The sequence below is a fragment of the Inhella sp. genome (genome assembly GCF_027532025.1).
Lineage (GTDB): Bacteria > Pseudomonadota > Gammaproteobacteria > Burkholderiales > Burkholderiaceae_C > Inhella.
On the sequence record NZ_JAPZSY010000079.1, the window covers coordinates 1 to 44,805 of the forward strand.

At 70.0% G+C, this 44,805-nt stretch carries 41 protein-coding genes; 17 read left to right on the forward strand and 24 right to left on the reverse strand.

Annotation, left to right across the window (positions count from 1 at the left end):
- On the reverse strand, nucleotides 1-758 hold a 758-nt coding region (locus O9335_RS10820), incomplete at its 3' end, for a transposase (protein WP_298387783.1).
- Here O9335_RS10820 and O9335_RS10825 point away from each other — a divergent pair.
- From O9335_RS10825 to O9335_RS10835, 3 genes are all read left to right on the forward strand, one after another.
- Nucleotides 726-2,225, forward strand: a complete 1,500-nt coding sequence (locus O9335_RS10825) for an RHS repeat-associated core domain-containing protein (RefSeq protein ID WP_298387786.1) — start codon at nucleotides 726-728, stop codon at nucleotides 2,223-2,225. The two genes, O9335_RS10820 and O9335_RS10825, sit on opposite strands and share 33 nt — an antisense overlap.
- 7 nt (nucleotides 2,226-2,232) lie before the next feature.
- Nucleotides 2,233-2,619 carry a hypothetical protein gene (locus tag O9335_RS10830; protein WP_298387789.1) on the forward strand — a complete coding sequence of 129 codons (387 nt, stop codon included), beginning with the start codon at nucleotides 2,233-2,235 and terminating at the stop codon, nucleotides 2,617-2,619.
- A 362-nt stretch (nucleotides 2,620-2,981) separates the two neighbouring features.
- Nucleotides 2,982-3,755, forward strand: a complete 774-nt coding sequence (locus O9335_RS10835) for a hypothetical protein (protein ID WP_298387792.1) — start codon at nucleotides 2,982-2,984, stop codon at nucleotides 3,753-3,755.
- Here the strand turns inward: O9335_RS10835 and glgC are convergent, their stop codons facing one another.
- Nucleotides 3,756-5,030, reverse strand: coding sequence for a glucose-1-phosphate adenylyltransferase (gene glgC, locus O9335_RS10840; protein ID WP_298387795.1), 1,275 nt, complete (start codon nucleotides 5,028-5,030; stop codon nucleotides 3,756-3,758).
- A 136-nt stretch (nucleotides 5,031-5,166) separates the two neighbouring features.
- Between glgC and O9335_RS10845 the strand changes: the two genes are divergently transcribed.
- Nucleotides 5,167-5,577, forward strand: a complete 411-nt coding sequence (locus O9335_RS10845; RefSeq protein ID WP_298387798.1) for a low affinity iron permease family protein — start codon at nucleotides 5,167-5,169, stop codon at nucleotides 5,575-5,577.
- A gap of 6 nt (nucleotides 5,578-5,583) precedes the next feature.
- Here the strand turns inward: O9335_RS10845 and O9335_RS10850 are convergent, their stop codons facing one another.
- From O9335_RS10850 to O9335_RS10870, 5 genes are all read right to left on the reverse strand, one after another.
- Nucleotides 5,584-6,558, reverse strand: a complete 975-nt coding sequence (locus O9335_RS10850) for a tetratricopeptide repeat protein (protein ID WP_298387801.1) — start codon at nucleotides 6,556-6,558, stop codon at nucleotides 5,584-5,586.
- Nucleotides 6,559-6,667: 109 nt separating this feature from the next.
- A complete protein-coding gene (locus tag O9335_RS10855; RefSeq protein ID WP_298387880.1) occupies nucleotides 6,668-8,506 on the reverse strand; it encodes an ABC transporter ATP-binding protein in 1,839 nt (612 codons plus the stop codon).
- A gap of 64 nt (nucleotides 8,507-8,570) precedes the next feature.
- On the reverse strand, nucleotides 8,571-9,497 hold the full coding sequence (locus O9335_RS10860) for an HD domain-containing phosphohydrolase (RefSeq protein WP_298387804.1): 927 nt from the start codon (nucleotides 9,495-9,497) through the stop codon (nucleotides 8,571-8,573).
- A gap of 88 nt (nucleotides 9,498-9,585) precedes the next feature.
- On the reverse strand, nucleotides 9,586-10,596 hold the full coding sequence (locus tag O9335_RS10865) for a questin oxidase family protein (protein WP_298387807.1): 1,011 nt from the start codon (nucleotides 10,594-10,596) through the stop codon (nucleotides 9,586-9,588).
- Nucleotides 10,593-10,997 carry a VOC family protein gene (locus O9335_RS10870; protein WP_298387812.1) on the reverse strand — a complete coding sequence of 135 codons (405 nt, stop codon included), beginning with the start codon at nucleotides 10,995-10,997 and terminating at the stop codon, nucleotides 10,593-10,595. The genes O9335_RS10865 and O9335_RS10870 overlap by 4 nt, the downstream gene beginning before the upstream one ends.
- A 133-nt stretch (nucleotides 10,998-11,130) precedes the next feature.
- On the opposite strand from O9335_RS10870, the gene soxR reads away from it, so the two are divergent.
- Nucleotides 11,131-11,565: a redox-sensitive transcriptional activator SoxR gene (gene soxR / locus O9335_RS10875; RefSeq protein ID WP_298387882.1), complete on the forward strand. Its 435-nt coding sequence runs from the start codon at nucleotides 11,131-11,133 to the stop codon at nucleotides 11,563-11,565.
- Nucleotides 11,566-11,589: 24 nt separating this feature from the next.
- Here soxR and O9335_RS10880 read toward each other — a convergent pair whose 3' ends face one another.
- Nucleotides 11,590-13,965, reverse strand: a complete 2,376-nt coding sequence (locus O9335_RS10880) for a prolyl oligopeptidase family serine peptidase (RefSeq protein WP_298387815.1) — start codon at nucleotides 13,963-13,965, stop codon at nucleotides 11,590-11,592.
- Entirely contained in the window at nucleotides 13,962-14,261 is a 300-nt protein-coding gene (locus O9335_RS10885; RefSeq protein WP_298387818.1) for a hypothetical protein, read from the reverse strand. Before O9335_RS10885 ends, O9335_RS10880 begins: the two co-directional genes overlap by 4 nt.
- 39 nt (nucleotides 14,262-14,300) lie before the next feature.
- Here O9335_RS10885 and O9335_RS10890 point away from each other — a divergent pair, with 39 nt between their 5' ends.
- From O9335_RS10890 to O9335_RS10910, 5 genes are read left to right on the forward strand one after another with little or no spacing between them, the layout of a single operon-like run.
- A complete protein-coding gene (locus tag O9335_RS10890) occupies nucleotides 14,301-15,440 on the forward strand; it encodes a hypothetical protein (RefSeq protein WP_298387821.1) in 1,140 nt (379 codons plus the stop codon).
- Between the two features lie 7 nt (nucleotides 15,441-15,447).
- Complete coding sequence (locus O9335_RS10895) at nucleotides 15,448-18,054, forward strand: hypothetical protein (protein WP_298387824.1); 2,607 nt, start codon at nucleotides 15,448-15,450, stop codon at nucleotides 18,052-18,054.
- On the forward strand, nucleotides 18,054-20,087 hold the full coding sequence (locus O9335_RS10900; RefSeq protein WP_298387827.1) for an ATP-dependent helicase: 2,034 nt from the start codon (nucleotides 18,054-18,056) through the stop codon (nucleotides 20,085-20,087). The genes O9335_RS10895 and O9335_RS10900 overlap by 1 nt, the downstream gene beginning before the upstream one ends.
- 8 nt (nucleotides 20,088-20,095) lie before the next feature.
- Nucleotides 20,096-20,731: a lysoplasmalogenase gene (locus tag O9335_RS10905; protein WP_298387830.1), complete on the forward strand. Its 636-nt coding sequence runs from the start codon at nucleotides 20,096-20,098 to the stop codon at nucleotides 20,729-20,731.
- Nucleotides 20,732-20,759: 28 nt separating this feature from the next.
- Complete coding sequence (locus tag O9335_RS10910) at nucleotides 20,760-21,716, forward strand: hypothetical protein (protein ID WP_298387832.1); 957 nt, start codon at nucleotides 20,760-20,762, stop codon at nucleotides 21,714-21,716.
- Here the strand turns inward: O9335_RS10910 and O9335_RS10915 are convergent.
- From O9335_RS10915 to O9335_RS10945, 7 genes are all read right to left on the reverse strand, one after another.
- A complete protein-coding gene (locus O9335_RS10915) occupies nucleotides 21,703-22,512 on the reverse strand; it encodes a LytTR family DNA-binding domain-containing protein (RefSeq protein ID WP_298387835.1) in 810 nt (269 codons plus the stop codon). The genes O9335_RS10910 and O9335_RS10915 overlap by 14 nt on opposite strands.
- Nucleotides 22,513-22,534: 22 nt before the next feature.
- Nucleotides 22,535-22,987: a hypothetical protein gene (locus tag O9335_RS10920; RefSeq protein ID WP_298387886.1), complete on the reverse strand. Its 453-nt coding sequence runs from the start codon at nucleotides 22,985-22,987 to the stop codon at nucleotides 22,535-22,537.
- Entirely contained in the window at nucleotides 22,959-24,413 is a 1,455-nt protein-coding gene (locus O9335_RS10925) for a histidine kinase (RefSeq protein WP_298387838.1), read from the reverse strand. Before O9335_RS10925 ends, O9335_RS10920 begins: the two co-directional genes overlap by 29 nt.
- A gap of 229 nt (nucleotides 24,414-24,642) precedes the next feature.
- Nucleotides 24,643-25,212 carry a YceI family protein gene (locus tag O9335_RS10930; protein ID WP_298387841.1) on the reverse strand — a complete coding sequence of 190 codons (570 nt, stop codon included), beginning with the start codon at nucleotides 25,210-25,212 and terminating at the stop codon, nucleotides 24,643-24,645.
- A gap of 29 nt (nucleotides 25,213-25,241) precedes the next feature.
- Entirely contained in the window at nucleotides 25,242-25,799 is a 558-nt protein-coding gene (locus O9335_RS10935; RefSeq protein WP_298387844.1) for a YceI family protein, read from the reverse strand.
- A gap of 141 nt (nucleotides 25,800-25,940) precedes the next feature.
- Nucleotides 25,941-26,486 (reverse strand): cytochrome b, encoded by a 546-nt coding sequence (locus O9335_RS10940; protein WP_298387846.1) that lies wholly within the window; start codon nucleotides 26,484-26,486, stop codon nucleotides 25,941-25,943.
- 58 nt (nucleotides 26,487-26,544) lie between these two features.
- Nucleotides 26,545-27,696, reverse strand: coding sequence for an alkane 1-monooxygenase (locus O9335_RS10945; protein WP_298387849.1), 1,152 nt, complete (start codon nucleotides 27,694-27,696; stop codon nucleotides 26,545-26,547).
- Nucleotides 27,697-27,810: 114 nt separating this feature from the next.
- Between O9335_RS10945 and O9335_RS10950 the strand changes: the two genes are divergently transcribed.
- On the forward strand, nucleotides 27,811-28,497 hold the full coding sequence (locus O9335_RS10950) for a CYTH domain-containing protein (protein WP_298387852.1): 687 nt from the start codon (nucleotides 27,811-27,813) through the stop codon (nucleotides 28,495-28,497).
- Here the strand turns inward: O9335_RS10950 and O9335_RS10955 are convergent.
- Complete coding sequence (locus tag O9335_RS10955) at nucleotides 28,472-29,179, reverse strand: response regulator (RefSeq protein ID WP_298387884.1); 708 nt, start codon at nucleotides 29,177-29,179, stop codon at nucleotides 28,472-28,474. The two genes, O9335_RS10950 and O9335_RS10955, sit on opposite strands and share 26 nt — an antisense overlap.
- An 8-nt stretch (nucleotides 29,180-29,187) precedes the next feature.
- On the reverse strand, nucleotides 29,188-30,618 hold the full coding sequence (locus O9335_RS10960) for an ATP-binding protein (RefSeq protein WP_298387853.1): 1,431 nt from the start codon (nucleotides 30,616-30,618) through the stop codon (nucleotides 29,188-29,190).
- A gap of 122 nt (nucleotides 30,619-30,740) precedes the next feature.
- Between O9335_RS10960 and O9335_RS10965 the strand changes: the two genes are divergently transcribed.
- Nucleotides 30,741-31,067: a hypothetical protein gene (locus O9335_RS10965; RefSeq protein WP_298387855.1), complete on the forward strand. Its 327-nt coding sequence runs from the start codon at nucleotides 30,741-30,743 to the stop codon at nucleotides 31,065-31,067.
- A gap of 18 nt (nucleotides 31,068-31,085) precedes the next feature.
- Nucleotides 31,086-32,303 carry a cytochrome c peroxidase gene (locus tag O9335_RS10970; RefSeq protein WP_298387857.1) on the forward strand — a complete coding sequence of 406 codons (1,218 nt, stop codon included), beginning with the start codon at nucleotides 31,086-31,088 and terminating at the stop codon, nucleotides 32,301-32,303.
- Here the strand turns inward: O9335_RS10970 and O9335_RS10975 are convergent.
- The 4 genes from O9335_RS10975 to O9335_RS10990 form a co-directional block, all read right to left on the reverse strand.
- Nucleotides 32,290-32,781 (reverse strand): GNAT family N-acetyltransferase, encoded by a 492-nt coding sequence (locus tag O9335_RS10975; RefSeq protein WP_298387859.1) that lies wholly within the window; start codon nucleotides 32,779-32,781, stop codon nucleotides 32,290-32,292. The two genes, O9335_RS10970 and O9335_RS10975, sit on opposite strands and share 14 nt — an antisense overlap.
- Nucleotides 32,772-33,509, reverse strand: coding sequence for a YceI family protein (locus O9335_RS10980; RefSeq protein WP_298387861.1), 738 nt, complete (start codon nucleotides 33,507-33,509; stop codon nucleotides 32,772-32,774). Before O9335_RS10980 ends, O9335_RS10975 begins: the two co-directional genes overlap by 10 nt.
- Nucleotides 33,509-36,241: a pitrilysin family protein gene (locus tag O9335_RS10985; RefSeq protein ID WP_298387863.1), complete on the reverse strand. Its 2,733-nt coding sequence runs from the start codon at nucleotides 36,239-36,241 to the stop codon at nucleotides 33,509-33,511. Before O9335_RS10985 ends, O9335_RS10980 begins: the two co-directional genes overlap by 1 nt.
- Nucleotides 36,242-36,397: 156 nt before the next feature.
- Nucleotides 36,398-39,964, reverse strand: coding sequence for an indolepyruvate ferredoxin oxidoreductase family protein (locus O9335_RS10990; RefSeq protein WP_298387865.1), 3,567 nt, complete (start codon nucleotides 39,962-39,964; stop codon nucleotides 36,398-36,400).
- 197 nt (nucleotides 39,965-40,161) lie between these two features.
- On the opposite strand from O9335_RS10990, the gene O9335_RS10995 reads away from it, so the two are divergent.
- From O9335_RS10995 to O9335_RS11010, 4 genes are read left to right on the forward strand one after another with little or no spacing between them, the layout of a single operon-like run.
- Nucleotides 40,162-40,752 carry an Lrp/AsnC family transcriptional regulator gene (locus O9335_RS10995; RefSeq protein ID WP_298387867.1) on the forward strand — a complete coding sequence of 197 codons (591 nt, stop codon included), beginning with the start codon at nucleotides 40,162-40,164 and terminating at the stop codon, nucleotides 40,750-40,752.
- A gap of 25 nt (nucleotides 40,753-40,777) precedes the next feature.
- On the forward strand, nucleotides 40,778-41,935 hold the full coding sequence (locus O9335_RS11000) for a GGDEF domain-containing protein (protein WP_298387869.1): 1,158 nt from the start codon (nucleotides 40,778-40,780) through the stop codon (nucleotides 41,933-41,935).
- Nucleotides 41,932-42,561 carry a hypothetical protein gene (locus O9335_RS11005; protein WP_298387872.1) on the forward strand — a complete coding sequence of 210 codons (630 nt, stop codon included), beginning with the start codon at nucleotides 41,932-41,934 and terminating at the stop codon, nucleotides 42,559-42,561. Before O9335_RS11000 ends, O9335_RS11005 begins: the two co-directional genes overlap by 4 nt.
- A complete protein-coding gene (locus O9335_RS11010; protein ID WP_298387874.1) occupies nucleotides 42,558-42,938 on the forward strand; it encodes a methylglyoxal synthase in 381 nt (126 codons plus the stop codon). The genes O9335_RS11005 and O9335_RS11010 overlap by 4 nt, the downstream gene beginning before the upstream one ends.
- 196 nt (nucleotides 42,939-43,134) lie before the next feature.
- On the opposite strand, the gene O9335_RS11015 is transcribed toward O9335_RS11010, so the two are convergent.
- On the reverse strand, nucleotides 43,135-44,343 hold the full coding sequence (locus O9335_RS11015) for a beta-ketoacyl synthase (protein ID WP_298387876.1): 1,209 nt from the start codon (nucleotides 44,341-44,343) through the stop codon (nucleotides 43,135-43,137).
- Nucleotides 44,340-44,591 carry an acyl carrier protein gene (locus O9335_RS11020; protein WP_298387878.1) on the reverse strand — a complete coding sequence of 84 codons (252 nt, stop codon included), beginning with the start codon at nucleotides 44,589-44,591 and terminating at the stop codon, nucleotides 44,340-44,342. Before O9335_RS11020 ends, O9335_RS11015 begins: the two co-directional genes overlap by 4 nt.
- Between the last annotated feature and the right edge of the window lie 214 nt (nucleotides 44,592-44,805).

The window sequence follows — 44,805 nt, forward strand, 5'->3', positions numbered from 1 at the left end:
TCGCCTCCTGAGCGGGATGAGGTCCCACCGAAACCAGGGTGGGGAAAATTCGTTGGCCCGAAATGGGGAAAAGTTCGGTGCCATTGACACTCATCGATCCGGCTGTTGAGCTGGGTCGACAGCCGCTGCAGCACATCGCGCAGATAAGCCAAGGGTTCGTGGCCGCACATCCTTGCCGACTGCACCAGGCTCATCACCGCCGCCGCGCGCTGCCCGGCCGGTTCGCTGCCCACGAACATCCAGGCCTTGCGCCCCATCGCCCAGGGCTGGATCTGCCGCTCCAAGTGGTTGTTGTCGATGGGCACGGCGCCATCGTTCAGGTGCTGCGCCAGCGCGTTCCAGTGCTGGAGGGTGTCGTCGATGGCGGCCGCAGTCGAGCCTCCGTCGGCCACGCGCAAGCGCTCCAGCTGGAGCCAGGCGCCGAGCTGCTCCCACAGCGGCCGCTGCAGCGCTTGCCGTTGGCGGCAGCGCTCGTCATCGACCAAGCCCCTTAGCTCGCGCTCGACCGCTTCCTCGCCGATGCTGCTCGTGCCGGCCTTGGCCGGCTCGTCGAACTCACGCCGCGGGTGCTGCACACCCAGTGGGACGAACTCAACGCGGTGCAAGACCGCGACCCCGGCGGCGCCGTGCTGGCCCGCTACGACTTTGCGGGCGACGAGCCCGTGGCGCTGTGGAGCGCCGAAGACGGCGCGCAACTGCTGCACGCCGACGCCCTGGGCTCGGTGGTGCTCACCACCAACGCCGACGGCAGCGTGCAAAGCGAGGTGCTGTTTGACGCCTGGGGTCAGCCGTACCTCAAGCGCGGCAGCAGCAGCAACAAGTTCGGTTTCACCGGGCACCAGATGGATGCCGAGACCGGGCTGCACTACTTCAAGGCCCGCTACTACGACCCCGAGCTGGGCCGCTTCATCAGCCAGGACCCGGCCGAAGGGCAGGAGCTGAGGCCGGCGTCGTTCCAGAAGTACCTGTACGCGTATGGCAACCCGCTGGTGTGGGTGGATCCGGATGGGCGCGTCAGTTGGCTCAACGCTGGGGCCGATTGGCTGAGCGGAGCCGGCGACTGGCTGCGTGATCGCGCCGGCCAGTGCGGCAGCGGCTTAATCTGCAGCACGGCTGGCGCGGCCATCGGCGTGTCCCGCGCCGTGGTGGGCTTGGGCGAGTTCGGACTGCGTGGCGTCAATGTGGTGGCCAACACCGCCTCGTTGGCGGCCGGCACCCTGGGCTTGAACAGCCAGGCCAACATCGACGCACATGCCGCCGAGCTGGAAGGCACGCTCAACGCGGGCAAGGCGGCCGTCAGCATGGTCTCCACATCCGGTGGCCGCCAGCAGTTGGCGGACAAGGCCTTCTCGACGATTGAGAAGGCCTTGGACGGGGATGCCCAGGCCATCAGCGACGTCAGCAGCTTTGTGGCCGGGGCCGTGGGCGGACGATCGGCGGTGGGCGCGGCCAGCGGAAGTCGCAATGCCGGGCAGGTGGCCGTTCAGGTCGAGAAGGCCGCGGCGCGCGAGGCCCTGAGCGGAACGGCCACGGCGGGCAAGGCCCTGGGCGAGGTGGCTGAGGCCACGTCCGTCAAGGCGGTGGGGCGGCAGACCGCAGAAGCCAGCGCTGGACCGGGGGTGCGGGCGGCTGGGCCGGGGAATGCGGTCAAGTCGGTGGAGCCGCAGGTGAGCTCGGCGCCGGTGAAGCAGGTTGATCAGCCGATGTATGCCAGTGGCGGGGCGGCTTCGCTGACGCGGCGGCAGTACATTGAAGCCAATTTGCGGGAGAGTGCGGCCGGGCGCGAAGCGTCTGAGTTTGGCGCCTATGCGTCAAGAGAGCAGATGCTCGCACGCCCTGCGGCAAGTGAGCAGTATTCGGTAATCATGGAAGCGCAGCTCCAGCAGGGTGTTCACTTTCCTGGAAAAGTTGATTACGTGCATTTCCAAGAGGCAAATCGCCAGCTACACACAGTCATGAGTGCCGGGGACGATCTAGCCGTGAGCCTGGAGCGCGCCTACCCAGGAATGATGGACTTCAGTGCGCCAGGTGCAAGAGGTGCCTTCAAAGGCAGAACACCCGCCGAGCTGGGGTTGACGTGGCATCACCATCCCATTAATCCTGGCGTTTTGCAGTTGATACCGACTGTTCATCACAAGGCTAGTGGGGCAGTGCAGCGCACCCTTCACCCCGGCGGCAAAGGTGGTATGGAGAACTGGGGTGGTGGCGGAAGAAAACGAAAGTGAACCGAACATGAACGATCATGTTATTCGTACCGGCTTTAGGAATGTGCTTCTAGACCCCTTTGGTTTTCCAGAGACGTTTGTTCTCTATCTTCAAGAGGGCAAGGGATGGGCCTTGGAGCAAGACGCCCTCGTAATTGACCCCGATCAGGGTGAGGATCCTTCAACGCCGGTAGGTCAGATCGTCGCAAAGGACAAGTGGCAGTACATCCTAGAGATCGCTGCCATGCGATCTGTTAACGAAAATCTGTTGGAGCAAATGCCGAATGCGTCAGTTGATACAAGATTTGAAGCTTTTCAATATTTTTTTGAGCACGACGCATTTGCAGCAGCGATCGATTTGCCTAGCAGTCAAGACCCGGGTGATGATTCACGAGCTCCGGGGTCAGGCCTTTAATCTATAGCCCCCCGCCACACCAACACACCAACACGGCGCTCCGAGCCGGGGCCGCATTTCCTTCGGGGTGGATTCCGCCTCGAAGGGCCACCCCTCCATCCCTCACCCTTGGGCCAGCTGCGCCACACCGCGGAGCAAGAACGCCTCCGCGCCGTCCCAGCGCGCTTTGGCCGCGCTCGCCACGGCCCACACGCGTTGGCTGTCAACTGACCCAGGCTGGGGATGCTCCGCAACAAAGCGGCGTTTTTGTGCAGCGTGGCAGCGGGGGCGCTGAGGCCGCGGCTGAGGATGGCGCGGGTGTCACATCGGGGTGTCATGCCCGCGGCGCAGCATCGGGCCTCTTTGACTCGCCAGGACGTTTCATGCTGCCCGCCGTTGCCCGCCGCCACGTGTTGCTGACTTGTGTTGCCGCTGCCCTGCCGGTGCCGTTCCCCGCGTTGGCGCAGGGCGCTGCCGCGCCTGACGTGCTGTTGCAAGCCGTGGTGTTGCGGGTGGGGATGGAGCGCTTGGTGAAGCTGGAGTTGGAGCGCCGGGTGCTGCAACACAGCCGTGCCGTGCTGGCGGCCGACAAGGAGCGGCAGCGGCTGCAGCGGGCGATGGAGGTGCTGGGCGGCCCGATCAAGGGTCTGGCGGGCCGGCGGGAGGCGCAGGTGCAGCGGGCGGTGCTGGATGCCGGCGAGTTGCTGCAGCAGTTGCGGCAGCCGGTGGACGCTTTGGTGGGCGCCAGCGAGGCTTTGGCGGCGCGTTTGGGTTTTGTGACGACCACGCTGTCGGGCGTGGCGAGCGACGGCGATCGGGCCACGTTGATCGACTTGTTGGCCCGGGCGAGCGCGTCGGCGCTGCGCTTGGGCAAGTACAACTTTGCGGCGGCGGCCGCGGGCTTGGCCAGCGCCGACGTGGCGGTGTCGGCGCAGCAGTCGGTGGGGGAGTTCCGCGCGGCGCTGGCGTCGGTGGCGGCGCAGCGCCTGGACGAGCGCGGCCGGCAGGATTTGCAGTTGGCGCAGAACCAATGGCTCTTGCTGAGCCAGGTGCTGGGGCCTTCGGGCCTGGCCAAGGCGCCCGAGCGGCTGGCCGAGGTGGCGACGACGACGGACCGGATCGCCGAGTCGATGCTGGCGTTGGCCCGCCGCGCCTGATCAGCGGATGAAGTGCACGGCCTGCCCGAGCATTTCGGGCGTGATGAGCGCGACCCCTTGGGGCGACATGCGGAAGCGCTGGCGGTCGGCTTCGGGGTCCACACCGACTTGCAGGCCCGGCGGGATGACGCAGCGGCGGTCGATGATGCAGCGGCGCAGCACCGCGTTGCGTCCGATTTCGACGTTGGGCAGCACGACGGCGTCTTCCACGCTGGCGTGGCTGTGCACCCGCACGCCGTGGAAGAGCAAGGAGCGCCGCACGGTGGACCCGCTGACGATGCAGCCGCCAGCCACCATGGAGTCGATGGCCTGACCGCGGCGGTCGGCGTCGTCGAACACGAATTTCGCGGGCGGCATCTGCGGCTGCCAGGTCCAGATGGGCCAGCGGGTGTCGTACAGGTTGAGTTCGGGCGTGACGTGCACCAGGTCGAGGTTGGCCGCCCAGTAGGCGTCGAGCGTGCCGACGTCGCGCCAGTAGGGGGCTTGGTCGTCGTCGCCGACGGCGCTGTCGGCCAGTCGGTGGGCGTGGCAGTGGTAGCGCGTGACGGCGTGCGGAATGATGTCTTTGCCGAAGTCGTGGCTGCTGTGCGGTTCGTCGGCGTCGCGCAGCAGCTGTTCGAACAGGAAGTCGGCGTTGAACACGTAGATGCCCATGCTGGCCAAGGCGGTGTCGGGGCGGCCGGGCATGGGGTCGGGTTTGGGCGGCTTTTCGGTGAAGCGCACGATGCGCTGGGAGTCGTTGACGGCCATGACGCCAAAGCCGCTGGCCTCGGCCAAGGGCACTTCGATGCAGCCGATGCTGAGGTCGGCACCGCTGGCCACGTGGTCCTCCAGCAGGCGGCTGTAGTCCTGGCGGTAGATGTGGTCGCCAGAGAGCACCAGCACGTACCGAGGACGCGCGCGGCGGATGACGTCGAGGTTTTGGAACACGGCGTCGGCCGTGCCGCGGTACCAGCTTTCGTCGTCGATTTGCTGCTGCGCCGGCAGGATTTCGATGAACTCGTTGAAGCGGCCGTCGAGGAAGCTCCATGCCTGCTGCAGGTGGCGAATGAGGCTTTGCGCTTTGTACTGGGTGGCCACGCCCACGCGCCGAATGCCGCTGTTGACGCAGTTGGACAGGGTGAAGTCGATGATGCGGAACTTGCCGCCGAAGGGCACGGCGGGCTTGGCCCGCCAGTCGGTCAGTTCATGCAGCCGGCTGCCCCGTCCACCGGCCAGCACCAGGGCGTAGGTGCTGCGGGTGAGGTGGCTGGTGAGGCGGGCGGACTCAGGCATGGCGGGCTCCAGCAAGGGCGAGGGCCGCAGCGTAGCCTCGGGCGGGTGTGCGCCACTTGCGCTGGATCAGTCCGGATGGAGCCGATCGGGCGCACACTGGACGCGGCCCGCCGTGGGCGGGAGGCCGGAGCACGCCATGCAGCACACGACCCGTTACGCCCGTTTCGCCAAGGGCGCGTCGCGTTTTTGTGGTCGTCCGCGCACGTTTGCGATGGCGCTGGGGGTGATCGTTGTCTGGGTCGTCACGGGCCCCTTGTTCGGTTTCAGTGACACCTGGCAACTGGTGATCAACACGGGGACCACCATCGTCACGTTTTTGATGGTGTTTCTGATTCAGAGCACGCAGAACCGCGACACGGAGGCCATCCAGATCAAGCTGGACGAGTTGATCCGCGCCACGCAAGGCGCCCACAACGCGCTGCTCGACCTGGAGGAGTTGGACGACGAGGCGCTGGACGCTTTTCGCCGCCGCTACCAGGCGCTGGCCGCGACGGGGCGGCTGGGCGTGCTGGGTGGCGGCTTCGACACCGACACGCCCGAGGCCTGAGTCGCCTCACGCGGCGCCCAGCGCGGCCAAGCGCTTGCGCGCGTCGTCGGCGGCTTTGTCGTTCAAGGGCTGGGTCAGGGCTTGCTTGAAGGCCGCAGCAGCCTTGGCTTTGTCGCCCTTGGCCTGGTAGGCGATGCCCAGCCGGTAGTGGGCATTGAGCTTGGGGTTGAGCTGCAGCGCGCGCTCCAGCGAGGCGATGGCCTCGTCGGTGCGTTTCATCTCCAGCAGCACGCGCCCTTGGCCGAATTGGGCAACGGCGTGCGTCGGGTCGTTGGCCACCACCCGTTGGAAGGTTTTGAGCGCCGCGTCCAAGTCGGGTGCTTGCAGCTGGGCAAACCCCAGGTTGCTCAGGCTGTCGTTGAGGTCGTCGGCCAGGTCGGCATCTCGACCGGGCTGCACGGCGGAGAGCTGGGCGGCGGCCTCGGGCAGTTCTTTTTCGTACAGGTGCACGGTGGCCATGAGCAGGCGGCTGCGGGCGGGGTCGGTGGCGGCGTAGCTGCTGGCCAATTCCCGCGCTTTGCGCACGCTGCCGCCCACGATGCCCGGGGCTTGCAGGTAGTACTGGGCGAGGTCCGAGCGCATGGCGAAGTGTTTGGGGTCCAGGGTCACGGCCTGGCTCAGGTGCTCTTTGACCTTGCCGGCCAGCTTCAGGCCTTGGCTCATGCCGCCCGAGGTGGCCATGGCGCCGTACAGGCTGCCCAGCAGGTGGTGGCAGCGGGCCGATTGGGGGCGTGCGGCCACGCAGGCTTCGGCCCGGGGCAGGACTTCGGCGCGTTTGACTGCATCGCCGGCGACGGCACGCCCCCAGGCCCACAGGGCGACGTCGTCGGTTGGCAGGGCTTGCAGGCGCTGGCGGGCCAGGGTTTCGATGGCGGCGACGTCGCGCTGTTTCATGAGCGCACCGAAATCTGCTTCGGTGGATTGGGCGTGGGCGGCCAGGGTGGGTGCCATCAGCGCGATGGCCAGCAAGGTGGGCTTCATGGGGCTTGGTGCGAGTGGGGGCGTGGGCACTGTGGCGCGGTGGGGTGGCGCGGCGCCGGGCGAAGCGACGAAGTGCCAGACGGTGGCTTCGGACGGTTGGCGTGCCGGGTCAATCGGGTTCCAAGCCGAGGAAGCCACCGCTTTGGTGCGCCCACAGTTTGGCGTAGATGCCGCCGCGGGCCAGCAGGTCGGCGTGGGTGCCTTGTTCGACGATGCGGCCCTCGTCCATCACCACCAGGCGGTCCATCGCCGCGATGGTGCTGAGCCGGTGGGCGATGGCGACCACGGTTTTGCCGGCCATGAGTTGGTAGAGCGACTCTTGGATGGCGGCCTCGACCTCGCTGTCGAGCGCGCTGGTGGCTTCGTCCAGCAGCAGGATGGGGGCGTCTTTGAGCATGACGCGAGCGATGGCGATGCGCTGGCGTTGGCCGCCGCTGAGTTTGACGCCGCGCTCGCCCACGTGGGCGTCGAGCCCGGTGCGGCCTTTGGGGTCGCTGAGGGTGGCGATGAATTCGGCGGCGTGCGCGCGGCCGATGGCCTGCTGCACTTCGGCCTCGCTGGCATCGGGCCGGCCGTAAAGGATGTTGTCGCGCACGGAGCGGTGCAGCAGCGAGGTGTCTTGCGTGACCATGCCGATGTGCTGGCGCAGGCTGTCTTGGGTGACGCCGGCGATGTCTTGCTCATCGATGGTGATGCGACCGCCACCTGGGGGCAGGTCGTAGAGGCGCAGCAGCAGGTTGACCAGGGTGCTTTTGCCCGCGCCGCTGCGACCGACGAGGCCGATTTTTTCGCCGGCTTGGATGTGGAGCGTGAGCCCATCGACCACGGGCGGGCGGTCGCCATAGGCAAAGCGGACGTGGTCGAACGCGACGTCGCCGCGTTTCACGGTGAGCGGCTTGGCGTCGGGCGCGTCGCTGATGGCTTGGCCTTGGCTCAGGGTGCGCAGGCCGTCTTGCACGGTGCCGATGTGCTCGAACAGCGAGGCCATCTCCCACATCACCCAATGGCTGATGCCGTTGAGGCGCATGGCCATGGCGGTGGCGGCGGCCACGGCGCCCACGCCGATGAGCGACTGGCCCCACAGCGCCAAGGCCAGCACCGCGGTGGCGCCGACCAAGCCAGCCGACAGCAAGGCGTTCACCACCTCGAACCCGGACACCAGGCGCATCTGGCCGTAGGCGGTTTGCATGAACTCGCGCATGGCCTCTTTGGCATAGGCGGCCTCGCGCTGGCTGTGGGCGAAGAGCTTGACGGTGGCGAGGTTGGTGTAGGCGTCGGTGATGCGGCCGGTCATCAGGCTGCGCGCATCGGCCTGGGCTTCGGCCACCCGCCCCAGGCGGGGCACGAAGTAGCACAGGGCGCCCAGGTAGAGCAGCAGCCAGACGGCGAAGGGCAGCATCAGCCAAGCGTCGAAGCTGGCGACGATGCCGACCAGGGTGCCGAAGTACACGATGACGTAGACCAGGATGTCCACCACGATGAGCCAGGTGTCGCGCACCGCCAGCGCGGTTTGCATCACTTTGGTGGCGATGCGGCCGGCGAACTCGTCGCCGAAGAAGGCCAGGCTTTGCTCCAGCATGCGGCGGTGGAAGACCCAGCGCAGGCGCATGGGGAAGTTGCCGAACACGCCCTGGTACTTGGTCAGGGCCTGGAACAGGGCCAGCAGCACGCTGGCGGCCAGCACCACCAACAGGGTGGTCAGCACCGGTTGGGGCTGGCTCCACAGGCTGGCGCGGTCCAGGCCGCTCAGCCAGTCCACCAGGGAGGCCATCAGGCTGAAGAGCAGCGCCTCGGCGGCGGCGATGCCGGCGGTCAGCAGCATCACGGCCAGCAGGTGCGGGCGCACGCCGTCGGCGCAGCGCCACACGAAGGCGAAGAAGGTGGAGGCAGGCCGGGCAGGCCGCCCGGCGGGGTAGGGGTCGACCAGGCGCTCGAAGCGCGCGGCCAGGGCGGTCAGCAGGGGCATGGGCGGCAGTGTCTCAGCGCCCGCCGCGCCCCGGCTGGGGCCAGGGTCAGCGGGTTTTGAGAACGTCGGTGGGCGGGAAGAGTTGGGCGGGCGCGGCGCTGGCGGCCGGGCCCACCACCTTGCGGGCGCCACGGGTGTCGGTGCCGCTGGCCTGGGGCGCGTCCAGCGCGTGGCCTGTGGGGTCGGTCAGCAGCGCGATGATGGGCCGCAGCGGGTCGCGCGTGCGCTCGGTCACCATGGCTTGTTCGCCACTGCCCAGGGCAACCAAGCTGCCGGGCGGGTACAGGCCCATGGTGGTGACCACGGTGGCACCGAAGTGGTTGGCACTGCGGTGGCGGAAGATGGCCTCGGCGGCCTTGGGGCTGAGCATGGCGGTGCGGCCGGCGCGCGGGCTCATCTTGGCGCAGAAGACGTCGCAGGTGCGCAGCAGGTCGGCCATCTCGCCGGTGCTGGCCAAGCCCAGCGGGTAGCCTTTGCCGCCCGGTTGCTCGTGGTGCTCGGCCACGGCGGCCAGGCAGAGTTCGTCGCTCACCCCCAGGCTGCGCAGCAGGTGGGCGCTGTCGGTGGGGTGGTTGCGGATGCGCGTTTGCTGGTCGGCGTCCAAGGGGGCAGCCTGCTGCGCCAGGGTGGTTTGCAGGTCGGTCACGGCGATGTTCATCGTCAAGGCCGCCTGCAGGGCGGACAGCCGCTTGGCCAGCACCCACTCCTTGCGGTTGACCACCAGCCACACCACGCAGGCGGTGTGCAGGGAGTGCAGGGCGCCGTAACGGGCCAGCTTGTCGGGGCTGATGCGCACCACCTCGAACACGCCCAGGTCGGTGTCCTGGCTCATCAGGTCGTCGATCTGCTTGGCCACGTCCTTCAGGGCCTGTGGGAAATCGGCCGCTGCCTGGGGGAACAGCAACAAGCGCTCGAGCGTGTCGGCCAACTGCTGCCACGTGTGCCAGCGGGCCAGGGTGGGGTGATCGGACATGGGGGCTTCCTGCAAGTGCGGCACCCCCAACCATAGGCCCCTGGGGCGTTTGTGTCACCGGGGTTCTCCAGCGCTGTTGCGACCTTGGTCACGCGCCCGACGGCACCAGCGCCCGGGTGGCGGCCTGGCGGCAGAGGGTGTCGTCCAGGCCCCGGTGGGCCCAGTCCCAGGCGGCGTGGGTCAGTTTGATGGCGTGCGCGTCGGGGTGGGTCCGGGCCAGGGCCAAGAGCCGGGGCCAGGCCCAGGGGGCTGGGGAGTCGGCCTGGGTGTCGCGCTCGCCATGCCACGCGCTGGCCAGGGCGGCCGCGGCCCAGTGCTGGCTGAAGGCACGCAGGGCGGGCGTGAGCTGCGCTGGAGCCAGGTGGGGGCCCAGCACGGCCATCGCGCGGCAGGCCGTGACGGCGTGCAGCAAGGTGAAGTCGCCGCTGGCGGCGTAGGCCGTCAGGGCGGCCGTCGCCAGGTCCTTCAAGGTCGAACCGCGCAGGCGCAGCCTGGGGGCCCAGCGCTGGAAGCCCGGGTCGGCGGTCCAGGCTTGCATGCGGGCGGCGATCCAGGCACGGGGCCAAGGCGTGGGCCGCGGCAGGGCGCGCAAGGCCGACTGCCAATCGGCCCAGTCCAACTCGGGCCCGGGCGACGCGGGGGCGGGCCCCAGGGCCTGGTCGCGCTGCCGCCACCAGGCCAAGGCCAGGGCCAACTCGCCGGCATGCCCCGACTCCCAGGCATGGGCGGTGCGGATCAGGCCGTGGAAGGCCGCCGCCCCGGCGTGGGCCATGCGCTCGGGCAAGCCATCGGCCAGCACCGCCCGGGCGCCTTCGGCCGCGATGCGTTGGCGCAGTTCGGCTTCGTCGCGGTCCAGCGCGGGCCAAGCCGCGCGCGGCGGCAGGGTCTGGCGCTCGTGCCCGTCGAACGCGGCGAGCTCGGCCGCCGAGGCGCCCAAGGCCGAGAGGGCGTGGAGGGCCATGGGCCAGTGGCTGGCGTAGGCCGGTCCGGGTCCGGTGTGCGCGGTCTTCGCGTCGACGTACTCGGGCGCGAGCGCCAGCCCGGCGTCGAGCCAAGGGTGCAGCTCGGCCGCTGCCTGGGGGAGGGCGGCCGTGCTCATGCCCGCAGCGCCGGGGTCGGCCAGGTCAGCTCGAAGGGGTTGCCGTCGGGGTCGCTGAAGTACATCGACTGCATCAGGCCGTGGTCCACCACCGCAGGGCGCTGGGGCAAGTGCGCCGCCAAGTGCGCTTGCCAGGCGGGCCAGCCGTCGGCCGGGATGCGCAGGGCGATGGTGCCGCCCCGGGGCAGGGCCGCGGCGGGCGGGCGTTCGAACAGGGCCAGGTGCAGCACGCCGGCGGGGTCGCTCACCGTGAGTGGCCCGCCGTCGGTCGCCCAGTGGGCCAGGGCCTCGACGCGCAGCAGGCCCAGCACCTGGGCGTACCAGCGCTCGGCGCGGGGGCGGTCGTTCACGTGCAGGTGCAGGTGGTCGATGGCGGTGAACGTGGGGACGGGGGCGCTCATGGGGGCTCCGATAACGATGAAGTGGCGCTATCGTGCAAGTTCAAGTGAACTTCAAGTCAAGCCCCGCATGAACGCTTCACGCAAGACCATCGCTGCGCCCCGTCCCACCCCTCCCGGCCGTGCAGCCGCCCCGATGCCGATTGGAGAGTTGGCGCGCCGGTCCGGGGTGGCGGCCAGCGCTTTGCGCTTTTACGAGGCCGAGGGCCTGATCCACGGCAGCCGCAGCCCCAGCGGCCGGCGGCAGTACCCACGGGACACCTTGCGGCGCGTGGCTTTCATCCGCGCCGGGCAGCGGGTGGGCTTGAGCTTGGACGAGCTGCGCCAAGCCCTGGCCGGCTTGCCCGAGGGGCGGACGCCCACCAAGGCCGACTGGGAACGTCTGGCTCGCCATTGGCATGCCCTGCTGGACGAGCGCCTGGCCCTGCTGCAGCGCTTGCGCGACACCCTGGGCGGCTGCATCGGTTGCGGCTGCCTGTCGCTCAAGGCTTGTGCGCTCTACAACCCGGACGACGCGGTGGCGGCGCGGGGGCCCGGGGCGCGGCGCTTGATGTGGGGCGAGCCGCTGTAAGGCGGGGCGGCAGCCTCCCAGGCCTCAGCGCCCCCGCGGATCGCCCAAGTGGCGACGCAGCCAGTTCGACATTTCCCACTGCACCTGCCCGGCGGCCTCGCGGCTGACCAGGGTGTGCCCCTCCAGGGGCAGCACGGTCAGGCGCACGGGCTGGCCCAGGCCCGCCAGGGCGTGGTAGAGCCTTTCGCTTTGCAGCACGGGGGTGCCGCTGTTCGGGTCTTGCTCGCCGTGCAGCAAGAGCAGGGGCTCGCGGATTTGGTTGGCGAACAGCAGCGGCGACAGGCGCAGGTAGGCCTCGCGGGCCTCCCAAAGGTTGCGCCGCTCGCTCTGGAAGCCAAAGGGCGTGAGCGTGCGGTTGTAGGCGCCGCTGCGCGCGATGCCGGCCTTGAAGAGGTTGGTGTGGGCCAGCAGGTTGACGGCCGTGAACGCGCCATAGCTTTGCCCGCCGATGGCCAAGCGCCGCACGTCCACGCTGCCCAGTTCGTCGGCTTTGTCCACGATGGCGCGGGCGTTGCGCTGGATCTGTTCGAGGAAGGTGTCGTTGACGGTCTTGGTGTCGCCCACGATGGGCATGGTGGCGTCGTAGATGACCACGTACCCATCCAAGGCCAGCCAGGCCGGGCTGCCGGGCGGCGGCCACTGGTTGCGATCGCTGGGGGCGGCCTGCTGGCTGGCGAGTTGCCCGTCGGCGTATTCCAGGGGGTAGGTCCACACCAAGGCCGGCCGCTTCTGCCCCTCTTGCCAGTCGGGCGGCAACACCACCCAAAAACTCATGTCGACGCCGTCGTCGCGTTTGAAGGTGACGAACTCTCGGCGCAGGGCGCGCACGGGCGCGGGGGGCTCGGGGGCGGCCGTCAGCGCGGTCCACTGCGCCCCTTCGCGAACGCCCCATTGGCGGGCGTCCAGCGGTCGCTCGATTTGGGTCAGCAGGCGTTTGCCGTCCAACCACTGCAGCGGCAGCTCGAGTTGGTTGTCGGCCTGGAACACGCGCTGCACCGGCACGTCTTTGACCTGGTAGCGGTCGAGGAAGGGGCGCTCGCCCTTGGCGGTGTGGCCCGCCCCCACGAACCAGAAGCTGCCGTCGGCGCCGGTGTGCACCACGCGCTGGCCGCTGGGGGCGGTGCGCATGAGGGGCAGGCCGGGATGGCGGGCGCGTTCGCGCACCGAGTATTCGACCAAGGTGCGGCTTTGCAGGCCGTTGAGCGGCAGCAGGTAGGTGCGGGTCCAGGCGCGGGCGCGGTCGATTTCGGTGAGCAGGGCGTGGGCGCCGTCTTCCAGGAAGCGCAGCCGGGCGAAGCGGTGCGGCATGCGCTGGATTTCCTCGGCCTCGCCCGTGTAGGGCGCGGCCAAGCGCATCACGCGGTCGCGGTACGCCACCTTGGCCTGGGGGTTGCCGCCGTCCAGGGCCTCCACCCAGTACAGGCTGGCGTCGCGCGTGGGTGCGCCATAGAACACGCGCGGGCCGGGCAGGGTGCCGTCCACGGGCACGCCCAACCTTGCGGGCAGCTTGGCGATCTCGCGCAGCACGCGGCCCTGGGCGTTGCGCAGCTCGACCACCTGCGGAAAGTCGTCCCAGGTGAGCAGGCGCGGGAAGGGGCGCGCCAAGCGCTCGGTCAGCAGGGCCTGGCCTTCGCCCAGCACCGTCAGGCTGGCGAACAGGCCGGGCTCGCCCAGGCGCTGAAAGCTGGCGCTGGGCAGGTTCACGCGCACCACTTGGCTGCGCGCCAGGTGCTCGAACAGTGCGCTGTCGTAGTCGTTGCGCAGCAAGCCGGTGTGCGGCGGTTCGGGCGAGCCGCGGCCGCTGTGTTCTTGGCTTTCGGGGCCCGGCAGGGGCTCGCGTGGCGGTGTGCCGGCGTTGGCCGGCACGGCCAGCACGAGCAGCTCTTGGGCGTTCCACCACACCAGGTCGCCGTCGCTGAGCACGTTGTTCAGGCGCAGGCCCGGCACCGGCTGAGGCTCGCCACCGGCGCTGCGCCCCACCCACAGCTCGGTCGACCATTCGGTGCGGCGCTGCAGCACGTAGAAGCGCCCATCGGGCGAGAACTGGAAGCCGTGCCACGTGCCGCCCGCGGGCAGGGTGACGGCGCGCTCGCTGCCAGCGCGCGCGTCGGTGGCGCGCAGGGCCAGGCTTTGCAGGGCTTGGCTGGGCAGGCCGCTGCGGTTGTTGGCTTCGAAACGTGCGCCGGCGAGCCGCTGCAGGGGGCGCGCCAACTCGGCCAGGGGCACGTAGCGCCGGGGTTCCACCAGGGCCAACCAGCGACTGTCGGGCGAGGCCTGCACGCGCAGCGGCAGTCGGGCGTCGAGCGCGGCCTGCACCGCCGTCGACGGTTGGCGGTAGCCGTCGGCCCAGGCGGGGTTCAGCGCCAGCCACAGTGCCAGCAGGGCCAGCAGCGCTTTCACAGCCGCACCCCCAGGAGCCAGGCCAAGCAGGGCAAGGTGAACACCGCGCAGGCGGTGGTTTGCAAGGGGGTGCGCGACACGGCCGGATCATCGCCCCCCACGCGCTGCGCGAGCAAAGCCACATGGGCCGCGCTGGGCAAGGCGCAGGCCAACACCAGGGCGGTGGCGCTCGAGGCATCGAGCCAGCCCTGCCGAGCCGCCCATTGCGCCCCCAGCCACCCCAGCCACCGCCCCAAGGCGTGCCCCAGGCCGATCAGCAGAAAGAGGGGCAGGCACAGGGCCAAGACGGCGAGCATGGCGCCAGTATCGCGATGTGGGCCCCTAACATCGTGCCCATGACTGCCCCCCCCACTCTCGGCCAGCCCGGCGACCGCCTGGGCGTTTGGTGCCTGGATCGTCCTTTGGCGCCGGCCCCTTCGGGCCATTGGTGGCGGGCGTCGCACAGCAAGTCGGGCCAAGCCGTGCTCGTTCTGCTGTACGCCGACCCCCGCGACGCGGGTGCCGTGTTGTTGCGCATGGCGGGCAGCGTGGGCCAGCCTTGGAACCATCCCGACATCGCGTGGCCGCTGGATTCGGGCGTCAACGCCTTGAACCAACCCTATGTGGTGATGCCCTGCTTGGGCGGGCAGCCCTTGGTCGCCGCCTTGGGCGACGCGTCGCTGCGCCGCCGCTTGGAGTGGGTGATGCAGCTGTGCGAGCTGCTGCTGCTGGCGCAGCAGGAGGGGCTGTCGCTGGTCGAGCTCGACCCGAGCTTGTTGTGGGTGGGCCCCCAACAGCAGTTGCGCTTGCATGGCTTGGCCCTGGTGCCCGAGCATGCCGGTGCGTTGCAGATGGGCAGCCTGCAGGGCCACATTGCCCGGGCCGCCCAAGCCCTGCAAAGCCCGCAGGCCGTGCCCGGCGCGGCCGGAACCCCGGCCGATCAGGCCTACCGCGTGGGGCGATTGATGGCCTGGTTGGTGACCGGCCGCTGGGGGACGGACGGCCACGAGGCCAGCAGCCTGGCGCCATCGCAAACCTTGCTGCAGTGGCTGACCTTGCGCGACGAGGCGCGCGAGGCCTTGGGCGATTTGCTGCGACGCACCGCCGCCGAGGACCCGGCGGAGCGGCCGGCTGATCTCGTCGTGTTGGGCGAAGCCATCGAGTCCTGGCTGGACGACGCCGGCAGCGTGGGCAGCGGTGCGGTGCCGCTGGATGCGCTGCCCTCGTCGTCGCCCGCTCCTGCGCCCGCGCCAGCGCCAGCGCCCCGCCTCTCGCCGGCGCCCACCGAGCTGGCGGACCCTCCCTCAGGGCGCGGCGCGTCCACGCGGCCGCGAGCCCCGTCCCGCTCGCGCTCGGGCTCGCGCTCCACGCGCCGGCCTCCGGCGCCACCGGCCGTCGAACCCTCCAGCGAAGTCGCGCGCCGCATCGGGCTGGCCCTGGCGCTGATCGTGGGGGCGGCCGCCCTGGTGGCCGGGCTTTGGTCCTGGTGGCGCTGAGCGCGGCTTGGCCCCGGTCATGATCGACGCCCAAGCCGCCCCCCTGGCCTCGCCCGCGGCGGTGTCGCGCGCGACCGGCCGTCGCCGGCAGCGTCGCCGGGAACCGGCCGACCGCAGCGCCTGGGCCCTGCCCGTGGCGCTGGCTTGCCTGGGCTTGGCTCTGTACTTGGCCGCCATTCACCCCCTCGGTGCGCGCTGGGCCGTGCCCGCTGTGCTGGCCGTGCTGGTGCTGGCGCGCTACTTCTGGACGGTGTGGCCCGGCTGGATGCTCGCCCTCGTGCCGTGCCTCGGTCTGGCGCCATGGACCGGTTGGCTGTGGCTGGAGGAATGGGACGTGCTTGTGTTGGCCAGCGCCGCTGGCGGCTACTTGGCGTGGTCGGGGCCGCATCGGCATGCGCCGCCGCCCGTGCAGCCCGTGTGGCGCCGGGCCCTGCGGTGGCGCGGCGCGGCTTGGGGCTTGATGGGCCTGGCGGCCGCCATGGCCGGCCTGAGCGTGGGCCAGGGCGTGAGCGATGCCGGCGGGCTCGATTGGTGGGTGTGGCAAGGCTACTCGGAGGCGGGACAAGCCCTGCGAGCCGGCAAACCGGTGCTGGCCCTGGCGCTGATGCTGCCTTTGTGGCATCGCGCTGCGGTACGCGCCCCGCAGACCCTGACCCCAGCTTTGAGCGCCGGCCTGTGCGGCGTGCTGTTGGTGGTCAGCGTGGGCGCCGTGCTCGAGCGCTGGGCCTACACCGGCTTGAGCAACTTCAGCAGCGACTACCGCACCACCAGCGTGTTTTGGGAAATGCACGTGGGCGGGGCCGCCCTCGATGGCGCCTTGGCCTTGAGCCTGCCGTTTGGCTTGCTCGCGCTGCTGCGGGCTCGCCGTCGTGGCGCGGTGGCCCTGGCGTGGGCGCTGCTGCTGCTGGGCCTGTACGCCACGCTCACCACCTTTTCGCGCGGTTTGTACTTGGCCGCTGTCCTGGCCTTGCCGCTGACCCTGGCCCTGTGGTGGCGTCAGCAGCGCGGGCTCGAGCCCGATCGCTTCGAGCCTTTCCCCGCGCCCGGCCGCGTGCTGCCGCTGGAGACGCCTGCGGTCTGGCCCGGGTGGGCCAGCCTGCAGGCCTTGTTGGTGCTCGTGGCCGTGGGTGCTGCGGTGGGCTGGCAGGTGTTCGGTGCGGGTGGCTATCGCGGCCTGCTGGCCGTGGCGGGGGCGCTGGTCGCCCTGCTGCTGCAGCCGCCCAGCGATCCGGCCCTGGGTCGACGCGGGCGCGCCATCGCCTGGGGCTTGGGCTTGGCCATGGCCGTGCCGGTGGTGGCTTTGGGGGCGCTGGCCGCCAGCGTCTGGGGCAAGCTGGCTTACCTGATCTACGCCCTGGCCTGGGCGGTCAGCGTGCTGTTGGCGCGCGCCGCGTGGAACGCTGCACCGCCCTGGCGCACGGCCTTGGGCGACAGCCTGCGCGCCGCGGCCTGGCTGAGCACGGTGGGCATGGCTGGCGTGGTGGTCGGCCAGTGGGGGGGCTGGGTGGCGGCGCTGCCCACCGTCGGGCCGCTGTTGCTGCTGGCCCTGGTGTGGCCGCTCACCCAAGGTGGTCGCCTGGGCGACGGCCTGGCTCGGTTGGGCTGGCGTGCCCGCATGGCGGGCATGGCGGCGGTGTTGGCGGCGGCGGGGCTGATTGCCGCACTGGCCGGTGGCGGCTACATCGCCGGCCGCATGAGCACCGTTTCGGACGACATGGCGGGGCGTTTGCACCACTGGTCCCGCGGCGTGACCATGACCGGCGCGGCCGGGGGGCAGTGGTTCGGGGTGGGGGCGGGCCGCTACGCCGCCCACTTCGCCGACAACGCACCGCTGGACGAGCGCGTGGGTGACATGCGCCTGCTGGGCGGCCCCGAACCCGCTTTGGCGCTGGCGGCCGGACGCCATGTGCAGGGTTGGGGCGAGATGTTCCGCCTGCTGCAGCGCGTGGACGATGCGCCCCCGGGCTTGGTCCTGCGGGCGCGGGTGCGCAACCCGGTGGCGCTGACCCTGCACGCGGAGGTGTGCGAGCGCCACCTCCTCTACACCGCAGCCTGCCGCACGGCGCAGGCCGAGCTGCCGGCCTCGGGCGCTTACCGCTGGGTCACGCTGACGCTGGGCGGCGACGGTGAATTGGCCGCTGGTGTGGGGCCACGCCGCGAACTGGCCTTCGCGCTGGCGGTGGCCACGCCGGGCACGCGGGTGGACGTGGCGCAACTGAGCCTGCAAGGGCGCGACGGGCGCGAGCTGCTGCGCAATGGCGGCTTCGACGAAGGCTTGGCGCGTTGGTTCTTCACCAGCGACCGCCACCACCTGCCCTGGCACGCCAAGAGCTTGCTGCTGCATTGGTACTTCGAGCAGGGCGCCCTGGGCGTGCTGGTGGGTTTGACCTTGTGGGGCGTGGCCCTGGCCAGGGTGAGCTGGGGCCATGCCGCGGCGCACCCCTTGGCTCCGGCCCTGGCCGGGGCCTTGCTCGGCTTCATGCTGGTGGGCCTGTTCGACAGCCTGGTGGACGCGGCGCGCTTGGCCTTCCTGTACGGCACGCTGGTGATGCTGGGCCTGGGCCTGCGCTCGCCCCCGCCGCCAGCCCCCGAGCCCACCGGCTCGCGCGTGTGATGGCGGGCCCGGGACTGAACGCCGCGCAGATGCGCGCGGTGCAGCAGGTGCACTCACCCTGCCTGGTGCTGGCTGGCGCCGGCTCGGGCAAGACGCGCGTCATCACGCACAAGATCGCCCACCTGCTGCATCAGGGCCTGCGCGCCGACGCCATCGCCGCCATCACCTTCACCAACAAGGCGGCGCAAGAGATGCGCGAGCGTGCGCGCGACCTCGTCGGCGCCAAGCCGGCCAAGGCGCTCACCATCGCCACCTTTCACGCCCTGGGCGTGCGCTTGCTGCGCGAGGAGGGCGAGCGCCTGGGCCTGAAGCCGCAGTTCTCCATCCTGGACAGCGACGACGTGGTGGGCATCTTGCGCGACTGCGCCAACACCACCGACGCCAAGCTGCCGCGCCTGTGGCAGTGGCAGATCTCGCTGTGGAAGAACGAGGGCCTGGACGCCGAGGGCGCCCTGGCCGCAGCCGAGAGCGAATCCGAGCGCCAGGCGGCCATCGTCTTCCGCGCCTACGCCGAGCGCCTGGCCGCCTACCAGGCGGTGGACTTCGACGACCTCATCGGCCTGCCGCTCAAGCTGCTGACGACCGACCCCATCGCCCAGGCCAAGTGGCGCGCCAAGTTCAAGCACGTGCTGATCGACGAGGTGCAAGACACCAACGCCGTGCAGTACGCGCTGCTCAAGGCCCTGGTCGGCCCCGAGGGCGTGTTCACGGCGGTGGGCGACGACGACCAGAGCATCTACGGCTGGCGCGGCGCCACGCTCGACAACCTCAAGCAATTGAGCGTGGACTACCCGCGCCTGGAGGTCATCGCGCTGGAGCAGAACTACCGCAGCACCAGCGCCATCTTGCGCGCGGCCAACCACGTCATCGCCGCCAACCCCAAACTCTTCGAGAAGAAGCTGTGGAGCGACCTGGGCGAGGGCGAGCCCGTGGCCCTGATGCAGTGCGACGACGAGCAGCACGAGGCCGAGCGCGCCGTGGCGCGGCTGCAAAGCAAGCGCCAGCTGGACGGCGCCAACGGCCATTGGAGCGACTGCGCCATCCTCTACCGCGCCAACCACCAGGCCAAGGTGTTCGAGCAAGCGCTGCGCCGGGCGCAGATTCCCTACAAGGTCAGCGGCGGGCAGAGCTTTTTCGACCGCAGCGAAATCAAAGACCTCTGCGCCTGGCTGCGCCTGCTGGTGAACGAGGACGACGACCCGGCGTTTTTGCGCGCCGTCACCACGCCCAAGCGCGGCAACGGCCACACCTCCCGGGCGGCCCGGGGCGCCGTTTCCGGCGCGCGCCAGATCAGCCTGTTCGAGGCCCTGTTCCACGACAGCCTGGAGGCGGCGGTGAGCAGCCGCGCCGTGCACGGCCTGCACGAGTTCGGCCGCACCGTGCACGACCTGCAGGTGCGCGCCAAAGCCGCGGTGGGCAAGGACGCGGCGATGAAGCTGTGCCTCGACTGGCTCAAAGAGCTGGACTACGAGGCCCACCTGCAGCACGTGGAAGAGGCCAGCGCCGCCAGCCGCTACAGCAACGTGCTCGACTTCGTGGAGTGGGTGGCGCGCCGCTGCGGCGGGCGGGACGAGGGCGACCCCGAGCAAAGCGTGCTCGACGTGGCGCAGAGCATCAGCGTCATCATGAGCCTGATGGAGCGCAACGAGGAGCAGGATCAAGTCACCCTCAGCACCCTGCACGCGGCCAAGGGCCTGGAATGGCCCCATGTGGTGCTGGCCGGCGTGAACGAGGGCCTGTTGCCCTTCACGCGCGACGAGGAGGGCTTGACCCCCGAGGCCCTGGCCGAGGAGCGGCGCTTGATGTACGTGGGCATCACCCGCGCCCGCAAGAGCCTGGCTGTGAGCGTGCTGCGCCGACGCAAGCGCGGCCGCGAGATGGTCATGGCGCGGCCCAGCCGCTTCGTCGACGAAATGCGCCTGGACGACGTGCCCAAGCCGGCCGACCCGCGTGCCGCGTTGGCCGAGTTGCGCGCCCGCATGGCCGCCCAGGTGGCCGAGCGCGAGGCCAAAACCCCGAAAGAGCCGCGATGAGGCGGGACGTGCTCTGGTTGCTGGTGGCCATGGCGAATGCCGCGGTGTTCATCGCCGCCGATTCGGGCGGGCTGCCCGAGCCCCTGCGCTGGGTGGCCAAACCCGCCGCCACCCTGGCCCTCATCGCCTGGGCGTGGCCGCGGGGGGCGAGCCAACCCGCGCAACGCCAGTGGCTGCGCCTGGGCCTGTTCGCCTCCCTGGCGGGCGATGTGGCGCTCTTGTGGCCGGCGCAGGGCTTCTTGCCGGGCCTGCTCGGCTTCCTGGTGGCCCACCTGGCTTTCGTGCGCAGCATGACGACGCGCAGCCGGCTGGCCCACCCTGGGTGGCCTTGGGCGGTCTACGGGGCCTTGGCGGCGCTGGTGCTGAGCGCGTGGATCTGGCCGGGTTTGCCGGCGGCTTTGCGCGCGCCGGTGCTGGTGTACGTGGCGGTGCTGGTGGCCATGGCCGGCCAGGGCGCGTCGTGGTGGTGGGCCAGCCGCCAGCGCGAGGCCGGCTGGGCGGCGCTGGGCGGGGCGCTGTTCTTGGCGTCCGACACCTTGCTGGCCGTCGACCGCTTTGGCGGGGGCGTGCCGGCGGCCTCCCTGTTCGTCCACGCACTGTACTGGGGGTCGATCGCGTTGATCGGGCGTTCGCTGCCGCGCTGACGGCGGTGGGGCTGGCATGCTGCGCGCCATGCAACGACGCCATTGGCCCTGGGCCGCCGCCCTGATGACGACGCCGCGGTGCTGGGCCGTGGGTGCGCCGGGTGGGCCGGCCACCTGGGCCGAGGCCCTGTGGCTGGCCGGCGATGGCGACACGGTGCGCCTGCCCGCGGGTGTGCACCGGGCGGGTGGCGTCATCACGCAGCGCGCCCTCACCGTGCAAGGCGAGGGCCAGGCCACGGTGCTGGACGGCGAGGGCCTGAGCCTGCCCGAGGGCAAGGCCCTGCTCGTGGTGCGTGGCGGCGAGGTCACCGTGCAGGACCTGCAACTGCGGGGCGCGCGGGTGCCCGACGGCAACGGCGCCGGCATCCGGTTCGAGCGCGGGCAGCTGACCGTGCGCCGCTGCCGCTTCAGCGACTGCGAGATGGGCCTGCTCACCGGCAACGACCCGAAGGCCCGTCTCACGGTGCAGGACTGCCGCTTCGACGACGCGCCGCCCGACACCGGGCGTGGTTTGCACCACCTGCTCTACATCGGTGCCATTGCCGAGGCCACGGTCACGGGCAGCGACTTCCGCTTCGGCACACGCGGCGCCCAAGGCCACCTGCTCAAGTGCCGGGCGCGCGTGGCGCTGGTGGCCCACAACCGGCTGGGCGATGACGATCCGCGCAGCACGCCGTCCTACCTGCTGGACTTCTCCAACGGCGGGCGCGTCACCGTGCGCGGCAATCGCTTGGTGCAGGGGCCGGCATCGCCCAACCGCACCATGTTGGCTTACGGGCCCGAGGGCGGGGGCGAGGACCGCGAGCACCGCTTGACGGTGCACGCCAACCACTTCGTCAACCGAGGCAGCCCGGCGCTGTTTTGGCGGGTTTGGGCGTCGCGGCTGGCCTCGGCGCCCGTCCTGGACTTGGCCGACAACCACCGCGAGGGGGCGGGGCGCGCCGAGCCCGATCGGCGCGGCGCTTGGGCGCTCACATCCCCTTGAAGAGGTGGGTGTAGCTGCGGCTGACCTCGAGCTTGTCTTTGGCGCCGCGCACGCTCACCAATTGGCGTCCGCGGAAGTCGCGGCCGATGCCGGCGATGGCCTTGACGTTGACCAAGGTGCTGCGGTGGATTTGCCAGAACAGGTGCGGGTCCAACTCGTCCACCAGCTCCTTGATGGGCTTGCGGATCAAGGCCTCCACCGTCTCCGTTTGCACGCGGGTGTACTTCTCGTCGCTGATGAAGAACAGCACCTCGCTCACCGGGATCATGCGGATCTCCGGGCCCACACTGGCCTGGATCCACTCCAGGTGGCGCGGCGGCTGCCCGCTTTGCAGGCTGCTCAGGCGTTGCAACAGTTGCTGCAGCGGCTGGCTGCTGGGCAGGTCGGCGGCGGCGCTCGGGTCGGCGCGCGCCGCCAGGCGCTTTTTCAGGCGCTCGGCGGTGAGTTGCAAGCGCTCGCGCTCGGCGGGTTTGAGCACGTAGTCCGCCACCCCTTGCTCAAAGGCTTCCACCGCGTACTGGTCGTAGGCGGTGATGAAGACGATCTCCGGCGTGCCCCAGTCCTCGGTCTCGGGCAGCTGGGCGATCTGCTTGGCCGCCTCCACGCCCGTCAGGCCGGGCATGCGGATGTCGAGCAGGCAGACGTCGGGGTGGTGCTCCTGGGTCAGCGCCACGGCCTCCAGGCCGTTCTTGGCTTCGGCCACGATCTCGAGCTCGGGCCAGACCTCGGTCAGGCGGGCGCGCAGCTGTTCGCGCATCAGGCGTTCGTCGTCGGCAAGGATGGCACGGATGGGCATGTTGGGGGCTCCAAGCTGCGGATCAGCGAGCGACTGTAGGCGTTGGCTGGCGGCGGGCCAACCACACGATGAGCAGCACCGGCACGGCGATGGGCGCCACCATCAGCAAGGCGCCACCCACCAGCCCCAGCACCACGGCGGCCAGCACCACCAGCACCACCAACAGCGGCACGCCCACGCCGACCAGCAGCACCAGTGGCACCAGGATCAAGGCCAGCAAGCCGGTCAGCAGCGCGGCCAGGACGCCACCCGCATCGCTCAGCGAATCGCCCAGGGAGTCGCCCCACAGCACCACGTCGGCCAGCGGTTCGCCGTCCACGACGACCTGCCACGACCCGGCCTGCAGGCCGTCGTTGGCGCTGCTCAAGATCCAGCCGCCCAGTGCGAGGCTGGCCACCAGCAGGACCAACACGGTCCCGCACACCCATCGAAAGAACTTGAGCATCTCAGCCTCCTGCTGCGGACGTTGGCGCATGGTTGCTGCGGTAAGGCACCTGGATGCGCACCACGGTGCCGCAGGGTTGGTTCTCGCTCACGGTCAGGCTGGCCCGGTTGCCGTAGAGCAGTTGCAAGCGTTCGCGGGTGTTGGCCAAACCCACCCCGGTGCCGCTGGTGGCGGCGCGGCCAAAGCCCAGGCCGGTGTCGGCCACCTGCACGACGAGGTCGCCGTGCTCGATGTGGGCCGAGACCACCAGGCTGCCGCCTTCGGGCTTGGGCTCCAGGCCGTGCTTGATGGCGTTCTCGACCAGGCCTTGGATGACCATGGGCGGGAACTCGGCCGACATCAGCCCGTCGGGCACGTCGATGCGCCACTGCAGGCGCTCTTCCATCCGCACCGACAAGATCTCCAAGTACGGCCGCACCACCGCCACCTCGCGCGCCAGGTCGCGCAGCGACTGCTGGCCGTTGGCCTCGCGCATCGTGGGCATGGTGGCGCGCAGCAGGGCAATCAGGTTGTTCTGCATCCGGCTGGCGCGCTGGGGCTCGGTCTCGATCAGGTGGTCGATGGAGGCCAGGGTGTTGAACAGGAAGTGCGGCTCCACCTGGGCCTGCATCGTGGCCAAGCGGGCCTCGACGAGTTGGCGTCGCAGCGCCTCGGCCTCGGCGGTTTCCTCGGCGGCCGCGGCCTTGGCTTCGGCCTCTTTGCGGCCCTTGTAGGTGGCCTTGACGACGATGCTGAACAGCACCCAAAGCCAGGCGATGTCCTGCAAGAAGTCGCCCCAGCGCAGGGTGCGGACCCGGGTTTCGTCGCGGGCCTCCACCAATTCGGCGCGAGCCTCGGCCGCATCGCTGCGGCATTCCTGCACCTGGCGCTTGGCGTCGGCGATGGCCTTTTGGGCCTCGCGCTCCGCCCCTTGGGCATCGCGTTCCAACTCCCGGCGCAGGGCCTCGGCGGCCTCCGGTGGCAGCGCGATGTCCAGCACCGCTTCCGGCGCCGACGCGCCCGGCGCGGGTTGGGTCACGATGCGGATGCCCTGGGGGCTGATATCCACCTGCGCCGCTTCGACACCCGGCTTGCCGATGTGCACCCCCTGTTTGCTCAGGCGGATGCCCAGCGGTGCGTGGTTCGGCTTGGGCGGCTTGGCGACTGCGCTGGGCGCTGCATCGGGCTCTGGGGCTTCTTCGGTGTCGGGGGCCTCAGAGGCCTCGCTCATGGACGCCACCGGCCGCTCGTGACGGATGGTTTCCGTCACCCGCAGGGTGAAGGGCCACATGCTCGTCAGGATCGCCACCCCCACCAGCAACGCGATGGCATACACCACAAAGCGCCACCAGCTCAAAGACACCAGCCAGCCGGCGTAGCGGTGGAAGCCTGCCACCATGGCCGCCGCCCAACGCGCCAGACGTTCGCGCCAGGCGGGGTCGGTGATCCAGGCGGGGATGCGGGGATTGAAGCTCATGGGTGCACTGTAGGCAGGCCGCCGTACGCCGTCGTGCGGGGCGTGACACGCCGTGTCAGTGGGGTGACGAAATGCATCCGGGGCCGACGGGCCGGTAGCGATGCGTTGGGTGTCGGGTGTCGTGGCCGACCCCGCCGAGCGCTGGCGCACAGCCGCCCCAACGACACCCAAACGACGAAGCCCCGCCGGGGCGGGGCTTCGGTGCGCTCAGGGTGCAGTCAGGGTGCGGTCAGGGCTGCTTGACGGCCTCGATCTGGATCACCAGCCGCACGCTGTCCGGGATGCCCGGGATCGCGTAGCTCATGCCCCATTGGCTGCGCTGGATGGTGGTGACGAAGTCGCCGCCACACACCTCGACCTTCAGGTGCGAGGACATGAAGCAGTTGTAGTGTTCGGCGGTCAGCGTCACCGGGGCGGTTTTGCCCAGCATCGTCAGGGTGCCGGCCACGCTCTTGACCTTGGTGCCATCGAACTCGAACTGGTTGCCCACGAACTTGGCGGTGGCGAACTCGCTGGCGTTGAAAAAGTCCTTGCCCTTCAGGTGGCCGTCGAAGGAGGGCGTGCCGGTGTTGATGCTGGCCATGTCGATCGTGATTTCGGCCTTGCCGGTCTTGGCGGCCGGGTCGATGGTGATGCTGCCTTTCTTCTTGTCGAAGCGGCCACGGTTCGTGCTGGTGCCGGAGTGCTTGACCTCGAAGGTCACGAAGGTGTGGGTCGGCTCGACCACGTAAGTGGCCGACTGCGCCTGGGCGGCACCGGCAAGGGCCAGGGCGGCCAGGGCGAGCAAGGTCTTGCGCATGGGAACGATCTCCAAGGGGGAAAGAAGCATCACAGCGGCGCCATGCCGCTGAACTGGAACTTGAACTTCACCAGCACGTCGGCGGCGACGATGCTGGTGTCGTTCCACTCGCCGTCACCGATCTTCCAGTCGGTGCGCTTGAGGTTGAACTGGCCGGTGGCGGTGCTGGTGCCGCCGGCCTGGGTGAGCGTGAGCTGCACGGTCAAGGGCTTGGTTTGGCCCTTGAGGGTGAAAGGGCCGGTCAGCTCGAAGCGGCCGGCGCCCAGGGCCTTCACGCTTTGCGCCGTGAAGCTGGCGTTGGGCTGGCGCTTGCTGTCCAGCCACTCGGGCTTCATCAGCTCGGCCTCGACGTCGGCCGCGCCCATGCTGGCGCTGGCCAGGTTGATGCCGATCTGCACCTTGGCGGCTTGCGGCTGCTTGGGGTCGAAGGCGAAGCCGGGCAGGCTGAAGGTTTTGAAACGCCCTTCGACGGGCACGCCCATTTGCTTGCTGACGAAGACGATCTCGCTGTTTGTGGGCACCAAGGTTTGCGCGGAAGCGAGCGCGCCCAGGGTCATCAAACCGGTGGCCAGGAGCAGATGTTTCATAAGGGGCAGCAGGAGGGGTGTGGATCGCATCCGCGGAACGTTACGGGCAGCGTGGCACGTGGTCGGTCGGCTTGCGACGCAACGTGCCAGCGGTGTGATGAACGGCAGATGGAGCCGACGAGCCGGCTGTCGACCTGTCACTCAGTCCTTTCCGGGCCACATGCGGGCCAGCAGGCGGTCGCGGTCGATGAATTGGTGCTTCAGAGCCGCGCCCACGTGGGCCAGGATCAGTGCGGCCAAACTCCAGGCGGCCAGCGCGTGAGCGCCCTTGAGCAACTCGGCCAGTTCCTTGTTCGGACCCACCCAGTCGGGCAGCGGCAGCACGCCGAACCACACCACCGGAAATCCAGCCGCGTTGCTGTAGGCCCAGCCGATGAGTGGCACGGCGGCCATCAAAAAGTAAAGCAGGCCATGCACCGCCCCAGCGGCACGTGCCTGCCACGCGGGCATGGGTGGGGGCGCTGGGGGGCGGTGCGTGGCCCGCCACAGCAGCCGAAGCACGAAGAACAGCAGCAGCGTGATGCCGAACCACTTGTGCCAGTTGATGAGCTTGAGCCGGGCGACGGACATGGGCATCTCGCTGGCGTTCCAGCCCACGGCAATGGCCCCGATCAGGCCCACCGCCATGGCCCAGTGAAAGGCCATCGCGGTGCGGGTGTAGCGGCGGGGGGTGGAGCTCAGCGGCATGGTGATCAGTGTCCGGTAGGGTGGGCGCGCCCAGGCTGCGCCGGGTTGCAGGCTGGTTTCAATCGTTTTGAACGGTCGGCCGGTCCCAGCGGGAACCCGGCTGCACATTGGCCCGGCTCAGGGCGCCCCCGTAATGCGCCAGTACGCGCTTGTCCATCACGCGCCGCCACAGCCAGGGCACGTAGGCCAGCAGCACCATGCCGGCGTAGCCGTTGGGCAACTGCGGCGCCTCGGGGAAATGGCGCAGCGCTGGGTAGCGGCGCGCCGGGTGGGCGTGGTGGTCGCTGTGGCGCTGCAGGTGGTACAGGAACACATTGCTGGCCACGTGGTTGCTGTTCCAGCTGTGCTCGGGGCGGCAGCGCTCGGGCTTGCCGTCGGGGCCGGTGGCCCGCTTCAGGCCGTAGTGCTCCAGGTAATTCACCACCTCCAGCAGGCTGAAACCGTACACCGCTTGCAGCACCAAAAAGCCCAGGGCCCAGGGGCCCCAGAGGGCGGTGAGCGCGGTGAACAGCACCACCGTCATGGCCCAGGCCTGCAGGCATTCGTTGCGCCAGTGCCAAACGCCCAAGCCACGGCCAGCCAAGCGGGCGCGCTCCAGGTGCCACGCGCTTTGCAGGCTGCCCACCACGGTGCGCGGCAAGAACGCCCAAAACGATTCGCCCAGGCGCGAGCTGGCCGGGTCGTCGAAAGTGGCCACGCGGCGGTGGTGGCCGCGGTTGTGCTCCACGTAGAAATGCCCGTAGGCCACGGGCGCCAGGGCGATGCGCGCCAGCCAGCGCTCCCAGGCCGGGTGCTTGTGGCCCAGTTCATGCGCCGTGTTGATGGCCGCGCCGCTGATGGCGCCCACACTCAGCACCAGACCCAGCCACACCAGGGGCTCCCCGGCGTGCGCCACCGCCAGTTGCGTGCCCTGCACCACCAAGGCCAGGTACAGGGGGATGAACAGCACGGTGAGCGCGCGGTACCAGCCATCGGCCTCCAGGGCCGGTACAGCCTCGTCGGGCGGGTTGCGGGTGTCTTCGCGGATCAGCGCGTCCAGCAGCGGGATCACGCCGTAGAGGAACACCGGCGTGACGAAAAGCCACAGCAACTGGCCGGTGTGCTCGAAGCGCAGCAAATGCCACACCACGGTGAGCGGGAACAGGGCCGAGAGCAGCCAAGCGTAGCGCTTGGGGTCGCGGTAGGTCAGGGTCGGTTGCAGGGTGGCCATGCCGCGATGGTCGCCCGTGCCCGCCATCGGCGCAAGCGGGTAGGCCCCAAGAACGAGGGCGTTGCGCGAACGCCGGAAGGCCCTGGCCCGGTGCCGCCGGGTGACACTGGCCGCATGAGCACCGAACTCGAACTCCGCCTGGCCGTTCCCGCTGCGGCCGTCGACGCCGTGGCTGCCCACCTGGCCGCCCTGCCCGGCGCACGGGCCGTGCCGCTGCGCGCCACCTACTTCGACACCGCCAGCAGCGCCCTGGGGCGCGCTGGCTGGGGCTTGCGCCTGCGCTGGGAGGGCGACGAGGCCGGTTGGGTGCAAACCATCAAGGGCCCGCTGCTGGCCGATGGCCTGACCCGGCCCGAGCACAACGCCCCGCGCGGCACGGCGCCCGAGATGCCGCCCCTGGACCGGCACGCCCACGACGCCCTGCCCGAGGCGGCGCTGCTGCTGGCAGGGCTGCAGGAGCCGCTGCAACCGCAGTTCGGCACGGAGATCGAGCGCCTGCGCGCTCGGCCAACCCTGCCCGGTGGCACCCGCGTGGAGCTGGCGCTGGACCGTGGCCGCTTGATGGGCGGCCGTGCCAGCGCGGCGGTGTGCGAGCTGGAGCTGGAGTGGCTGGACGGCCCGCTGGCGCCGCTGTGGCTGGAGGCCGAACGCCTGGTGCGCGCCCACGGCTTGGTGCTGGAGCCGCGCAGCAAGGCCGCGCGCGGCCACGCGCTGGCGCGGGGCGAGGTGGTGCCGCCCGCCGATTGGGCGGCGGTGGACGCCACGCTGGCCGCGATCAGCGATTGGGCTCGATCGGCCTGAAGCAGTAGCCCGCGCCGTACACGGTTTGCAGCGCGGGCCCGAGGCCCAGGGCGTCGAGCTTGCGGCGCAGGTTCTTGATGTGGCTGTCCACGGCGCGGTCGCTGACGTCGCGGTAGTCGTCGTGCAGCGCGTCCAGCAGGGTGGCGCGGCTGAGCACCCGGCCCGGGGCCAGCAGCAGGGCGCGCAGCAGGCGGAATTCGACGGGCGTGGTGCTCAGGGCCTGCTCGTGCCACCACAGGCGCTGGCCGTCCTCGTCGATGAAGAAGCCGCCGGTGCCCGGCAGCTGCTGACGCGCTGGCGCGCCCAGGCGGCCGTCGGCGCGGCGCAGCAGGGCCTTGACGCGGGCCACGGCCTCCCGCGGGCTGAAGGGCTTGCACAGGTAGTCGTCGGCACCCAGCTCCAGGCCGAGCAGGCGGTCCAGTTCTTCGATGCGGGCGCTCAGCATGAGGATGGGCACGCTGGAGCGCTGGCGGATTTGCTGGCACACCTGCAGGCCGTCTTGCCCGGGCAGGTTGAGGTCGAGCAGCACCGCCGCCCAAGGCCCTTCGTGCACGAAGCGGTGCACGGCCTGCAGCCCGTCGCCGCAGGGGCTGGGCGCGTGGCCGGCGGCGTGCAGGTAGTCCACCAGCAGGCCGGCGATGGCGGGGTCGTCTTCGACGACGAGGATGCGGGCCGCGGCCATCGACGGGTTCACCCGGGCAGCTCCATCACGAGGCGCAGGCCGCCCAGGGGCGAGGCCTCGGCGTGCAGGCGCCCGCCGTGGGCCTGGACCAGGGCGCGGGCGATGGACAGGCCCAGGCCGCTGCCGCCGTCGTCGGCCGCGCCAGCGCGGGTGCGCGAGGCGTCGCGCCGGTAGAGGGGTTCGAACAGGCGCTCGCGCTCGTCGGCATCCGGCACGCCGGGTGGGCTGTCGTCCACGGTGACGCGCCAGCCTTGCGCGCCGGCGCGCTCGGCGCGCACCGCCACGCGACCCGGGGCCTGGGTGTAGGCCAGGGCGTTGCCCAGCAGGTTGTCCAGCACCTGCTGCAGCCGGGTGGCGTCGGCCGAGACCATCGTGGGCAGATCGGGCCATTGCCAGTCGTTGGCCAGGCCGGCGGCGTCGAGCCGCGGCGCCCAGCGGGCCCGGGTTTGGGCCAGCAGGGCGATGGGGTCGGTGGGCTGGCGGTGCACGGGCAGGGCCTGCAGGTCGCCACGGGCCAGCAGGGCGAAGTCGTCGGCCAGGCGGGTCAGGCGAGCGACCTCGCGCCGCAGGCTGTCCAGGCGCTCGGCGTTGAGCGGGCGCACGCCGTCGGCCACGGCGTCGAGCTCGCCGCGCATCACGGTCAGCGGCGTGCGCAGTTCGTGGCTCAGCTCGGCCACCCAGCGGCGGCGGCTGCCCTCCAGGCGCTGCAGGCCTTCGGCCAGGCGGTTCAGGTCTTGCGCCAGGTCGTCCAGTTCGTCGCGCCAGCGGCCGTCGGTGGGCGGCAGGCGGTGCTCGAACTCGCCCTGCGCCAGGCGCCGCGTGGCGGCTTGGGCGGCGGCCAGCGGGCGCATCCAGCGACGGGCCACGGCCACGGCCACCAGGGCGGCCAGCGCGGCCATGGCCAGGCCCAGCCCGGCCAAGCCGGTGAGCTGGCGTTTCAGGAAGCGGGCGTCGGCCTCGTCGTCGCTGGGGTCGCGGCGGGGCACGAAGTGCGCCACGGCCACGGTGCGGCCGTCCACTTCGATGGCTTGGTGCAGCACCTCGCGGTCGCGCGGCAGGCGCCGGCCCCACACCAATTGACCGTCGGGGGTGGTGATGGAAAAGCCGCGTGGGCCGCGTTCTTCGGGCCGGGGCGGGCGGCGTCCGCGCTCGCCCCGTTCCGGTGGTGCGAAGGCCTCGGGGCGCGGCGGCGGTGGCCCACCCAGCAAGGGCGCCATCAAGGCGTCGGGGTGGGCGGCCAGGCCGTCCAGGCCATGGCGTTCGATGGCCCAGCGCGCCCCGTCGGCAAAGGTGGCCAAGCGGACAGCGTCCTGGGCGCGCAAGTACTCGGTGAAGCCGCTGCGCAGATGGGTGGCCGTCAACGCGGCCAAGCCCATGACGGCCAGCAGGCTGGTGCCCACCAGCAACAGGCTCAATTGGTGAACGAGGCGCAGTCGCATGCCAGGGATCTTAGAAAGCCCCCGCGCGCGAACTGTGGAGGCGGTCTCCACAAAGGCTCCATCGTGGCTCCGCACCCGGGGGCGAGCATGGCCTTCCCTTGTTCCTCGTTGTGGAGACGATCATGTCCTACCGATCCTTTGTTTTGGCCGCCGGCGCCTTGGTGCTGGCATGGAGCACTGGCGCCCATGCGCAGCCGGCTGGCGAGCGCCGCCCCCCTGCGCCGCCTTCGGCCGCCGAGCTGCAGCGTAGCTTGGGCCTGGACGCCGCCAAGTCTGAGCAAGTCGTCGCCTTGATGGCCCGCCACGGACAGGCCCGACAGCAACTGCACGAGCAGCAGCGCAGCGAAATGCAAGCCCTGCTGAGCCCGGAGCAACTGCGACAGCTCCAGCGCGGCCGCCGCCACGAGCGCCATCACGCCGAGCCCGCTGGCGGCGAGCGTCGCCCCTGAGTGCGCGAGGAGGCCGCCATGCGCACGCTCGTTGCCCCTTGGGTGCTGCCCGTCGCCCTGGCGCTGAGCGCCTGCGGCGGGGGTGGCACGAGCTCGGTGCCCACGCCGGCCCCGGCACCTGCTCCGACGCCCGTCCCCGCCCCGGCACCGGCACCGGCGCCCGACACCAGCCCCACGGCCCGAGCCGCTGTGGGCGAGTTGTTGTTTCACGAGCCCAGGTTGTCGGCCAGCGGGCGACAAAGCTGCGCCAGTTGCCATGACGCGGCCCGCGGGCATGCCGACCCAGCCGGCACCTTTTTGCCCCTGGGCGGGGCATCGCTGGACCAGCAGGGCCTGCGCAGCTCGCCCTCCATCCGTTACTTGAGCCAAGCGGGCGCCTTCACCCTCGAAGCCAACGGCCGCGTGCACGGTGGCCTGCTTTGGGACGGCCGTGCCGCCACGCGGGAGGAGCAGGCCCGCGGCCCCTTGCTCAACCCCAAGGAGATGGCCAATGCCAGCGTGGCCGATTTCGCCGCCCGCCTGCGCGGCAGCCCCGCTTGGGAGCCGCTGCGCAACGCCTACAGCCTGACCGCCAACGCCAGCGACGAGGCCTTGATGACGGCGGCGACCAACGCCATCGCGCTGTACCAACAACTGGACCCGGACTATCAGCCCTTCACGAGCAAGTTCGACCAGGTGCAGGCTGGCACGGCCACCTTCACCGCGGCCGAGGCGCGGGGCCTGGCCGCCTTCAACGACCCGCAGCGCGGCAATTGCGCCAGCTGCCACAGCAGCGCCCCGCGGCCAGGCGGTGGCCCGGCCTTGTTCACCGATTTCAGCTACCACGCGCTGGGCGTGCCGCGCAACGCCAGCGGGGCCACGGCCGACCCCGCCTTCTTCGACCTGGGCCTGTGCGGCCCGAGCCGCACCGACTTGGCGGCGCAAACCCAGCACTGCGGCAAGTTCCGCGTGCCCACGCTGCGCAACGTGGCGCTCACCGCGCCCTACATGCACAACGCCAAGTTCGCCACGTTGGAGGAGGTGGTGCGCTTCTACGCGACGCGCGACACCAACCCGGGCGCCTGGTACCCCACCGTGGCGGGCACGGTGCAGCGCTTCAACGACCTGCCCGTCGCCTACCAGGGCAACGTGGAACGGCGCGTCCCTTTCGGCGGGCGGCCCGGCGGCGCGCCGACCTTGAGCGAGCAGGACGTGGCCGACATCGTGGCCTTCTTGGGCACGCTCACGGACCGCTGAGGCCCTCGGCCAGCCGCAGCCCCAGGCAGCGGCTGGTCGGGTCGCTGCCATGCTCGGCAAAGGGGGCGATGGGCCGAAAGCCCAGGCGCGTGTACAGACGCAGCGCGGCGTGCTGGCGCTCGCCGGTTTCCAGCCACACGGCCTGCGCGCCGGCTTGGCGCGCGCGGTGGAGCAGCGCGCGCACCAGGTCGTCGGCCACGCCTCGGCCGCGCCAGGCGGGCCGAACGACAACGCGGCGCAGCTCCAGCACGCCGTCTTGCAGCGGGCGCAGGCCGGCGCCGCCCACGGCCTCGTCGTCGACCCAGGCCAGCAGGTGATGCGCACCAGGCGCCAAGGGCGGGTCTTGCGGGGTCGGGCGCGTCAGGGCCTGCGGGTCGTCGTACAAGGCCCAGACCTCGCGGGCGGCCAGAGCCAGCAGCGCGGTAGCCGCCGGTCCGCTGGGGTCGGCGTCGCGCAGCACCCAGGGTTTCAACGCCACCGCAGGTCGGCGTCGAGCAGCACCTCGTCCTGCACGGCCAGCAGGCCGCCGAGGATGCTGAAGGGGGCGAGCCCATGCTCGCTGTGGCGCAGCACCAAGCGCCCTTGCAGGCGCAGCTGCTGCGCGCCTTGCGCCACGGCCAGGGCCACGCGGTAGGTCTGCGTGCGCCCGGCCAGGGTCATGGCCACGGTGGCCGCCCACCAGGGCGCGGCGCCCGTGAGTTGCACGAGCTGCAGGCGCACCTCGGGGTGGGCGGCGGCGTTCAGGCCTTGGGGCGAGAGCAGGTTGCGCTTGGTGGCGGCGATGGCGTCGGCGTCCAGCGGCTTTTCGTTGAACTCGCCCCCAGCCTCGGCCCGCCAGCGCGGGTCGTCGAGCACCAGCGCATCCAGGCGCGTGCGCAGCTCGCCCTGGGCGCCGGTCAGGCCTTGCTCCGGCAGCCACAGCGCGCCTTCGGCGTCGCCGGCTTCCAGCAGGTGGTGGTGGCCCAAGCGCGCGGCCGTGCCACCGCGGAAGGCCACGATCCGAAGGCGCGACGCCCCGGCATCGAGGCGCCACAGCCGGCCGCCGTTGGGGGCGTTGGGGGCGTTGGGGGCGTTGCCTGCGGCCAAGGCGTCCAGCAGCGAGGCTGGCGCGCCTTCCGCGCGGGGTGGCGGCACCACCGTGCCACACGCGCCCAGGGCCAGCAGGCCTGGCAGGGCGGTGAGCAAGGCGCGGCGGCAGGGCTGCATCACTTGGCGCCGGCGGCTTCGTCCTTGAAGTCGCCCGCCCACACGATCTGCATCGCGTCCAGGCGGAGGTGGCGGCGCAGGGCGTCGTTGACCTGCTGCAGCGTGGCGGCTTCGATCTGCGCGTCCACCTCGGCCGTGCGGGCCATGGTGCGGCCCAGGTAGCTCTGCTGCGCCAGGCTGCCGGCCAGACCGCCGTCTTGGGCGCGGCTCAAGCGCCGGTAGTTCAGCAGCGCGCGTTTGGCATTGGTCAGCTCCTGGGCGGTGAAGCCGTCCTTCAGCGCGCGGGCGAACTCTTCCTTCAGGGCCTTTTCGACGCGTGGGCGGTTTTGCGGCGCAAAGATGGCGCCAAACACCCAAGTGCTGGCGGGCTCGAAGGTGCTCCAGTCGATGCTGCTGTAGGTGCCGTAGCTGAGGCCTTCGCGCTCCCGGATGCGCACCCACAGGCGCGAATCGGTGTTCGATCCGAGGATGTAGTCGGCCAAGGTGAGGGCGGCGTACTGCGGGTCGCTGTCGTTCAGGGGCACCGAGAGCGCCACCATGACGGTGGCGTTTTGCTTGTCCGGCGTGCGCAGGCGCAGGTCGGCGGCAGGGAAGTCCTGGTAGGGCTCGGGCAGGCGCTCGTGGGCCAGGGCGCCGCTCCATGGGGCCACGCCCTTCTCGACGGCGGCACGCACCGCGCCGGCGTCGAAGTCGCCCACCATGGCCAGGGTCAGGGCCTGGGGTCCGTACAAGCGGCGGTGCGCGTTGCGCACACCGTCCAGCGTGACGGCCTGGAGCTCGGCGCGCATGGCATCGAAGGTGCGCTCGTTGCGCGGGTCCCCCTCGGGGTGCGCGTTGCGCAGGCGGTTGAGGGTGTTGCCGGCGATGGCCTCGGGTTCGTCCTTGGAGGCGTCCAGACCGGTCAGCGACTGAGCGCGCATTTCTTCCAGCACCGCGGCGTCCAGGCGCGGTTCGCGCAGCATTTGCAGCACCAGGGCGCTGGCTTCGGCGGCGTGTTCGCGCGTGGTGGTCCAACCCACGCTCACGACCGAGGTGCCGCTGACGATTTGCAGCTCCACCTTCAGCGCGTCCAGCCGGTCGCGCAGCTGTTGCCGGTCGAGGGTGAGGGTGCCTTTGTCCAACACCATGGCCAGCAGGTCGGTGGTGGCGCGCTGGCCGCGCAGGGCGTCCAGGTTGCCAAAACGCAGGGTGGCGCGGCCGCTCACCTGCCCGCCTCGCGTGGGCTTGGGCAGCAGGGCCAGACGCGTGCCGCTGGGCAGGCTCAGGCGCTGGGTGGCGCTTTCGATGGCGGCCGGCCGGGTATCGAACGCCGCAGCGCTGACTTGCGCCGCTTGGGGCACGAAGGCCTTGAGCTGAGCCGCCACGTCCACGGTTTCCGGCTTGGGGGCGCGCTCGGGCTTTTCCGTCGGCACGTACAGGGCCAGGGTGCGGTTGGCGGGCAGCAGCCGCTCGCTGGCCACGCGATTCACGTCGGCCAGGGTGGCGGCTTTGACGCGGTCGCGCAGCAGGAAGAACAGGCGCCAGTCGCCGGCGGCGATGGCTTCGCTCAGGGCCGTGCCCACTTGCTGCGGGTCGCCAAACAACTTGTCCCAGCGGTTGAGCCAGCGGGTTTTGGCGCGATCGAGTTCGGCTTGCGTGAAAGGCTGGGCGGCCACGCCTTCAACCACTGGCAGCATGGCCTTGGACAAGGCCTCGGGGTCGCCGCCGGGCTGGGTGTCGGCGCCCAGCAGCAGAGCGCCGGGTTCGGCCAAAGCCGCGGCAAACCCGCTCACGCCACTGGCGATCTTTTGGTCTTCGACCAGGCGCTTGTGCAGCCGGCCCGACGGGGCCTCGGTCATCAGCAGGGTGATCAGCTCCACCGCCGCAAAGTCGGGGTGGCTGCTGGCGGGCACGTGGTAGGCCACGGTGGCGCTGGGCGTGCCGCCGGTGCGGCGCACGGTGACGCTGCGCTCGCCGTCCTGCACCGGGTCCAGGGTGTAGAGCTTGGGGCGCGGCCTGGGGCTCTTCTTGAGTGGACCGAAGCTGCTTTGAATCCAGCCCAGGGTTTGCGCCGGGTCGAATTGCCCGGTCACGATGAGCGTGGCGTTGTCGGGTTGGTAGTGCAGCCGGTAGAAGGCCTGCAGGCGGCCGATGTCAACGTTTTCCACGTCGGTGCGGGCGCCGATGGTGCTCTTGGCGTAGTTGTGCCACTGGAACATGGTGGCGAACAGGCGCTCGAAGACGATGTTGCCGGGGCTGTTTTCGCCCATCTCCATCTCGTTGCGCACCACCGTCATCTCGGTGTCCAGGTCCTTCTTGGCGATGAAGCTGTTGACCATCGCGTCGGCCTGCCAGCCCAGGTACCACTTCAGGGTGTCGGGGTTGGCGCTGAAAGAGGCGTAGTAGTTGGTGCGGTCGAACCAGGTGGTGCCGTTGGCGGCCAGGCCGCGCTTGGCGAAGTCGGCCCACACGTTGGGGTGCTTGGGCGTGCCCTTGAAGATCAGGTGCTCCAGCAGGTGGGCCATGCCGGTCTCGCCGTAGTTCTCGTGCTTGCTGCCCACGCGGTAGGTCACGTTCACCGTGGTGGTGGGCTTGCTGGCGTCGGGGGCCAGCAGCACCTGCAAGCCATTGGGCAGCCGGTACTCGGTGATGCCCTCCACGGTGCGCACGGGGGCCAACGGGGCGGCCGTGGCCGCGGCCAGGAAGGTGAGGCTCAGGGCGCCAAGCAGCGCGCGAAGGGTCGAAGAGGCCATGGTCAGCACAGGCAGGGGCTGGAGAGGGCGCAAAGGCTACCCGAGCGCGGCGGTGGCGCAAGAAGTCAGGGCAAAAAACGCCCGCTCGGCAGAACCGGCGGGCGTTGTTGGGGGCGTCGGGTGGCCGAGCGATCAGGCGTTCATCCGTTCATCCGTTCATCCGTTCCATTGCGCCAGCAACTGCTGCCACTTGGCTTGCACCGCGTGGGCGTGGCGCTCCTTGACGTGGCCGAAGCCGCGGATGTCCTCCGGCAGGCGGGCCAACTCCAGGGCCTGCGGCAGGCGCTCGGCGCTCAAGCGGGCCAGGATGGCCTCGACGGTGGCGCGGTACTGCTGGATGAGGGCGCGCTCCATCTTGCGTTCGGCCGTGTGACCGAAGACGTCCAAGGCCGTGCCTCGCAGCCCTTTGAGCTTGGCCAGCAGGTGGAAGGCCGGGCGAATCCAGCGGCCCATGGGCTGCTTGACCAGCTCGCCCTTGGCGTTCTTCTTGGCCAGCAGCGGCGGGGCCAGGTGGTGCACCAGCTTGACGTCGCCCTCGAACTGCGCGGCGATCTTGGCCAGGAAGCTGGGGTCGGTGTGCAGGCGCGCCACCTCGTACTCGTCCTTGTAGGCCATCAGTTTGAACAGGTACTTCGCCACCGCCTCGGTCAGAGCCGTGCCGCTGCCGATCTTGGCTTCGGCGGCACGCACTTTTTCGACGAAGGTCCGGTACTCGGCCGCGTAGGCGGCGTTCTGGTAGCCGGTGAGGAACTCGACGCGCTTGGCCACGATCTCGTCCACGCCCGGGCGCTTGACGATTTGGATGACCGACTGCGCGGCGAACAGCGAGCGCACCTTGGCCAAGTCGTGGGCGCAGCGGCGGCCCCACTCGAAGGCGGCCTTGTTGTTGGGCACCTGCACGCCGTTGAGCTCGATGGCGCGCATCAAGGCGGCATGGCTCAGCGGGATGCGGCCCTGCTGCCAAGCAAAGCCCATCATCAGCGGGTTGGTGTAGATGCTGTCGCCCAGCAGCTTGACGGCCACTTCCTCGGCGTCGAACTTGCCCAGCAGGTCTTCACCCACGGCGTGGGCCAGCGCGGTTTCGCAGGCGCCACCGGGGTGCTGCCAGTCGGCGTTCAGCACGAAGGTGGCCGTCGGGCTGCGGTGGGTGTTCAGGGCCACGTAGGTGCGGCCCGGGCGCATGACTTGCAGCGTGGCTTTGTTGGCGGCCACGATGCCGTCGCAGGCGATGACGAGGTCGGCCTCGGCCGTGCCCACCTTGGTGCAGTGGATGGCGTCCTGGGTGTTGGCGATCTGGATGTGGCTCCAGGTGCTGCCGCCCTTTTGAGCCAGGCCAGCGGCGTCTTGCGTGACGACGCCCTTGCCTTCCAGGTGGGCCGCCATGCCCAGCAGTTGGCCGATGGTGATGACGCCCGTGCCACCCACGCCGGCCACCACGATGCCCCAGGCTTCTTCGCAGCCGGGCAGGGTGGGGTGAGGCAGCTCGCCCAGCAGGGCGTTGTCGGTGGGCGAGGCCTTCTTGGCCTGCGCCTTCTTCAGCGTGCCGCCTTCCACCGTGACGAAGCTGGGGCAGAAGCCCTTGACGCACGAGAAGTCTTGGTTGCAGCTGTTTTGGTTGATCTGGCGCTTGCGGCCGAACTCGGTCTCCAGCGGCTCGATGGACAGGCAGTTGCTCTGCACCCCGCAGTCGCCGCAGCCTTCGCACACCAATTCGTTGATGACCACGCGCTTGTCGCTGGTGGCCATCTTGCCGCGCTTGCGGCGGCGGCGCTTTTCAGTGGCGCAGGTTTGGTCGTAAATGATGGCGGTGACGCCGGGGATCTCGCGGAACTCGCGCTGGATGGCGTCCAGCTCGTCGCGGTGGTGCACCGTCACGCCCGGGGCCAGCACCACGCCGGTGTACTTCTCCGGCTGGTCGGTGACGATGACCAGCTTGGCCACGCCTTCGCTCAGCACCGACTGCATGATCTGCAGCACCGAGTGGCCCTCGGGCCGCTCGCCCACCTGCTGGCCGCCGGTCATGGCCACGGCGTCGGTGTAGAGGATCTTGTAAGTGATGTTCACCCCGGCGGCGATGCTCTGGCGGATGGCCAGGATGCCGCTGTGGAAGTAGGTGCCGTCGCCCAGGTTGGTGAAGATGTGCTTTTCGGTGGTGAAGGGCTGTTGGCCCACCCAGGGCACGCCTTCGCCGCCCATCTGCGTGAAGGTGCTGGTGTTGCGCCCGGGCATCCAGCTCACCATGTAGTGGCAGCCGATGCCGGCCACGGCGCGCGAACCTTCGGGCACGCGGGTGCTGGTGTTGTGCGGGCAGCCGCTGCAGAACCAGGGCACGCGCTCGGCGCCGCCGGCCACGCTGACCTCGTCGTTCAGCGCGCGGTCCTTGGCCTCGATGACGGCCATGCGGGCGTCCAGCCGGGCCATGACGTCGGCATCCACGCCCAGCTTCTTCAAACGCTTGGTGATAGCGCGGGCGATGATCGCTGGCGTCAGGTCGGCCTGGGCGCGCAGCAGCCAGCGGTCGCTGGGGTTGGGGCGGTTCCACTCGCCGCCGCTCATGTCGCCCTCGCTCTCCTCGAACTTGCCCATCACGTTGGGACGGACGTCGGGGCGCCAGTTGTAGAGCTCTTCCTTCAGTTGGTACTCGATGACCTGGCGCTTTTCTTCGACGACCAGGATCTCTTGCAGGCCGGTGGCGAAGTCGCGGGTGATGGTGGCTTCCAGCGGCCACACCACGTTGACCTTGTGCAGGCGGATGCCCAGGCGGCGGCAGGTGTCGGTGTCCAGGCCGAGGTCGTGCAGGGCCTGCACGGTGTCGTTGTAGGCCTTGCCGCTGGCGATCAGGCCGAAGCGGTCCCCCTGGCCACCATTAGGGCCCTCGATGACGTTGTAGTTCAGCCGGTTGGCGCGCACGTAGGCCAGGGCCGCGTACCACTTGAAGTCCATCATGCGGGCTTCTTGGTCCAGCGGCGGGTCGGGCCAGCGGATGTGCACGCCGCCCGGGGGCATCTCGAAGTCGGTGGGCAGCACGATGTTGACGCGGTCGGGGCTCACGTCCACCGTGGCGCCGCTCTCGACGATCTCCTGGATCGTCTTCATGCCGCTCCACAGGCCGCTGTAGCGGCTCATGGCGAAGGCGTGCTGGCCCATGTCCAGGATGTCTTGCACCGTGGTCGGGAAAAAGACCGGGAAGCCCACGGCCTTGAAGACGTGGTCGCTTTGGTGCGCGGCCGTGCTGCTCTTGGCGATGTGGTCGTCGCCGGCGATGGCGATCACGCCGCCGTGCTTGGCGGTGCCGGCCATGTTGGCGTGCTTGAACACGTCGATGCAGCGGTCCACGCCCGGGCCCTTGCCGTACCAGATGCCGAAGACGCCGTCGTACTTCTTCTTGTCGGGGTACAGGTCGAGCTGCTGCGTGCCCCACACAGCGGTGGCGCCGAGCTCTTCGTTCACGCCCGGCTTGAAGACGACGTGGTTCTTCTCCAGGTGCTTGCGTGCGGCCCACAGGGCCTGGTCGTAGCCGCCCAGGGGCGAGCCGCGGTAGCCGCTGATGAAGCCGGCGGTGTTCAGGCCGTGCATCGCGTCGCGGGCACGTTGCAGCATGGGCAGGCGCACCAGGGCCTGGATGCCGCTCATGAAGGCGCGGCCTCGGTCGAGCTGGTACTTGTCGTCCAGCGTGACGGTGTCCAACGCGCGGCGGATGTGCTCGGGCAGGGGGGCGTTCATGGTCAAGGCTCCTGGCCTGGGGGTCGTTTGAGTGTGCTCGGTTGAGCGCGGCAACGGGCTGCGGGCAAGCCCTTGTGGGGCGGGGCGCAAGCAACCCGGCAGTGTAGAAACTTCGGTGCGCGAAGTGCTTGCGATGTTTGCGCCGAAAACCGAAGATTGAGCAATCCTGTTGCTGCCGTGGTGCACAAAAACCGCCGATGACCGCCAAGAAGCCAGCCCGAGCGAAAGACCCTCGCGCCGCCGTGGCGCGTCTGCCCAAGGCCGATGAAGCGCCCGACGCTGAGCGCAGCGGCAGTGCGCTCGACCGCTACGACATCGCCATCCTGGCCGCGCTTCAGCACGACGCTCGGCTGACCAACGCCGAGCTGGCGGCCCGCATCGGTCTGACCGCCGCGCCCACTTGGCGCCGCGTGCGCTGGTTGGAGGAGCAGGGCTACATCACCGGCTACCGGGCGGAGATCGACCGCCGTCGCATCGGCCTGGGCGTGCTGGCCTTCGTGCGCGTGGACGCCGACCGCAACAACGCCGCCGCCACCCGCCAACTCGAGGCGGCCTTGCGCGCGCTACCCGAGGTCATCAGCTGCCACTACATCAGCGGCGCCGGCACCTTCGAGCTGCAGGTGGTGGCCACCGACCTCGATGCCTTCAGCCGCTTCACGCTCGACACCCTGCTGGTGCTGCCCAACGTGGGCGACGTGCACACCAGCTTCAGCCTGGGCGAGGTGAAAGCCGCAGGCGCCCTGCCTTTGCAACACCTGGGCCTGGGTGCGGGCTCGATGTCGCGGTAGGCTTTGGCCCTGGCCCCGACCGCTCATGAGCGCTGACCCCATCCCGAATCCGCCGCCGCCGGCCCTGCCCCTGCGCTGGACGGCATTGCTGGGCACCGACCCCGACATGCGCTTGCGGGTCGGCCAGTTCCTGGTCGGCAGTGCCCTGATGGTGACCCAGTGGGCGTTTGTGCTGGGGGTCAGCCATTACGAGGGCCTTCACGGCACGGCGGTCGGGCTGTGGTGGCTCAGCACCTTGGTGGTGTACCTCGTTTTCTACGTCTTGCTGCGCAGCGGTCATTCGACCCGTTGGCCAGATCCATCGCTCACGCAAGCGCAAATGTTGGCAGCCTTGGCGCTCACGGCGACCGCCTATCCCTTCGTGAGCCGTGTGGGGGGCTTGGTGCCCGGCGCCATGATGGTCATTCTGTGCTTTGGCATGTTCCGCTTGTCCACCGGCTTGGTCTGGCGCGCGGGGGTGTTTGGCTGGGTCATGCTGGCCCTGGTGATCGCTTGGAACCCCTGGCCCAGGGCCGGCGACCGGTGGCTCGATTCGGTCGTGTTGTTGTCCACGGTGGTGTTGTTCGGGGGCACGGGCTTCTTGGCTGAGCGGCTGATGCGGATCCGGGTGCGGCTGAGCGAGCAGCGCCAGCAACTCAACGAGGCCCTGGCCCGTATCGAGGCGCTGGCCCACCGCGACGCGCTCACGAGCCTGTTCAATCGGCGCTTCGGCGACGCTTTGTTGGAGCAGGCGCTCACCCGCCAGCGACGCGATCCCGGGCAGGCGCTCAGCGTCGTCCTGATCGATCTCGACCACTTCAAGCGCGTGAACGACCAGCACGGCCACGCCGTGGGCGATGCGGTGCTGCAAGCTTTCGCCAACGCCGGCCGCGAAACCTTCCGCGAGGGGGACACCTTCGTGCGCTGGGGCGGCGAGGAGTTCTTGTTGGTGCTGAGCGGCTCCGACCCGGGTGCCACCCACTTGGCCCTGGCGCGGCTGAGAGCGGCGCTCACGCCCGCGCTCGAGGCCAGCGGGGCCTTGGCGGCTCTCGGTGAGCGGCCCGAAGGCCAACCGGCCCTGACCTTCTCCGCGGGTCTCACCGCGTGGCGTGCGGGTGACACCGTGCGCACGGTGCTCGAGCGCGCCGACCGGGCGCTTTACCGCGCCAAGGACGAAGGCCGCGACCGCGTGGTGGTGGAGTGAGCCTGCGACGGCGCGCCTTGTGGGCTGGGCTTGTTGTGCCTTGGCTGGCCCGAGCGGCCGATGCCACTGTTGCTTGGGAGGTGCAATTGCGCTGGGTTCGCTGGGCCGTACCGCCCGCCGCCCAGGTGTCGCCCGGTCAGCGCGTCTGGTCCACCCGCCGACCCGAGGACGCCGTGGAGACCCTGGCCCCCCGCCTGCGGCTGAGCGTGGGGGCGGAGGCCGCCTGGACCTTGTCGCGCCCCCAAGGCACCCTGGCCTGGGTCGACCTGGGCCGGGTTCAGTTGCCGATCCCCTGGACCCCCGAGGCGGCGGCCGAGCCGGCCACGCTGCAGCGCCTGTGGGTTCGGCTGGAGGCGGTTGGTGCCCCCGACGTTGCCGGCCGCGCTGGATCGGTGGGCTCGGACCGCTCTGTCCGCGTGACCTTGCGGTGGGACGGCGCCGAGACCGCGAGCGCCACCGAGGCCTGGCACACCACGCTGTGGGTGCCGTCGGGCCGCTGGACCACTGTGCTGCGCCACGACGATCCGGCCCCTTCCCCCGCGACCCCGGGCGAGTGGCGCAGCGGCGACGCCGTGCCGCGCCGCAGCCGCGAGCTTCAACTGCACATCAGCCCCCTGCTGCCATGACCACGCCCCTTCGCATCGCCCTCATCGCCCACGACCGCCAGAAGGACACCATGGTGGCCCTGGCCCGAGAGTTTGCCGACCGCCTGCACCCCTGCACCTTGATGGCCACCGGCACCACCGGCGGGCGCTTGCAAACCGAGGTGGGCTTGACCGTGCACCGCTACCTGAGCGGGCCCCTGGGCGGCGACCTGCAAATCGGCGCGCGCCTGGCCGAAGGCGGTGTGGACGCTGTGGTGTTCCTGCGCGATCCGATGACACCGCAGCCGCACGAGCCCGACATCAATGCCTTGGTGCGCGCTTGCGATGTGCACGACGTGCCCTGCGCCACCAACGTGGCCGGGGCGCGGCTGTTGCTGGGGGCGCTGTTGCCGGGCTGAATGTCTGTGAGGCGCCCGTCACCTTCGGCGGGATCGCCGGTCATCGGTGCGGCGTTCAGGTCGAGGGCGCTGCGAGCGCTCCAAGCGAGCCTGCTTCGGCGAATCTCTTGAGATCGGGGCGATGCCTTCAGTCAGGTCACCACCGATTCACCCCTTTTGTGGCGACGCGAACGTGGCTCGATGGCGCATCACTGGATCACGCAGGACGCCGAAAAGCCAAAACGGAATTGGTGCCCCCGAAGGCGAAAGAACTGCTCACGGCCGCACGAAGGTCAGCGTCCGTTTGGCCTTGGGGAGGCACCAGTTGGAGGCCTAGGGTTGCATCAGGATTGAAAGTGTGAGCGTTGGGTGGCAATCGGCCGTGGTGCAGGGCCAGGACGGTCACCACAGCCTCGATGGCACCCGCAGCGCCCAGCAAATGGCCGTGCAGTGCCTTGGTTGAGCTGACTTGCAATCGATCAATGGCGGAGCCCCAAACAGCCCGTAGGGCTGAAGCTTCGACACTGTCGCCAATCTTGGTCGCAGTGCCGTGCGCGTTGCAGTAACCCACATCGGCAGCGTTCAGTCCGGCCATCCGCAATGCGGTTCGCATGGCCCGCTCCTGGCCAGCGGCATCGGGTTTGGTCAGATGCGTCGCGTCGCAACTCAAGCCCCAGCCAGCGAGTTCTGCGTAGGACCGTGCACCTCGCGCCCGCGCCCGCTCATCAGACTCCAGCACCATGAACGCAGCCCCCTCGCCCAACACAAAACCGCTGCGATCGCTGGCGAATGGACGGCAAGCTGTCGAAACCTCGCCATCGGCGGCCACATGAGCCAAAGTCATCATGGCTTGCCATGCCATCACCACCCCGGGCACCAAAAGGGCTTCGCTGCCACCCGCTATGGCAACGTCCACATCTCCATTCCTGATGGCTTTGGCCGCCTCGGCAATGGCGACCGAAGACGAGGCACAAGCGACCGAGTAAGTGAGAACCGGGCCCTTCGTGCCATGACGCAATGCGACGTGAGCCGCCGGCGCATTGGGCATGTAGGCTGGAATGGTGAGGGGTGGCACGCGCTCCGCGCTGCGGTAGGCCAAGTCCAGCGCGTGGGCCCCACCCATCCCGCAACCAACATAAACCCCCACACGGTCGGGATCGATGTCCTTCAGTCCCCCGGCGTCGGCCAGAGCCAAACTGGCCGCTGCCACTGCCATCTGGCTGACCCGGTCAACCCCCGCCAGTTGGAGCTTGTTGAACCAACGGCTTTCGTCGAATGCCACCGCTGCAGCGGCGGCTGGTTTTGCAAGCTCCGGAAAGATCGGCCGCACCGCCGATTCACTTCGCATCAGCGCAGCAAACATGCGTTCGGTGTCATCGCCATGGGGCGACACCACCCCAAGACCTGCAACCAGAACGGTTTTCACCTTGGAACTGCAGCGGTCTCGCCCGCCCTCAACCGGTCCACCACGTCGGCCAACTCGGCCAGGGTGTCGAGGTTCGGGTTGTTGTCGGGAATACTGATGCCGTACTTGTCTTCGACAGCGAAAATGAACTCAACCAGCGCAAGCGAGTCGATCCCGCTGGCGCGCATCGATGCATTCGGCTCTAGCGCTTCAGGTGCCAAGCCGTACTTTTCATGGATGAGTTCTTGGAGTTCTTTGAGCGAGCTCATGCTGACACTTCCGTCGTTGCTTTTTACTTCGCGGCCGAGTTCATCGCGAGGTGCACGGCCACTCGCCTGATGACAGTCAGGCGGTAACCCGATGATATCTGTGCACTAGGAGTCTGCGCGGCAGAAGCCCAGGCCGGCGTGGCCCCTGGTCCGGCGCAGGCTAGGAGCGACGCCGCCGTGGACTCGTGTCCACAAGAAGGAGCGACAACGCATG

Bases quoted from the DNA above. Each gene is read 5' to 3' on its own strand.
- O9335_RS10830 (WP_298387789.1), top strand. From the start codon at position 2,233: ATGAACGATCATGTTATTCGTACCGGCTTTAGGAATGTGCTTCTAGAC.
- O9335_RS10835 (WP_298387792.1), top strand. From the start codon at position 2,982: ATGCTGCCCGCCGTTGCCCGCCGCCACGTGTTGCTGACTTGTGTTGCC.
- glgC (WP_298387795.1), bottom strand. From the start codon at position 5,030: ATGCCTGAGTCCGCCCGCCTCACCAGCCACCTCACCCGCAGCACCTAC.
- O9335_RS10845 (WP_298387798.1), top strand. From the start codon at position 5,167: ATGCAGCACACGACCCGTTACGCCCGTTTCGCCAAGGGCGCGTCGCGT.
- O9335_RS10850 (WP_298387801.1), bottom strand. From the start codon at position 6,558: ATGAAGCCCACCTTGCTGGCCATCGCGCTGATGGCACCCACCCTGGCC.
- O9335_RS10860 (WP_298387804.1), bottom strand. From the start codon at position 9,497: ATGTCCGATCACCCCACCCTGGCCCGCTGGCACACGTGGCAGCAGTTG.
- O9335_RS10865 (WP_298387807.1), bottom strand. From the start codon at position 10,596: ATGAGCACGGCCGCCCTCCCCCAGGCAGCGGCCGAGCTGCACCCTTGG.
- O9335_RS10870 (WP_298387812.1), bottom strand. From the start codon at position 10,997: ATGAGCGCCCCCGTCCCCACGTTCACCGCCATCGACCACCTGCACCTG.
- soxR (WP_298387882.1), top strand. From the start codon at position 11,131: ATGCCGATTGGAGAGTTGGCGCGCCGGTCCGGGGTGGCGGCCAGCGCT.
- O9335_RS10885 (WP_298387818.1), bottom strand. From the start codon at position 14,261: ATGCTCGCCGTCTTGGCCCTGTGCCTGCCCCTCTTTCTGCTGATCGGC.
- O9335_RS10890 (WP_298387821.1), top strand. From the start codon at position 14,301: ATGACTGCCCCCCCCACTCTCGGCCAGCCCGGCGACCGCCTGGGCGTT.
- O9335_RS10900 (WP_298387827.1), top strand. From the start codon at position 18,054: ATGGCGGGCCCGGGACTGAACGCCGCGCAGATGCGCGCGGTGCAGCAG.
- O9335_RS10910 (WP_298387832.1), top strand. From the start codon at position 20,760: ATGCAACGACGCCATTGGCCCTGGGCCGCCGCCCTGATGACGACGCCG.
- O9335_RS10915 (WP_298387835.1), bottom strand. From the start codon at position 22,512: ATGCCCATCCGTGCCATCCTTGCCGACGACGAACGCCTGATGCGCGAA.
- O9335_RS10920 (WP_298387886.1), bottom strand. From the start codon at position 22,987: ATGCGCCAACGTCCGCAGCAGGAGGCTGAGATGCTCAAGTTCTTTCGA.
- O9335_RS10925 (WP_298387838.1), bottom strand. From the start codon at position 24,413: ATGAGCTTCAATCCCCGCATCCCCGCCTGGATCACCGACCCCGCCTGG.
- O9335_RS10930 (WP_298387841.1), bottom strand. From the start codon at position 25,212: ATGCGCAAGACCTTGCTCGCCCTGGCCGCCCTGGCCCTTGCCGGTGCC.
- O9335_RS10935 (WP_298387844.1), bottom strand. From the start codon at position 25,799: ATGAAACATCTGCTCCTGGCCACCGGTTTGATGACCCTGGGCGCGCTC.
- O9335_RS10940 (WP_298387846.1), bottom strand. From the start codon at position 26,486: ATGCCGCTGAGCTCCACCCCCCGCCGCTACACCCGCACCGCGATGGCC.
- O9335_RS10945 (WP_298387849.1), bottom strand. From the start codon at position 27,696: ATGGCCACCCTGCAACCGACCCTGACCTACCGCGACCCCAAGCGCTAC.
- O9335_RS10950 (WP_298387852.1), top strand. From the start codon at position 27,811: ATGAGCACCGAACTCGAACTCCGCCTGGCCGTTCCCGCTGCGGCCGTC.
- O9335_RS10955 (WP_298387884.1), bottom strand. From the start codon at position 29,179: ATGGCCGCGGCCCGCATCCTCGTCGTCGAAGACGACCCCGCCATCGCC.
- O9335_RS10960 (WP_298387853.1), bottom strand. From the start codon at position 30,618: ATGCGACTGCGCCTCGTTCACCAATTGAGCCTGTTGCTGGTGGGCACC.
- O9335_RS10965 (WP_298387855.1), top strand. From the start codon at position 30,741: ATGTCCTACCGATCCTTTGTTTTGGCCGCCGGCGCCTTGGTGCTGGCA.
- O9335_RS10970 (WP_298387857.1), top strand. From the start codon at position 31,086: ATGCGCACGCTCGTTGCCCCTTGGGTGCTGCCCGTCGCCCTGGCGCTG.
- O9335_RS10980 (WP_298387861.1), bottom strand. From the start codon at position 33,509: ATGCAGCCCTGCCGCCGCGCCTTGCTCACCGCCCTGCCAGGCCTGCTG.
- O9335_RS10985 (WP_298387863.1), bottom strand. From the start codon at position 36,241: ATGGCCTCTTCGACCCTTCGCGCGCTGCTTGGCGCCCTGAGCCTCACC.
- O9335_RS10990 (WP_298387865.1), bottom strand. From the start codon at position 39,964: ATGAACGCCCCCCTGCCCGAGCACATCCGCCGCGCGTTGGACACCGTC.
- O9335_RS10995 (WP_298387867.1), top strand. From the start codon at position 40,162: ATGACCGCCAAGAAGCCAGCCCGAGCGAAAGACCCTCGCGCCGCCGTG.
- O9335_RS11000 (WP_298387869.1), top strand. From the start codon at position 40,778: ATGAGCGCTGACCCCATCCCGAATCCGCCGCCGCCGGCCCTGCCCCTG.
- O9335_RS11010 (WP_298387874.1), top strand. From the start codon at position 42,558: ATGACCACGCCCCTTCGCATCGCCCTCATCGCCCACGACCGCCAGAAG.
- O9335_RS11020 (WP_298387878.1), bottom strand. From the start codon at position 44,591: ATGAGCTCGCTCAAAGAACTCCAAGAACTCATCCATGAAAAGTACGGC.